Genomic DNA, 57,671 nt, shown 5'->3' on the forward strand with positions numbered 1-57,671 from the left:
GGTGCATCCGGGAGGATTCGAACCTCCGACCGCTCGGTTCGTAGCCGAGTACTCTATCCAGCTGAGCTACGGATGCAAATGGCGGTGAGGCGGGGATTCGAACCCCGGATGCAGCTTTTGACCGCATACTCCCTTAGCAGGGGAGCGCCTTCAGCCTCTCGGCCACCTCACCATACGCGTTCTTGCGAACTGTGCTGCTGAACTTTGTTTCCGCTCATCGGCACTGCGTGGCGCACATATTACTTTCCCGGACTTATAAGTCAAACAATTTTTCCCGCTCTGTGTTTGTTTGCACAAATCACAGACAATCCGGCGACTTTGAAAACAAAAAGAGTGATTTATCAACAGAGAAACGCAGGTAAGTTTACGGAAAACAGGAAACACAGCAGAAGGGAAAAACAGAGAAAAGCAGAAGGCAGACGCGAATAAACGCCAGAAAAGCGGTAGCGTCTCGCTGGCACGAGCGAGACGCTGGATCCGTTAGTAACTCGAAGGCTGAGTTTTTTCGGCCTGAATGCGCTGATAGATCTCTTCGCGATGTACCGAAACTTCTTTAGGGGCGTTTACACCGATGCGTACCTGGTTACCTTTTACACCCAGCACCGTTACAGTCACCTCATCACCGATCATGAGGGTTTCACCAACTCGACGAGTTAGAATTAGCATTCTTTGCTCCTTGAAAGATTAAAAGAGTCGGGTTTGCGAAGCGCCCGGCAATATCCATCATATAACGCTGAACCCAGGCTATGACAAATACATTAATGCAAATCATCATGCCAATACATTCTGCTGATAGTTAGTTTAGCCGAAATACACTACATCAACCTGACTTTATGATTACAGGGTGCGCATCACTTGAAAAAGCGCCGGGTGTTTCCACCCAGGCGCAATCCCTGTAATGCATTTTTTATCGTTACAGTTTTGCAGCGACCCATGACTCAACGCCAGCCAGCGCAGCAGGCAGCGCCTGTGCGTCTGTGCCGCCTGCCTGAGCCATATCAGGACGTCCGCCGCCCTTACCGCCAACCTGCTGTGCCAGCTCACCAACCAGCTCACCTGCTTTTACCCGGTCAGTAAGGTCTTTCGTCACCCCGGCAATCAGGGATACTTTACCGTCTGCCACTGTCGCCAGCACAATAATTGCCGAACCAAGCTGATTCTTCAGATCGTCAACCATCGTGCGCAGCATTTTAGGTTCGACATTGCTGAGTTCGCTCACCAGCAATTTCGCCCCTTTCACGTCAACCGCTTTGCTGCTCAGAGATGCACTCTCCTGAGCCGCCTGCTGGTCTTTCAGCTGCTGAAGCTCTTTTTCCAGCACCCGAACATGCTCAATCACCGAACGCACTTTGTCGTTCAGATTGCTGTTATTGGCTTTTACCAGCTGCGCAATATCCTGCAGCTGCTCGCTCTGCGCATACACCTGCGCCAGCGCACCTTCACCGGTTACGGCTTCGACACGGCGTACACCAGCTGCCGTACCTGATTCAGACAGGATACGGAACAGGCCGATATCACCGGTACGGCTGGCATGTGTGCCACCACACAGCTCAGTGGAGAAGTCGCCCATGCTTAACACACGCACATGGTCGTCATACTTCTCGCCGAACAGCGCCATTGCGCCCTTCGCTTTCGCCGCTTCCAGCTCCATGATATTGGTTTCAATCGCCAGGTTGTGACGGATCTGCGTGTTGACGATCTCTTCCACCTGACGAATCTGCTCTGGCTTCATCGCTTCAAAGTGCGAGAAGTCAAAACGCAGGTACTTATCGTTAACCAGTGAGCCTTTCTGCGCCACATGTTCGCCCAGCACCTGACGCAGCGCGGCGTGCAGCAAGTGGGTCGCAGAGTGGTTCAGGCGGATACGCGCACGACGCGCGGTGTCTACCTGCGCATCCACACGGTCACCCACCCGCAGCTGACCGGATGCCAGCTGGCCGAGGTGGCCAATTGCCTGGCCATATTTCTGCGTATCAGTAACGGTGAACTCTGCGTTGCCGACTTTCAGCACGCCGGTATCACCGACCTGGCCACCAGATTCGCCATAGAATGGCGTTTCATCCAGCACGATCACGCCTTCCTGACCTGCAGTGATAGTGTCCGCCTGCTGTCCGGCGACAAAGATCGCTTTCACTGTCGCATTCAGCGCCAGCTGGTCATAGCCTTTGAAGGCAGAAGCTGAATCAATACGGATAACGTTGTTGTAATCCGTACCGAAGCCGCTGGCGTCACGCGCACGCTGACGCTGCTGCTCCATCGCCTGCTCAAAACCAGCTTCATCAATTTTCAGATTGCGTTCACGGCAGACGTCTGCAGTTAAATCGACCGGGAAGCCGAAGGTGTCGTACAGACGGAACACGGTTTCACCATCCAGTGTATCGCCCTGCAGTTTCGCCAGTTCGTCATCCAGCAGTGCCAGACCACGTTCCAGCGTTTTGGCAAACTGTTCTTCTTCAGTTTTCAGCACCTGCTCAACCTGAGCCTGCTGCTTTTTCAGCTCTTCGCCTGCACTGCCCATCACGTCAATCAGTGGGGCAACCAGTTTCCAGAAGAAGGTTTCCGTCGCGCCCAGCATGTTGCCATGACGTACCGCACGACGAATGATGCGACGCAGTACATAACCACGGTTTTCGTTCGACGGGATCACACCGTCCGCGATCAGGAAGGCACAGGAACGGATATGGTCGGCAATCACGCGCAGGGATTTGTTGCTGAGATCGGTCGCGCCAGTCACCTGGGCCACAGATTTGATCAGATTGGCAAACAGATCGATTTCGTAGTTGGAATTCACATGCTGCAGCACGGCGGCAACACGTTCCAGGCCCATACCGGTATCAACCGACGGTTTTGGCAGCGGCTGCATGGTGCCGTCCGCCTGGCGGTTGAACTGCATGAAGACGATATTCCAGATTTCGATATAGCGGTCGCCATCTTCTTCTGGTGAACCTGGTGGGCCACCCCAGATATGGTCGCCGTGATCGTAGAAAATTTCCGTACATGGACCGCAAGGACCGGTATCGCCCATCTGCCAGAAGTTATCTGACGCGTAAGCACCGCCTTTGTTGTCACCAATACGAATAATACGTTCGCGCGGAATACCAATCTCTTTTTCCCAGATCGCATAAGCTTCGTCATCGGTCTCATAGACAGTGACCCACAGACGATCTTTCGGCAGATTAAACCACTGTGCGCCGGTCAGCAGTTCCCAAGCGTAAGCAATCGCATCATTTTTGAAATAATCGCCGAAGCTGAAGTTACCCAGCATCTCAAAGAAGGTGTGGTGACGTGCGGTGTAACCGACGTTTTCCAGGTCGTTATGCTTACCACCGGCGCGCACGCAGCGCTGTGCGGTGGTCGCACGCGAGTAGTTGCGTTTGTCCTGCCCGAGGAAAACGTCTTTAAACTGGTTCATCCCGGCGTTAGTAAACAGCAACGTCGGGTCGTTGTGGGGCACGAGGGAGCTACTGGCTACAACCTGATGTCCCTTACTATGGAAAAAGTCGAGAAACGCCTGACGGATCTCAGCAGTGCTCTTGCTCATAATTATCCTGGAATCACGCTAACGAACGTTTCGTGGACCTGATAAACGCGGACATTCCATCCCGCGCACGGAGGTACACGAACAAAAAGTGGGAATAAGATAAATTTTCTTCAGTACGAAGTAAAATCCCATCGAAGGTCAATTGTCAAAATTTCTGAAAACAGCCTGAATATCTTCCATAAAGAAGCCCTTCGCCAGCAAAAAACGCTGCACTTTGGCTTTTTCCTTCCATTCTGTCGGTAGCGGCAGGCCAAACTTTCGTTCAGCGACGTTAAAAGCCTGCGTCGGCCAGTCGATGTCAGTCTCTGCCAGGGCATTTTCCGCCAGCGTGCGGTCAATGCCCTTTTGCCCCAGTTCCATACGGATGCGTTGCGGGCCGTAGCCTTTGCGCGCGCGGCTGGCGACAAAACGCTGTGCAAAGCGGGCGTCATCGAGGTAACCATGCTGGTAACACCAGGCCACCACCTTTTCCACCTCGTCTTCGCTGATTTCCCGCGGTGCTTCCTGGCGGAAGTGGGCGGCGCGTTGCTCCGCCAGCGTCAGTTTTTGCCGAAACTCCGCTTCGCTGTGGTCCCGCAGCGATAAAATACGCATTGCGCGATCCAGTAAACGGGCAGTGTGGCTGCGACCAGCAGTAGCGTCAGACATAGTGCTCCAGAAGAAATCAGAAGAAGGTGGATCGTAGCGGGAAATGGAGGCAGATACAAAGAAAGTGACGGAAAAGAGCAGGAACAGGGTGAGTATCGGCCTGAGATATTCATATCAGCGCAGTGACATGCTCGGGATGCACAGCAAATAATCAGGGCGGCATATATGCCGCCCCGGAGTACACACCTGTAAAACAGCTCACAGGTGCGATATCACTTCTCTGGAAGATTAGAAATCTTCGTTGGTTTCGCTGGCTTCGTTTTCGAAATCATCAGCGGAGAAATCTGCTTTATCATTGGCGCTGTTCAGCAGCATGTCACGCAGTTTCTGTTCGATCTCGTTCGCTGCAGCCGGGTTCTCTTTCAGGTAGTTGCTGGCGTTAGATTTACCCTGACCAATCTTGTCGCCATTGTAGCTGTACCAAGCACCCGCTTTTTCGATCAGCTTATGCTTCACGCCAAGATCCACCAGCTCACCGTAGAAGTTAATACCTTCACCGTACATGATCTGGAATTCAGCCTGTTTAAATGGCGCAGCGATCTTGTTTTTCACCACTTTCACGCGGGTTTCGCTGCCCACCACATTGTCGCCCTCTTTAATCGCGCCGATACGACGGATATCAAGACGAACAGAGGCATAGAATTTCAGCGCGTTACCACCGGTGGTGGTTTCCGGGTTACCGAACATCACACCGATCTTCATACGAATCTGGTTGATAAAGATCAGCAGGGTGTTGGACTGCTTCAGGTTACCTGCCAGTTTACGCATCGCCTGGCTCATCATACGTGCCGCGAGGCCCATATGAGAGTCACCGATTTCGCCTTCGATTTCGGCTTTCGGCGTTAACGCAGCAACGGAGTCGACGATGATCACATCAACTGCACCGGAGCGCGCCAGCGCATCACAGATTTCCAGCGCCTGCTCACCAGTATCTGGCTGTGAACAGAGCAGATTGTCGATATCCACGCCCAGTTTCTTGGCGTAAACCGGGTCCAGCGCGTGCTCGGCGTCGATAAAGGCGCAGGTTTTGCCCTTACGCTGTGCTGCAGCGATAACCTGCAGCGTCAGGGTGGTTTTACCGGACGACTCCGGACCATAAATTTCAACGATACGGCCCATTGGCAAGCCGCCAGCACCCAGAGCGATATCCAGTGACAGCGAACCGGTAGAGATGGTTTCTACGTCCATTGAGCGGTCTTCACCCAGACGCATGATCGAGCCTTTACCGAATTGCTTCTCAATCTGGCCTAAAGCGGCTGCCAGTGCTTTTTGCTTGTTTTCGTCAATAGCCATTTCCACTCCTAATCATGCAGGATAAAGCACACTCAAGGTTGCTTTGCTGTAATTCCGATGCCAGTGATTATACTGTATGACCATACAGTATCAAGTTAATTTTTGAGAAATTCGTCATGCAGTGTTTGCAGTGCGTATGCCGTCGCCTGACGCCGCACCGCTTCACGGTCACCGGCAAAAACCTGCCGCCGCGCCAGCACGTCGCCCTGCTTCGTGGCAAAGCCAAACCAGACCGTACCGACAGGTTTATCGTCACTGCCGCCGCCCGGGCCAGCAATGCCGCTGACCGCCATGGCAAAATCCGCCTGTGCCGCCTGCCGCGCGCCCTGCGCCATTTCACACACGACCTGCTCACTGACCGCGCCCCACTGTTCCAGCGTACCGGCACTGACGCCGATCAGCTGCTGCTTCGCTTCATTGCTGTAGGTGACAAAGCCGCGCTCAAACCAGGCGGAACTGCCCGCGATATCCGTAATCACCTTACTAATCCAGCCGCCAGTACAGGACTCCGCCGCGGTGACCGTCGCGTGAAGATGCTGTAAGCGGGCGCCAATCGCAGCGCTGAGTTGGTTGAGTTGCTCGTCTGTCATATCCCTGCTCTGCTCCCGGCTGTCAATTCGCTGCCACGGTAGCAATAAAGACGCGGCGGGCGTAGCACTTTTGCCTGCACCACCACGCTAAATTGCCATTTTGCGTACTCTGTTCAGAATCTGCAGATGGGGGCGGCACCGGGGAAAACAAGCCTGCTAACCTTTTTGTGCCACCATAAACAGGCGTGGAAAGGCCAGCAACACCCGGCCATCCTGCTGTGGCCGATAGGCTTCGCTGATGGCCGCCAGATAATCCTGCAAAAATGCCTGCTGTTGCGACTCATCCAGTGGCGCAAGGAATGGACGCAGTCCGGTGGCGCGCAACCAGTCGACAATCGCCGCCGCATCAGGCATCAGGTGATAATAAGTGGTACGCCAGATATCGACACGGCATCCCGCCCCGGCCAGCACATCGTAATAGTGCTCCGCAGTCAGCAGTTTCTTGCGATCCGCCGCCTGCGCGCTGATCTTTTCACACCATTGTGGCGCAGCGGCTACCTCACGCATAAGAGAATGTGATGGCTGGTCAAGATTATCGGGCATCTGAATCGCCAGGACACCGTTATCCGCCAGCTGCGCGACCAGATGCGGCAACAGCTGCACGTGATCACCAAGCCATTGCAACGAGGCATTGGCAAAAATCACCTCCTGCGGCGTAGTGGCCTGCCAGCGGCGGATATCCGCCGCAATAAAGTCACACTCCGGCAGACGCAGCTGCGCCTGTTCCAGCATGGTCAGCGAACTGTCCAGCCCGGTGATATGCGCCTGTGGCCACGCCTGCCACAGCAGTTCTGTACTGTTGCCAGGACCGCAGCCGAGATCGGTGGCGCGCTGCACCGCCAGCGATGGGATACGCGCCAGCAACTCCTGCGCCGGACGGGTTCTTTCTGCTTCAAACTGACGGTAAAGCTCAGGGTTCTACTCTTTCATCCATACCTCGACAAATTAAAAATGAGAGCCTGGTTGGGTTCCTGCCATCATCAGTATGACAACGGACGGCATTCGCGACTAAGTTAAAACATCGTTTCATTTTTCATCACAACTCAGCCGGAGAACACAATGTCTGGAGAATCCGTCTTCCACGGTGTCTGGTGCCCAACCGTCACCCCCTTCGATCAACAGGGAAAGCTCGATTTCAGCGCCCTCAGTCAGCATTTTTCCCGCTTAAGCGCATCCGGGATCGATGCATTGCTGCTGATAGGCAGTATTGGCGAGTTCGCCTCACTGACGCAACAGGAACGCCTGCTGCTGATACGCGAAGCACGTGCGATGACCTCTCTGCCGCTGATCGCTAATGTGTCCAGCACCAGCATCGACGATATGCTGCAACTGGCGCAGGAAGCGGATCGTGCCGGTTATGATGCCGTGATGGTATTACCGCCGTACTACTATGGTCAGACGCGTCAGCAATTGCTGGCCTACTACAGAGCACTGGATCAGCAACTGCCTGGCAAGTGGTTTGCCTATAACTTTCCGGCACGTACCGGTTGCGATCTGGAGCCTTCACTGGTGGCGGAGCTGGCTGCAGAATTGCCGAAGTTTGCCGGCATTAAAGACACCGTGGATTGCCTGTCGCACAATCGCCAGCTGATCCAGCAAACGCAGAACGTGCGCACGGATTTTGCCGTGCTGTCGGGTTACGACGAATATCTGCTGCCTAACCTGCTGGCGGGTGGCGCAGGGGTGATTTGCGGCCTGAATAACCTGGTGCCAGAGCTGTTCGCTCAGGCGATGCAGGCGTGGCGCGCGCAGGATTTAGCGCAGCTGACGCGCATTCAGCAGCGTATCGGTAAATTAATGGCGATTTACACCGTGGGCGATGATTTTGTCACCACGATTAAAAGTATGGTGGCGTACCGTTATGGCTATATGACGGCGCGGTCGCGTAATTACGCCGGAGAGCTGAGTGAAAAGCAGATCCAGGCATTGAATCTGCTGTTTACTGAATAATGTTTCGAAAAAACATCACGCTAACAGTAACGTTCTTCGCGCTGCGGAAGACGTTACTGCCAATGGCGCGGGCAGATAATCAGCACTCTGCGTGGCGAATCTGTGGCTCACAACGCACCGGGAAGTTAAGTGAATTGGCAATAAAACAGAGTTCATGCGCCTTATGGTGTAACTGCCGCGCCCGTTCGGCATCATCCCCGGCACGGATAACAATCTGCGGCTTCAGCACAATGTCAGTGAAACGCCCTTTTTCGCCTTCCACCATGGTTCCTTCAGCATGATCCAGATAAGACGCCACACTGATGCCCGCCTCGGCACACAAATGCAGATACCACAATTTATGGCAGGCGGAAGCGGATGCCAGCAACAGATCTTCCGGATTCCATCGCGAAGCATCGCCTAAAAAAGCAGGATCAGATGAACCGTTAATAGTAGGTTTTGCACCCGCGCTAACGGCAAAATTTCTGCTGTAGGTTTTGTAAGATTCCGTTCCTTTTCCCTGGTTACCCGTCCACTCCACGTCCACCTGATAATGATGTTCACGATGTGCCATAGTCATCTCCTCTGGGTGATATTCAACAGGCATACAGCATGCCTGGATGTTAGTGCGAAAATGGTATACCATTATACCATCATGTAAAGGAGAATATTGTGCTCATCGGAAATCAAACGACTGCAGATGGTCTGGCAAGCGTACTACGTGAAATGATCAACACCGGTTCGCTGCCCGACGGCACACGACTGGTCGAGAGAGAGCTGGCCAGCCAGTTTGACGTGAGCAGGATCCCCCTGCGTGAAGCACTTCAGCAGCTGGAGCGGGAAGGATTAGTCAGGATTTACAAAAACCGGGGCGCCGTGGTAAGCCAGCTCACCAGCGATGATATCGACGAAATTTATAACCTGCGTATCGTGCTGGAAGGTGATGCCGCCAGGCAGGCCGCGCAGAATATTGATGACGAAACGCTGGCAAGAGCAGAGCTCATCCACCATTTGCTGGGAAGCGCGACGACACCGCAAAAGCAGGGCGCACTCAATCGCGAGTTTCATGACATTTTGTATAGCTGCTGCAGCAACACGCGACAGATCCGGCTAATAAATGAACTGTGTAATCAAATTGAACGGTATGAAAACCTGCAGCGTAGCCTGCTCGCAGATACGCACAAGTTTCAGCGGGAGCATGAAGAGATTCTGCAGGCATTCAGGGAAAAAGATGCGGACCAGGCACGTCAGGCAACCATCGGCCATCTGACATCGGCAAAACGGGTAGTTCTGGACTGGATAAACAAAAAATAACCGCAACGTGCTGATACGCGCAGCATCGAAGCGGTCGAAGCAGCGCCATTGCCCGTCGCAACGGCGCCCAGCATCAGTTCTTTTTCACAAACTCAGATTTCAGCTTCATCGGGCCAAAACCGTCGATCTTACAGTCGATATTGTGATCGCCTTCCACCAGACGAATGCCTTTCACTTTGGTACCGATTTTCAGTGGCGTTGAGCTGCCTTTCACTTTCAGGTCTTTAATCACCGTCACCGAGTCGCCATCCGCCAGCAGATTGCCATTGGCATCACGCACCACCAGTCCCTCTTCTTCCACTGCCGCACCGGACACCGGCCATTCATGACCGCATTCCGGGCAGTTCAGCTGCTCGCCTTCCTGCCAGGTATACTCAGAACTGCATTTTGGACATTCTGGTAGCTGTTGCACCTTAACCCCTTAGAATTGAAGTAAATAAAACGAAAAGTCTTACAAATCAAAAACCACACTCTTTGCAGGAGTACATTTTACGCTAATCGACACCCTGAAGAACAGCCCAATACGATTTTGATAAAAGATAAAAAAATCCGCGACTGAATCTCGGATGATGCTAATCACTGTTATATCAGCTGATTACTGGCGTGAAAGCAGTTGTCCGCCGGAGAGCTGATGAATCATCCTTTCACCTTCCAGCCATTCGCCATACCCCGCCGCAGTGTGGAAATGCCCGGCACCGGCAATGGTCACCAGACTGGCGCTCCAGTGCGCCGCCAGCCACTCGGCACGCTGGAGGCGAAGAAATTCATCGTTATCACTGCATACCAGTGTCGCCGGGAACGGCAACCGTTGCAGCGCCAGTGGCCGCTGCACTTTAATCGCCTCCAGCGTATGTTCATCATCGACATCTGCCGGTGCAACGAGCAATGCTCCCTGCACGCGCGGGCTATGGTATTTCTCCGCCCACTGGCTGATGGCAACCGCACCGCAGCTATGCCCGATCAGGAAAATATTGCCCGTCACCTGCTCAATGGTTTCCTGCACACGATCACGCCAGCAATCGCGCTGCGGTGAGTCCCAGTTATCCTGCTGCACGCGGACAACATTGTGATACTTCCTTTCCAGATACGACTGCCAGTGTTGCGGCCCGGAGTTGGTATAGCCGGGGACAATAATAAACGTGGTATTCATCAGTGGTGCCCATTCCCTGTGATGTATGACTTAACGATTTATTTACAAAATCTTTAGTATTCAATTACTCAGCGTCGCAACCACAACGCGGCCTTCATTATAAGGCGCATGCCTGCCAGCGGCATGACCTTAAGTGAAATTATGCTTTTGAAGGTCAAAATAACGACACTTTTGCTGCCTATTCACGGGATAGCCACGTGCCCCTGGAGGATAAAATGCCGGATACACATAAACAGATGTGTACATAGTTAGCGCATCGACTACATCCGTCTCACACAGTTTCAGGAGTATTACATGGCCTTTTCACAAGCAGTTAGCGGCTTAAACGCGGCTTCCAGCAACCTGGACGTTATTGGTAACAATATCGCCAACTCCGCGACCTCGGGCTTTAAATCCAGCACAGTCGCTTTTGCAGACATGTTTGCCGGCTCTCAGGTTGGCCTGGGGGTAAAGGTCGCCAGCGTTCTGCAAAACTTTACTGATGGTACCACCACCACCACCAGCCGCGGTCTGGATGTGGCAATCAGCAAACAGGGTTTCTTCCGTTTAACGGATGACAGCGGCGCGGTGTACTACAGCCGTAATGGTCAGTTTACGCTTGATGAAAACAACAACATCGTTAACACCCAGGGTCTGAAACTGACCGGTTATCCGTCATCAGGTACACCGCTGACCGTACAGACTGGTGCGGATCCAGAAGTGCTGACGATCCCAACCACGCAGATGTCCGCTAAAGCGACCACCGCTGCTACACTGGTTGCCAACCTGAACTCATCTGACGATTTGCCGACCACCACCACCTTTGATCCAACCGATACCACCAGCTACAACAAAAGTACCTCGATGACCGTCTACGATTCACTGGGTAACACCCACCAGATGAATCTGTACTTTGTGAAAACCGCAGATAACACCTGGACCGTTTACCCCTACGACGCCAGCGTCGGCACCAGCCCGGGTACACCATCCACCGTGGGTACCGGTACTGATACCAGCTTCGAGATGACCTTCGACAGCAGTGGTAACCTGCTGACCCCGACCACGGCCCAGGCACTCTCTCTGTCGAGCCTGAACGGTTCCGCTGCGGGTTCATTTACCCTGAGCATGACCGGCAGTCTGCAACAGAACACCGGTTCCAACACCTTTGGTAACCCGAGTCAGGATGGTTATGCACCTGGCGACCTGACCTCTTACGCTATCGAAGATGACGGTACTATCGTCGGCAGCTACTCCAACAACAAAACCCAGGTACTGGGCCAGATCGTGTTAGCGAACTTCTCTAACCCGGAAGGTCTTTCTGCCCAGGGCGATAACGTGTGGAAAGAAACCACCTCTTCTGGTCAGCCACTGATCGGTGTTGCCGGTACCGGTAACCTCGGCACCCTGACTTCAGGTGCACTGGAATCTTCCAACGTGGACCTGAGTAAAGAGCTGGTTAACATGATTGTTGCTCAGCGTAACTATCAGTCGAACGCCCAGACCATCAAAACTCAGGACCAGATCCTTAACACCCTGGTTAACCTGCGTTAATTTCTGGCTTTTCGCTGTGATAAAAATCCACCGTCATGGTGGATTTTTTATTTCCGCCGCAGAAAAAAGCCTGACACAGAGTCAGGCTGGCTTTCTTCCCGTGCAGACTGTCGCCTTTATTTCACATCCCAGTTCACCATCAGCTGAGTGTCTCCTGCGCCCTGGGTATAGCGCATCGCTACCCGGCCACTGACCCGGTAGTAGAGAAAGAACGGCAACTGCGCCGCACGACCGGAGAAGAAACTGGTCGAGCCATTTTGCGTACTGGAGATATCAATACAGTCATTCGGCGTTGACTGGCACAGGTACACCTGCAAAATCCCGCCCTGCGGAACCTGACGCTGGCTGAGTGAATATTGCCAGAACACTTTGCTGACAATGGCATTCGGCGAAGGCGGGCTGCTAAAAACAAAACTGTTTTTATACAGATTATTCGCGGCACCGACGCTCATCGTGCCTTTCAGAAGCGCCTGACTGGCACCACTTTCCGCCGCATTAACGGACACGGCAGCCATTAACAGAGGGAGCATTAACAGGGTGCGACGGTAATTCATCATCACAAAGGTTCACCTTACTGGCAGAGCATCCTTAAGCGGGAAGCCACCTCCCCGCCATGAAATCATAAGCCATCCTATGCCTTAGCCAGCAGAACAATCGCCGGAAAAATGGCGTTAATGCGCGCCATTTCTGCGACTGAGTCTGACGGACAGCGAAAAACAGCCTTACGCCGCCCGCCAGCGCAATGTGGCATACCCGTGAATTTATGGCCGCAACAGCGCCGGACGTTTCGCGTCAAAGCGCCAGTTATCGATCAAAAACTGCATCCCCAGCGCATCATTACGGTTCTTATCCGGCAGGCGCTGATACAGCGCATGCGCCTGTTCCACCCGCGCCATATCCAGCTCAATGCCGAGCCCAGGTCCCTGCGGTAATTCCAGATAACCGTCACGAATCTGTGGCGGCTGGCGGGTAAGCTGCTGCCCGTCCTGCCAGATCCAGTGGGTATCGAACGCCGTAATACGCTCCCCTGGCGCTGCTGCACCGAGATGCGCCACCATCGCCAGCGAGATATCAAAGTGATTATTCGAGTGGCAACCGGTGGTATATCCCCATTCATGGCATAACTGCGCGATGGTATGGGCGTTACGCAGGGTCCAGAAGTGTGGATCGGCCAGCGGAATATCAATCGCATTCAGCTGAAGCGCGTGCTGCATCTGGCGCCAGTCGTTAGCAATCATATTAGTGGCGACCGGAATACCGGTCGCACGGCGGAATTCGGCCAGCGTTTCACGCCCGGAGTACCCCTGCTCCGCGCCGCACGGATCTTCCAGATAAGGCACCTTACCTGCCAGCTGCTTACCGTAATAAATCGCCTCATCCAGTGACCAGCTGGCATTAGGATCAACAGTCACGCGCGCATCAGGGAAACGCGCCAGCAGCGCGTTAACCGTCTCGACTTCCGTTTCGCCGTGATGCACGCCGCCCTTCAGTTTAAAATCGCGGAAGCCATACTGTTCGACAGCCGCTTCCGCCAGCCGTACCACGGCGGCGCTGTCCATCGCCGTCTGATGGCGCAGCCAGAACCAGTCTGACTGATTGCGCTCACCCGGCAGGTAATTCATGGTGGTACGCTGACGGTCAGCGATATAAAACAGATAACCTAATACCGGAATCCGCTCCCGCTGCTTACCGCTGGCGAGCAGATCCGCCACCGGCAGCTGGAGAAATTTACCCAGCAGATCCAGCAGTGCCGCTTCAATCGCCGCCGCCGCGTTATAGAACTTTTCCGGGTTCATCTGCGGGATATGGATATCATCGGTATGCGCCGTTTGCTGACGACGCGCATCGCTGCGAAACAGCTGGCTGATGGTGGCATTGAGCCGCAGCAGCGAACTGCCTTCAATTTGTGGCCGGAAGCTCTCCAGCAGGCTCAGCGTCGAGGCATGACAGGGGCTCTCCCCCACGCCTGTGTTCCCGGCAGAATCGGTCAATACCACCAGAATACGCGTGAAATAGCAGTTATGCGCGCCGCCAATATTCAGCAGCATGCTGTCATAACCGGCGACGGGGATCACCCGCATACTGTTAATGACTGGACTGTCCGACATGTTGTTTCTCCATTTTTCCGAATGCAGGGGGAAGCGGTTTATGACGCAGCAGCAACCACAGCCCGGTAATCACCGAGACGCTGGTCAGGGCATACAACCCGCCAGTGGTGCTGCCGGTTTTCAGTTCCAGATACCCGAACACCGTGGGGGCAAAGAAGCCGCCCAGGTTGCCGATAGAATTAATCAGGGCAATGCCCGGCGCGACAATGGCGGCAGGCAGCTCGCCCTGCGGCATCGGCCAGAAGAAGGTGGCGCTCAGTTTGGAGCCGATACAGGCGACAATCATCGCCAGGAAACCAAACCACGGTGAGCCCAGGGTCGCCATAAACGTCCCGCAGGCGGCGACCAGCATCGCCGCGCCCAGTGCTTTATCGAGTTTATTACGATGGTGGTCAGTAAACTTACCGGCCAGGTTAATGGCGATAATGGCGCACAGCCAGGGAACAGCGGTCAGCAGGCCGATACCAAAACTGCTGAAACCCTGCACACGCTGGATAATCTGTGGCAGCCAGAACACCAGCGTGTAACCGGTCATCGTCATAGTGAAAAAGATGATGCAGTAGAACATCAGGCTGCGATCGGTCAGGAGCTGCCACATGCCTTTGCGCGCGTCCGGGTTATCACGCTGCGCATCTTCCAGCACCAGTTGCTGACGCAGCGCCTCTTTTTCTTCACGGCTCAGCCAGCGGGCATCCGCCGGGCGTGAAACCAGCACAAAAATCGCCAGCAGCCCGACCAGCACTGAACCGCCACCTTCAAGGAACATCACCCACTTCCAGCCGGCAATACCGAGGAAATCATGCATCATCAGAATCGCGCCGGTAATCGGGCCGGAGAACAGGAATGCACCGGCAGACGCACTCAGCACCAGCGCAGTGGCGCGGCCGCGCCAGGCATTCGGCACCCACTGACGGAAATAGAACAACACGCCGGGGAAGAAACCCGCTTCCGCCACGCCCAGCAGGAAGCGCAGAATATAAAAATGCAGCGGTGAAGTGACAAATCCGGTCAGCATCACCACCATGCCCCAGGTGATCATAATGCGCGTCAGCCAGAAGCGGGCGCCATACTTTTTCATCAGCAGATTGCTGGGCACTTCAAACAGCGCATAACCAATGAAAAACAGCCCGGCGCCAAGGCCAAACGCGGCGGCGCTGATCCCGGCATCGGTTTGCAGTTCAGCTTTGACAAAGCCAATATTCGAGCGGTCGATCTGATTGATAATCAACATCACCACCAGCATCGGGATAATACGTTTGAAGAATTTTCCGACGGCAGCGGCAATATGCTGTTCATGTTGCGGCGATAAAGACAGGGACAAATCAGCAGGCATTTTGTTCTCTCTCTTTTATGAGTCACGAAGTGATCAGGTATAGATAAGAGAGATTTTGTTCGTCTGTGTGCAAATGCCTGATTGAGATTGTGCGTTATGACATACGATTTTTCAGATCAATCAGTTAGCAACATATTTGCAACATCGTTTTCTGCCGGAATTGGGGGCTGGCTCACAGCGGAACTGGCGCAGCAGAAGTGAACCCTCTGCCTGTAACAGGCAGAGGGATAAACATCAGGCGTGACTAAATGCCGTCAGGTCATACTGTTGCGGGAAGAGGTCGTCCAGCTCTTTCTGGTGAGTGATCGCCACAACGGTTGTCTCTGGCAATTCGTGACGAATCAGCTCCAGCAACTGGCGTGCTGATGCATGGTCGAGGTTACTGGTCGCTTCATCCAGATACAAGGTATCAGGCCGGGCGATCAGTGCACGAGCAAACGCCAGGCGCTGGCGCTCGCCACCGGAGAAGATACGATCCCAGTTTAACTGCTCACCCAGATGCTCGCCCCAGGTGGCCAGCCCCACCTTCTCCAGCACACATTGCAGCAATGCACTGTCCGCCAGCGGCGATTGCGGATAACAGAGAATTTCCCCCAGCGTCCCCTGCCCCAGATAACTCTGCTGCGGCAGTAACAAACTGCGCCCTGTCAGCGGTTGCCATTTGCCATCATAGTAAGGCCACAACCCGTTAAGGGTACGCAGCAGGGTCGATTTACCCAGCCCGCTCTGACCGGAGAGTTTGCTCCAGCTACCGGCTTCACAGCGAAACACCACGTTTTGCAACAGTGGCTTACCCTGTGGCGTAGCGAATGACAGTTCGTCAATCGCGAGCTGCCCGCCAGCCTGTGGTGTATCCTGCTGCGACTGGTGCTCGCGGATCGCATCACGGAACTGAGTGAGACGCGCCATACTGGCTGACAGCTCCACCAGCGCAGGATAGACGCGAATAAACCAGCTCAGAGCTGTATGCACCTGATTAAAGGCACTACGGATCTGCATCAGGCCGCCCAGCGTCACCGTCTTATTCAGCAACATTGGCAACGCGGCCAGCACCGGGATAAGAAAGCTGACGCGCTGGAAGCCCACCGCGAAAAAGCGCATATCGCGCTCCGCATTCATCAGGCGACGCCAGTTACTGACAATCATGCTGAATCCGCGCAGCAGATGGCTTTTTTCCTGCGTTTCACCGCCATACTGCGCAATCTGTTCGGCATTATCATGCTTACGCAGCAGCGAGGCACGGAAATTGGCCTCGACCCGCTCTTTCTGGACGTTAATCCCATGCAGTTTATGACTCAGCAGTTGCATAACCACACTGCCGACCAGACTGTACACCAGTGCCACCCAGACCAGATAACCGTGGATCGTCCACTCTGAGCCAAACAGGGTTATATGCTGAACACCTGACAGTGACCAGAGAATAAACACAAACGAAAACAGCTGGACGAAGTTCATCAAAAAGTCGATCGACAAATCGACCATACCTTTGACGAACTTGTTAATGTCTTCTGAAATACGCTGATCCGGGTTATCAATACCACCCGAAAGTGACATACGATAGAACGCCCGTTTTGCCAGCCAGCTGTCCACCAGTTCCGCCGTCAACGCGCTTCGCCAGCGGATAATCAGTAACCGTCTGAACCACTCTTCATACACAAAGACCACAATGTAGATCAGAATGAAGATGCCATACTCTGCAAACAGCGAATAGAGCAGGCCACCGTCAAGGGCGGCAAGCGCATCGTAGAAGCTTTTACTCCACTGGTTGATCAGCACGTTGAGGTAAATCACGCTGCCACCCAGCGCCAGAATCACCCCCACCAGTAACCAGGCCTGCCAGCTGCGGCGGGTTCCCCAAAACGGGCAGCACAGCGCCCAGAGTTGTGACGCGAATTTTTTCACGGTTTCACCTGCTGCTGCGGCAGTGAGATATGCACCACCTGGTTATGCGGATTAAACAGACGAGCCGCCATCGCCTGCACCTGAGGCAGCGTAATGCTCTCTGCCAGGGTCGCGACATCTGTCAGGTAACGCGGATCGTTGTAATGGCGATAACTCAGCAGCAAACGGCGCTGTAACGTGCTGATATCCTGCTGACGCTGGTGCTCAGCGCGTATAAAGGCGTGGCGTTGTTCATCAACCTGCTGCTGTGTAATCTGCTGCGGCAGTTGATCAAATACCGTGGTAGCGCGTTGCCACAGCTCCTGCGCCCGCTGTGGCGCGCTGGTGAAACTGATTTCCGTTTCAATACGCTGGTGGCGATCTTCCAGTTCACTGTTCATCCGCAAACGGTAAATCCCCAGCGCATCATCACGCAGACTGGCTTTCAGCGCCTGATTTGCCAGATTACGCGCAATACTGACCTGCACTGCCGCCTGTGGCGTCCAGTCCAGCGATGTAAAGCTCCAGGCTTTCACATCGGCACGTGGTTCAATATTGACGGCAGACTGACCGTTAAAGCTGCCAGCACGTGGCAGTTCAGGCTTCACTATGGCCATCGGCTGACGCGGGACGGACGCCAGATAACGCTCTACCAGTGGCTGTAACTGTTCTGATGGCAGATCCGCCAGCAGATACCATGTCATGGGGGCAGACGCGCTGATACGCCATTGTTCCAGCAGCAGCGCGGCCTGTAACTGTTTCAGTTGAGTGCTGTCGGGTTGTCGCCAGCCAGGCTGACCGTAGCGCAACAGACGGATCTGCTGTGCCCGATCATCAGTGACCAGATGAGTTTGCGTCGTCTTCTGTCGTAACAGACGCATCAGACTCTCTTTCATCACCTGCTCGTCAATACCTGGCGTGACCTGCAATGCGCGGCTGAGCGCCAGTAAATCGGCAAGGTTCTCAGGTTTCGCCTGCCCTTCCATCTGTAGCCACTCAGCCTGCTGATTGATCGACAGTGACAGTGATTTTTGTTTTAACCAGGCGCTTAACTGCTCACCCTGCCAGCCCTGTGGGCCACTTTGCGCCACCAGCTGGCTGGCTAATTGTGCCTGCCACGGATTCAGTCCCGGCGTCATAAATCCGGCATTGCTGATGCCGGTCAGACGCACGCGCTCTTTTGCCAGCGGTGTACGCAGCCAGACCAGGCGATCCCCATTACTGAGCGCCCACTCTTCGGTCTGTTGTGCCGGGAAGGTTTTCACCGCGCTACGCTGACCATGCGCGTCCACTGCTGCCAGCGAAGGTGCAATCACCTGCGCGTCATTGCGCTGTGGCGGGGCTAAATCGGATAACGCGATCTGCCGCCGCTGCTGCTGAATCGCCGCGGTTGTCGGCAGGGTGAACGGTGTCAACCCCGGCACACTGAACTGCATCAGCGTATCGCTGGCACTCAGCCACTGCTGTAATTGCCGGTTGACCTGCTGTGCCGTGATGCCATCCAGCCACGACAGTACCTGTCTGCCGCGCTGCTGGCTGCCGACATAGTCACGCCCCTGTAGCCAGACGGTACTAATCACGCGGACCCAATCGGCAAATTCACGCTGTTCAGGCTTATCCGCCATACGCTGAGCGACCTCGCGGATCGCTTGTTTCTCTGTAGCAATATCCTGTTCACTTAAGCCGTAACGACGAATACGTTCCAGTTCTCGCAGCAATACGCCCTGCGCAACCTGATGTCCATCCGGCATCACATCCGCGAACAGTCCCAGTGCCTGAGTGGTTTTACCGATATCCTGCTTACGTACGACCAGGCTGCCCACTTCCGGTGGCAATTCAGTCTGCTGCCGACGCATCTGACGGCTCAGAGCTGAGATCGTAATCTGGCTCATCAGACGTTCAGGTACGCTGAGCGACCCCGGATTAAAGCGCATCACCCAGGAAACCTGACTGCTGCCGCTCTGGCTATCCTGCAGACGCACCACTTTTAACCGTGGCGACAGATTCGGCTCGTAGTAATCACGGGCAGGCAGAGCAACCGCGGGCTGGTCAGCAAAATAATGTGCAATCTGACGCTCAACCTCTGCGGGCTGAATGTCGCCAATAATCAACAGACGCATATTGCCGGGATGATACCAGCGCTGATAAAACGCCTGTAACGTCGTCGCAGGCGTGTTGCGGATAGCGGCTTCCGTACCAATGGTCTGGCGCTGCGGATAGCGTGAATCGTGGCGAATCGCCTGCACGCGCTGCTGGTTCATGCGCTCCGCAACGCCCAGCTTGCCACGCCACTCTTCAAGAATAATGCGGCGTTCATCATCCAGATCGCTTTGCAGCAAACGGGCATGCCCCACCATCTGGCTGAGCGCCTGCAATACACCGGCAAGATCGCCTGCGCCAGCTGGCGGACTCATCATATACAGCGTGCGTTCATAGTTCGTCATCGCGTTGTAGTGCTGTGCCCGCACCCAGCCGCGCTGGTGTAAGCTGCTGGCGATCCCCTGAGGGAAGGCGTCGCTGGCGCGGAAGACCATATGTTCCACCATATGCGCCACACCAGACTGATCATCCTCTTCATCCAGTGAACCGACGTTCACCACCAGGCGGATATCGACACGTTTTTTTTGCCCGCTCAGGGGAACCAGGGTGTATTGCAGCCCGTTAGACAGGACGCCTTTCTGGATCTGCGGTAGTGGCATTTCGGCTTCTGCCGCACAGACGCTAAAACCCGATAGCAGGCTGCCAATCAGCAGCAACCTGATAATGCTTTGCCATTGCTTCATCAATCATTCCTTTACCGAAATGCGCAAACACGCACTTACGGGGCACAAATAAGCCGGGCAGACGTTACCGCCTGCCCGCAGGGTTTGGGATTACCAGTTATAGGCGACGCCGAGCCAGAACTGACGTCCGGTTTTGTAAGTCACGGTCGCGGTGCTGCTGGCACTGGTGGTTGGCTGTGAGGTTTCGATCACGTTATCCAGCACGTTGATCACATCCAGTGTCAGATCGATAGTCTGATCTTTGTAAACCGGTTGCGAATAGCTGAAACGCCAGTCATAGGAGAAGTAATCTTTATATTTAACCTTTTGATACTCGGTGGCATCACCTTCATAACTGCCACAGGCGCTGTTGCTGCCCGGGCAACTCACCGTCTGCGTTTTGTAGCCGGTATAACCGGCGGTATAGCTCAGGTTATGGTTCCAGTTCACTCGCAACGAAGGGAAATAAGTATTGACGTTGATAAACGCATTCCATGGCGAATTGAAGTCCAGCGCACTCATCGCGCCGCGCTCCATCAGCTTGCCATCGAAAATCACCATCTCCTCATCGTCAGCGCTCTGGTCATAATATGCATGTGCACTGGACTTGTTTTTCACGTAACTGGCTCCCAGTGACCAGCTAAGCTCCCCCCAGTCAAACTGTGTGGGGCTGATAGGTTCGGCGGTCAGTGAGAAAGTGCTGCCATGAGTTTTGGCATTATTCTGCAATATGTAATAGCGCTTACCTTCATCGTTAGTAATCGTTTCACGGCCAAACTGATCCTGGCCGTTACGCCCCACCCATTTCACCGTCCACAGGGTATCGATAACGCGTTGCGACACGCCAAGTGTCACTTCGTCACTGTATGGCGTTTTCAGATCCGAGATATCGTAGTCAATGGATGCAGTTCGCAGGTCGCCATCAGTCCAGGCGCTGCTTGCATTAGTACGGGTGCGAATAACGTAGGAACTGATACCTTCGCGTAACTTATACGCCAGCAGGTTCTGGCCGTAATAACGGTTTGCACCGCCGAATATACGGGTTGTCCGGTCACCAAAGAGGTCGTAAGACGTCGCAAAACGCGGTGCCAGGGTCAGGTTTTGCAGGAAGTCATCATACTGGGCACGTACCCCGGGAGTCACCTCCAGGTTGCCAAAGGTCATGCTGTCCTGCAGATACAGGGCGTAGTTAATATAGTTGCCTGTCACCTCACGGGCCGGATATAGCGTCAATGATTTAAAATACTGTTCGCCATCAATACAGTAGGGGTCATCCTGCTGGCAGACGACGGAGGTATCAACAGTGACTGTACCGCGACTCACCGTAACATCATTAAAGCGCTTATAACGTGCACTATAAAAATCGACTTCCCAGCCTAGATCGACCTGATGCTGTATCCCTGCTAAAGCCAGCGGGTTAAGCTCAAAATCCTGTTTAAACGTGGTAGTGCGCTTTTCGGTAGAATAAGTACCATAACCACCTATCATCGCATTTTGGTAATTAGATGCAGGAGTAGAACTGACCCAGTCAATCGCATCAGAAACAAAATTAGAAGGTATATAATAACGTCGCCAGGTCAGATGCGAATCTGACTCATGCTGGATTTTATTCTCTTCAAACTGGTAACCCGCCAGGCTGTTCACCTTCCCCCAGTTCGCAATATGCTCCCACTCCATATTGACGCGGTAACCACCACCGGTGTTGGTAAAACTGCCATTCTTCGCATCTTTTTTAAAATATTTGGATTCATGTGGCGCATACATTCCCGTCAGACGGACGCTGTCGCCGTTATCCGCCAGATAGATGCCTTTCAGCAAATACGTTTCTGATAAACGAATTTGATCTTCCCACTGACCAAGCCATTGCGCGTAATTGGGAATCGTCGATTTCTGGCGGTTATACGCAAAAATAAAACCGGCTTTATCACTCAGCGGCTGGTTAGCGCTAAACGTATAAAACTCTTTTTTAAACTTAGGCTGCTGATCGAGATCGATGGCCGACTCAAAATCTTCCGCTTCATTGACATCTATATGATATCGCGTCCAGCTGTCACGGGTTGTGCGGTAAGAGATCTTCCCGGAAGCTTTATCCAACTGAGGATCTTTTAAGCGTGCATCGACAACCCCCCCGGTAAAATCACCATATTTTGCCGATACGTTGCTGTCGAAGACTTCCAGCTGTTCGATCAACTCAGAGTTAATCCAGAATGACTGAGTCCCTCCCGCTGGGAGGTCTGTGGGTGAATAACCATCGGGGGAGTTACTTAACTCACCATTATTCGCCCCTGGGTTAATGGTATTGTTGTTCGACAAACCATCGATCATATAGTTGTTGTTATAAAACTTCTCACCATGGAACGAGACGCGCTCCGGAGCCAGCTCCCCCGGAGTGGTACTGCTATCTGTGGAATTACCAAAACGCACATTCGGATTGCGTTTCAGCAGCTCCGTCACACTCCCATTCCCTGTCGGCAAACGTTCAATCTGCTCTTTGGTCAAAATCTGCGTACCCATTGACTGGCTGGTCGGCGTCGAACGCACCAGAATGGTATCTTCCGAGGTTGTGCTGTCCGTTTCCTGCGGCTGGGTATCGTTACTGGTTTGCTGCTGGGTGGCGATCTCTTCCCGCTGCGCGCAGACAACGCCAGGCAATAAACTGATTGCCATAACAAGGCCTAATTTGTTCTTCACTTTCTTTTCCCAAGGTAAAAAATACGGTTATGACTGCTGTGTTTTAATTTTCCAGCTGTACCTGGCCATTCAGTTTAAAAACGATGGAGACCACCTGATCGCTCACCGCCTGCTGGGTCTGATAGCGCCAGCGGGTAATATCCGGCTGTATTGCCGCCGCAAACACACCACGCGGTGTTTCCGATAAAATTCGTACATTGGTCACCGTGCCGCTGGCAGTCACATCAAACTGAATACGCACCCGCCCTTCCACGCCCAGCGCTTTGGCACGCTGCGGGTAATTCACCCGACGATGCAGCGCCTTAAAACTGGCGTTATTGCTGCTGCCTGCGCCCTGGGCTGCATGACCACTGCTCGCCGATCCTGTTTTTTCCGCCGAAGTACTGCTGGTCGCGCCGTTCACTGCATGGGTTTGCGCCGCCTGCACCTTATTGGGGCTGACCTCAGCGTGACTTGCCGTTTCACGGGACGGCGATGGCCGCTCAGCAACGGCAGTGGTGATACGTTTTTCCTGACGGGCCGGGTTTTCATTACGCTGCGGGCTGGAGTGCAGGGGTTTTTCCGGGCGTGGCGGCGTGCGCGGTTTTTCTGTTCTGGTGGGTTGATCAGCCCGGGTTTGCTGTTGCGCAGCGTTGCGCAGTGGAATGACCGCGTCAGGCACCGTCACCGTCGCAGCAGCCTGCTGAGCGGATTGCGGCGGCGGAGCAAGCATCGTAACGTTCGCTGCTGCTGTTGCAGAGGTATTCGGCCGGGATTCAGCCACACTCAGCAACGTCATCGCCATCACCCCACCTTCACGTCCGGCCATCAGCCAGGAAGGTTCCGGTTTAGCACGTAAAAAAGCCATCACGATGACCAGGTGAAAAACCAGAGACAACAGCAGAAATGCGGGCAAGCGCCAGTAATCAGCGACAGCATTAGCCTGCAGCCGAATTCCTGCAGTGTGCGGTGTGTAAGTCACAGTGCTTCTCTCCATACAGCCAAACGCCAGGCAAAACGAGGAAAACAGGAGGTTCTGGTCCAGCAACCTCCAGTAACACAAGGTGCAAATCGGTTTCAGCACTGGCAAAAGCAGATACGCGCTTAAATTTTTATTGATAATCTAAATGATAATTATTTTACATATCATAATTACTGGCAATAAAAATTTACCAGTCAGTCTGAAAAGCTTACGAACCATGACCAAAACCACACACGAGCCATACGTGCGTTGGGCGGTATGACGTCAGCAGGATGTAAAACACGCGAAAAATTGCGAGCCACCACGTAACATCACACTTGATTGCGAAAATCAGATACCCTTCCCGCCGCCCGCCTGCTAAGGTCTGCCGGTCACCGCTGCGGTCTTACGGATGAATCCCCCTGCGGGTCAGTGTTAAGATAGGCCCTTTCGCCTTTCGCATGGCTTAAATGGGTTTAAGCAGGCTAACGATCAGCCACTTGATTATTTTCAAACCTGAACAATGAGTTAAATCACTATGACAGAGTCTGCAGACAAGGACTTCTCAGCCCACACTCCGATGATGCAGCAATATAAAAAACAACTCATAACCGAATGATTTTAATATACTAATATTGATATACATAAAATGAATATACACATGGTATACATTTATTAGGAAGAGTAGGCAAAAAGCGGTTTTTTTAGAACATTATTTATACTATACAAATTACCACAAAACTCAAATTCGAATAAAAACCAGTAGATACAATAGGTTAATCAAAAAAAATTTGCGCAATCCATCGTATTAGCGTATTAGCTCATATTTGAGCTGGCGTCCTATGGTTCTCATTTCCCACGCCCTACTCGCGTTGATTTAAGTGATTGAGGGAGGGGGATAAAACTTCCACCCAATTTTGCCGAAAAAATATGCTCTATCTATGTTTAGACTGACATAGGTAGCAGATTTTATGGTAAAGTTGCATAAGTTATAATCGGTTGCTAACTGATAGCAAATGACAAGTCAGTCATATATTAATATTTTTTAATTTTTGGTGATTATCATGAAATGGATATGGCTAATAGTGTTCTCTTCTATATTGATTTCCTTTTCTAATCTGACATTTGCTGGAAAATATGCAGACGCAACAGGGCTTTATCATGCGAATAAAAATGGTGAGTGCAAGTCACAAAAAATTTATGGTAAAAAGCTACCAGACACCAATATTTCTGGGGTTTGTGTTCCAAATAAGACTTTGATGAATGAAAACCTCAAGCCAATGATATATCTGGGTATTGTCGAACTTACCAACCCCGAAAATCTTCATGTAGTAGAACGTATACAACAACTTCGGTCTGAACCTACTGATGCAAGTAAAGTAGAAATAGATAGCTTCGAGAATAATAAATTTGAACTTGTTGATGGGAGTGTTTTAAAAAAAACCGATTCTAGCTATGTCGGATACATAGGATACCATGAAAAAGCAATTTTTTATAGAGACATAAATCAATGGAAGTTATGCATTAATGGTGAATCCTATAAGGTAGATGTTATTAAAGATGTTAAGTATGGGTACAGTAGAGATAGTATTAATGCATCTGTAAACGACATTGAAAAAATGGATGAGTGCAAATAATCTAGCTAAGGGCTTATCACACTGAAAGCACACTTTCATAATTGATTGTGTGCTGGCAGTAAAAATCTTAATTTCAACTCGATACTTTTTTACTTATAAGCCATAACCTATTTTTCTTTTCGGCTTTACTTTTATTTTATAGTCATTTGTCATTATAATATCATAGTCTTTTATTTTATTTCCGCCAATCTTCAATTTCACAAATATTTCTTTTGTTTGTTTATCTTTCAGAAAGGTTTGATAGTTTTCGTAATCCTTGACTGCTAAATGATCTGTATTTGCCATCTTTTGGGATTTCACAAAATCATCAGAATTCCAATACTCTCCATTTTTAATCCTTTTCTTCATTTCTTTTTTTTGCTTTTTGAAAAGTCTCTTATTCGCTAAATATTCAAGTCGTGATTTGAATCGTTCTTTAAATGGTATTTTATAAACATATTCTTTTACTTTCATGGGTTCGCTGGTATTTTCCGCACAAACAGCGGAAACAGGAACAATCGGAAGTGTTTCGTTGTTTTGTTTTTTTTGTCTTGGACGGCGAACAACTGGATCAGGATTTCTATTTTCAATAATTATTGATTCAGGAGCATTGAGAAGATCTTTAAAACGTTTATATTCTTTTTCTGATTTTCTCTCAATCTGTATTTTTATTTCAAACCTTTTTGATTGTTCTTCTTTTAAATATTTTTGAGGCACTCTTTTAAACGCTGTTCTATCCAACAAGACAACACGTTTATAATTTTCAGGCGTGGGATTATTTTCAAAATATTCTGTCGCTTCTAAAAGCTGAGCGTTTAAAGTTCTTCTGTCTATTCTTGAATCATGATTATATTTTGTCAAATAACTATTAGTATCATCCTCCCAAGATAATCTCCATTTTTCTACGTTTTCTTTATTGTTCCACTCCCTGCCAATAACATTGTTTTTTGCAAACTGCTTACCAGAGGGATCAAGTTCTCTTGTAGTAGTCATAATATGGCAATGAATATTATCTTTTTTATCCTTATGTATCGCATAGTTTGCAATCATGCCAACGCTAGTAAAGTTCTCTTTTATGAAATTCTCGGTTAACTCTTTATTTTGTTCAAGTGTCAATTCGTTGGGTAATGCAATAATAAAAGCACGAGCAAGACGGCTATTAGACCTATTTTCTTTCTTCTCAACGGTGTTCCATAGATAAGACGGATTTTTAAAATCATTACTGGCACCGCTTGGCAACAGTACATCACTAAAAGCTACGTCATCAGCTTTATGTGCATAATGCCAGCTTGTGCCGTCTTTTTCGTTTTTGTCGTCTATGCGGTTGATATAGGCGGAATGAGCAACGGCATTGTTCAGCCTTTGGCCTCTTGCGACTATATTACATTGAAAACTATATATTGCCATTTCTTGAAATCCTTTGTTTTTTTGGTTTTGCTGTATGCCCTTGCTTTTGATTTTAAGAGGCCCCTGCCAGGCCCATTACAAAGTAAGCGTAGCGAAACTTTGTGTATATGGGTATTGCTTTTATATTTTGTCTTCGCCAAAACATAAAACAATAATAACCACGTCTCTCTCTATATATATAAAATAACGGATTTGAAAAAATAATCAAATTTGACATATTTATTAAAAGAGTTATATATAAATAAAAAGTCGAGGTAAATATATGTTGATTTTAATTGGTGTGTTGTTTTGTTTGATGTATTTATATTCAATGATGGAGGATATAGCCACAAGGAAAGTCAGTAATAAAATGAGCAGTTTAAAAAAGAAATACGATGATACCGTGAAAGAATATAATATTTTGCAGGTTGCGAAAAAACTAAAAAATAGAAATAAAAGTGGTGAGCAATGAAAAAAACGAATGATGAATTAATAGAAGGTTATAAACGTAAGATACAACAAGTTAAGGAAAGATCGAAAAAAGAAACTCTCCAAAAACTTAAAAAAGACAAAAAAGCTTTTGACCATCAAAAATATATTTTGGCTGGTAGTATCTTGAAAGTATTAGATTTAAACATTAATGCTGATGCTGAAACAGTAAAAGATCTATTGCCTTGTATTATTGGTTACCTTGAAAGTAAAAAACATTATATTAGTCAAGATAGAAACAGGAATAGAGGCAACGAAATATTAAATGATTGGAGTGTAGAGAAATGATAGGAATGGAACTTGAATATTACAAAGAAAATAAATAAAAGCCCTTTGAGGGCTTTTATTTGGTTATTCGTCCTCGTCAAATAAATATTTGTAATATTCTGGAGCAACATCTATTTTCTTTTTATTGAGCTTTTCAGCTAACAGCTCAACAGAAGCTATAATAAAATCATCTTCATTATTGTCACTTTCTTCTGTTAAACAATCATCACCCCAACCTGCGATTTTATATTTTCCGCAGGTGAAATGTATAAGATCGTCAACATTAATCTTACCTATGTCGTCTATATTATTCTCTTCTATATATTCTTTTATTTCATCTTCTGTGAATTGATAAGTTCTTGCAAATTCGAAAACATACATAAAAACGACTCCTAAGCCTAAATTGTCAAACGCTTAATCGGGGGTTCCCTTTTAAGGGTTCCGATTTAGTGATTGACAACTCTACCATAGAAAAACTTGGCAAGGGTAGAAGGCGAACGAAGTGAACCCTCTACCTATAAGACAAATGATTTTAATGATCAATTTGATCGGTATAAACGATCATTTAGCAACTCACGATAGTCAAAAACTATCAAAACACACATCATCGATCGGTGAAACAATTGATTTAACCGATCGATATAAGATATTATTATAGATAAAACCTATCATAATTCGATTTTTGATCGATACAAACGATATGACAGCCCTTTCAAAATGGATCAATTATATCAATTAGTTATGAACTCATAGTAAGGAAAGAACATGTCAGAGTGCCCATTTTGTAAAGCCGCAGTTCATGAGGAAGCTACGGTTTGTCGTGGTTGTGGGGCTGAAAAAGTCAGCTCACTTGCTCGTCATTTGCAGAAGCAGGAAAGACAAGTTGCAGCCACAATCATTCCATGCGGTATCGTTGGTGCGATTTTCGGTGTTTGTGCTGGGGTGATGGCGCACAGTTCAGTAGTTGGATATGGCATTTTCATCTTGATGTTGCTCCTCCCTATTCTGGTAATTTATTTTTCAAAAAGAAATAAAACCATCTGGTACAGATAGCTTTATTAAAAGACATAGGTGCATCTTAATGAAAAGAACCATTGCCGCTTTATGTTTTCCATCGTTTATGATGACAGCAGGGTGCCAGCAGTTAAATAATGCTGCTGATACATTAAGCTCGTCATTCTCTTCTTTAAATAGTGTTTTAAGCCCTTCTGGTAATAAAAGTAGTACATCCGAAACGGATAACCTTCCCGTCAACACCGTTAACGGTTTAAGCGTTATTTGTCGTGATTATGAAGCCAATGCGATGGCAGGCAAAAAGAACTGGGTTGGTAAGAAGGTCAGCATAAGCAATGCCACGGTTCTGGAAGCGCAGGAGGCATACGATACAATGAAGTACCTTGGTGCGCAGCGAGATCATAAAACTTACGCCATCATTTTTCAGACGGCTGATACGAAATATTGCGGTGGGGCTGTTCTGCTGACTTATTACGCTGGTCAAGATGATGATATTTTGAAATACAAAAAAGGTCAGAAAGTGAATATTACTGGTGTTATCTATGACATTGGCGACAGGACGTTTAACTCGCATAATAACGGCAACATGGCATGGAAAGTGATTAAAATGCAAAATGGCGTTATTCGTTAAATATGATAAGTATTTTAAATAATGGGGCAACCCCCATTATTATCCCTTTCTAGTAAGCATTGCAAAAACATCAACAATAAATGTAAAATTGCAAAAAATGAAATATAGGCGCACATTAGCTGCGCCCTCTACTTGATTATACAGAAACAACGGCGGTAAAAATATTTCCACGCAAACCTTGTGCCGCAAGGCATAAGGTTAATTTTGCGTGAGAAAATATTGGGAAAATATTGTTTCTGTATAAGGGTTTGCCCTTCGGCAGGGATTAATCCCTGAGAGAAAATTTATTAAAATAAATAGATATCTATATTTGACAAAAAAGAAAAAACCTCTTATCTATTAACTTACCACAGTCAAATAAATAGGAGGCTTTAAAGTATCTACATGTTAAATATTACACAACAAATAATAGATGTCAAATATAAGCTAACGGAATTAGCAAAAATAAATGCAGATATTCTTAACAAGAGAAAATCCCAAAATATAGAGTTAGCAAAACACTTTTATAGGCGAAGTACTACAACAGGCTTAAATTCAGTTAAACAAAGAGCTAACAGAATATTTGGTTGCAATCTAAATCGATTTTCACTTATAGCAAATGATTACGCATACAACATTCTTACTAATCGTTGTCGTGATAGACATTGCCCAGACTGCCAAAGAGTGAGATCCTTTATATGGCAAGACGAAATTATGAAAATCATACCTTCCCTGATAACAGAACGTGATAACGACGGTTTTCTCTTTATTACTTTAACTGTAAATAACCCATTAATTAGAGATCTTTCTGCTGTAATGAGTGCAATGTCCACAGCTTTCAAAAGAATGATACAATCTGAACTCAGCAGTTTTTTAGTTGGTGGCGTCAGAACATTTGAAATAACGAGAGGGAAAACAGAAAAAAATCGCTGCCACCCACATATACACGCCTTATTACAAGTTAAAAATACATATTTTAAACACCATTATATTAGCAAAGCTCTTTTAAGCGAAATATGGTTAAAACATGTTTCACGAGAATTAATGAAGGCTAATTTATTTGATCCAAATGATTATAGTTCAGGAATAATAGTTGACATTTCCAGAGTTATATCTTCTGATAAATACGACAAAATAAAACAAAAACAAATATCAAAGAAAGACTTAAAAAATAGCGATTACCTTAATAGCAAAAATATCAACATTAACAACAATGGTCAAAAAGTCATAAACTACGTGTTGAAGTATACAACAAAAGAAAACAACCTGTTTAATGGTGATAACTGGTCTTTTGAGTATGACAAGCAAATAAAAGGAAAGAGATTAATTTCTACTTTTGGTACTTATAAAGAAGAATTGGCAAAATACAGAAGAGAGAAACGTTATCATCATTATAATGAAGCGGAATTTTTAGATAAATTAAAGTCCAGAGCAAATATAAAAGATATCGAAGATAGCAATGTTTTTTATTGTGTCTATGATAATGAATATCTAGCAGAAAGGACAACGCTATCAAAAGCATTATTCAACAAACGCCATATGATAGTTAAAAACATTGAAAAAAAACAGACAGATTCTTCACAAGTAGCTTTTATTGGACACACAACGCAGAAAGATTTAGACAAACAAATGAAAATATTCGATGACACCCCGTCTAACAAGAACTTTGAAGCTTTAAATAAAGTTATTACTGATATGAACTTATCGAAGAAAAACAAACGCGCATTGCATCAACGCTTAGTTAATGCTGGACATAGAGTAATGATTAATGAATATCAATACTATATTAAGCATGATGAAAGCGTTATATATGACACATTTGATTTTGCATTTGATACAGACCTAATAGATGTTAATGACGTTTATTTAGAATACGATAATATACATAATTTAGAAATATTAGATAGTTTTAGTCAGCTTCCTTGCTGACTAAACCAGAATGATTAAGATTCAATAGGTAAAGGCGGATATTTTTCAGACGCCAGAAGGTCATTATAAAGCCTGGGTGATTTAGATAATATATTTAGCTCAATCCTTTGCATAGCTTCTTTAATTCGCTCAAAATCAGGGTCTGCATAACGTTCCGTTGGGTCAGTAGTATTTCTATGATTAAGCAATCTTTTAACTACCGCATATGATGCTAATTCTTCGGCTATACGTCCAAAAGTGCGCCGCAAATCATGAACACCTAGTTTTATAATCCCAGCTTCTTCGCAAAGCTTAATACGAAGTTCTTTTGAATCTGAGTAATGCCCAGCCTTGCTTTTTTTAGAGCGAGCAGGAAAGACAAATTTTTCTAGCCTTGCATGGCCTATATAGTTTTCCTCAACAAGATCTTTTCTATCTTCTAAAATCCTATACATTGCATCGCATATAGGAAGAGTATGATTATTCCTGTTTTTCGTATCATAGAAAAAAATAATTCTATTTTTAAGATCGACAAAGTTAGTTCTTTTTGCCTCTTCGTCTGTTATTTTATCACGCCAACATAAGGACGCCGATTCTTCTTTTCTTGTACCAGACAAAATAGTTACAAGAAGATAATCAGCACCAAGCCTATTAGTAAAACGCTTGTAATATATAGCGTCTAAAAACTGCTTTAATGTATCACGTGGTGATAGCGGATTTCGTATATTCTTTTCTCTATAATTCTCTTCTAACTCTGAACGTGTTCTATATTTCTTCTGCACAGCCAATATAGAAAATGGATTATAAATTATGCTTGGTTGTCTTTGCTGTGTCTGTGCATTAATAGCCTCAATCTCGATAGCATGTTTGACAGCAACATTAATCCATCTAAATGTTTGCTCCGCTGCCGTTCGTGCTCTTATTGCTATTTCGTCAAACTTTCTTAAAATCTCGTTACCAGTAAGATCTTTTATCCTTAAATCAGACCATTCTTTCAATCTATTTTCAGCTTTATTAAAAACAATGATGGTATTAGGTTTCGCCGGTTTAGAACGTGTTGTTAAATGATTGCGATACTGTTCAAATATTTCTTTAACAGTTAATTCTGAAGCGTCAGTTTCACGCTGAACCTTGTTTGGATTACGCTTCGTCAACTTCATATCTTGCACATACTTGCGAGCCTTCTCGCGTGCTTGTGCAATGTTCTCAAAATCACTGACGTTACCTAATGTGGCTCTGATAACCTGCATTCCACTATCAGAGTCTGCAACACGTCTTTGTATGTAGTAGGTCTTCTTTGTAGCTGACACTTTGACGCCAAATCCGACTGGGGCTTCCCTATGCGCGTCTGTGATAAAGTACGGTTTACGCTGTTCGTTTAGCTCAAAGATCAACTGACCATCAGGCATAATTTTGGGCTTAAAATCAATCGATAGTGTCTTTACTACAAGCTGTTGATTTAAAGTGATTTTCATATGATTTGTATACCAGTCTGTTTTTCGTTCAGCAAAGCGAATCGCTGATATACATATAGTATACATTTTTTCGCTGTGTGTGTGTTAATGTATACCAAAACACACTCACCTTAGAGTTTTGATAAATGGATAAATATAGTAAAATCAAAGACAAGAGTGTTACAATTGAGGGGGTAGAAAACCATACCCCAATGATGCAGCAGTACCTGCGCCTGAAGGCCGAGCATCCGGAAATTCTGCTGTTTTACCGCATGGGCGACTTCTATGAGCTGTTTTATGACGATGCCAAACGCGCCTCGCAGCTGCTGGAAATCTCCCTGACCAAACGTGGCGCCTCTGCAGGTGAGCCGATCCCGATGGCCGGCGTGCCACACCATGCGGTGGAAAACTATCTGGCTAAGCTGGTGCAGCTCGGTGAATCCGTGGCGATCTGTGAACAGATTGGCGATCCGGCACTGAGCAAAGGGCCGGTGGAGCGCAAAGTGGTGCGCATTGTGACGCCAGGCACCATCAGTGATGAAGCGCTGTTGCAGGAGCGTCAGGACAACCTGCTGGCGGCCATCTGGCAGGGCTCGCGCGGCTTTGGCTACGCGACCCTCGATATCAGCTCTGGCCGCTTCCGCGTTGCGGAACCGACTGACAAAGAGACCATGGCGGCAGAGCTGCAGCGGACTAATCCGGCAGAATTGCTCTATCCGGAAGATTTTGCTGCCATGGAACTGATTGAAAATCGCCGTGGCATGCGCCGTCGTCCACTGTGGGAATTCGAACCCGATACCGCCCGCCAGCAGCTTAACCTGCAGTTTGGCACCCGCGATCTGACCGGTTTTGGCGTCGAGCAGGCGCATATGGCGCTGCGTGCCGCCGGCTGTCTGCTGCAATATGTCAAAGACACCCAGCGTACTGCCCTGCCGCATATCCGCTCCATCACCATGGAGCGCCAGCAGGATGGCATCATTATGGATGCCGCTACCCGGCGTAATCTGGAAATCACGCAAAACCTGGCGGGTGGCATTGAGAATACCCTTGCGTCAGTGCTGGACCGCACCGTGACGCCAATGGGCAGCCGCATGCTGAAGCGCTGGCTGCATATGCCAATCCGTGATGCTGTTACCATTAACCATCGTCAGGAAAGTATCACCGCCCTGCAGGAAACGGGGGCCGAACTGCAACCGTCCCTGCGTCAGGTTGGCGATTTAGAGCGTATTCTGGCACGCCTGGCACTGCGTACTGCCCGCCCGCGCGATCTGGCGCGTATGCGTCATGCTTTCCAGCAGTTGCCAGCTCTTCAGGCACAACTGGCAGACAGTCAGGTGCCGTACCTGCAAACACTGCGCAGTAATATGGGTCAGTTTGATGAGCTGCGTGAATTGCTGGAACACGCCATTATTGAATCACCACCGGTGCTGGTGCGTGATGGCGGCGTTATCGCCCCTGGCTACAATGCTGAGCTGGACGAGTGGCGTGCGCTGGCGGATGGTGCGACCGATTATCTCGACCGTCTGGAAATTCGTGAGCGCGAAAGGCTGGGCCTCGATACGCTGAAAGTCGGCTTTAATGCAGTACATGGTTACTATATTCAGGTCAGCCGCGGGCAAAGCCATCTGGTGCCGATCAACTACGTCCGCCGCCAGACGCTGAAAAATGCTGAGCGCTACATTATTCCTGAGCTGAAGGAGTATGAAGACAAGGTTCTGACTTCAAAAGGCAAAGCGCTGGCGCTGGAAAAGAGCCTTTATGATGAGCTGTTTGAACTGCTGCTGCCGCATCTGGAAGCGTTACAGCTGAGCGCCGCGGCATTGGCCGAACTGGATGTGCTGTCCAACCTTGCTGAGCGCGCCTGGACGCTAAACTACACCCGGCCAACGCTGAGTGACAAAACCGGTATCAGTGTGACGGGTGGTCGCCATCCGGTGGTGGAACAGGTGCTGAAAGAACCGTTTATCGCCAACCCATTGCAGTTGTCACCACAGCGCCGCATGCTGATCATTACCGGCCCGAATATGGGCGGTAAAAGTACCTATATGCGCCAGACTGCGCTGATCACGCTCATGGCTTATATCGGCAGTTTTGTCCCGGCAGAGCAGGCCACAATTGGTCCGGTAGATCGCATCTTTACCCGCGTCGGAGCGGCAGATGACCTGGCATCAGGACGTTCGACCTTTATGGTGGAAATGACGGAAACCGCCAACATTCTGCATAACGCTACCGAGCACAGCCTGGTGTTGATGGATGAAATAGGCCGCGGCACCTCCACCTATGACGGTCTGTCGCTGGCGTGGGCCTGTGCGGAAAGCCTGGCAAGCCGGATTAAAGCCATGACGCTGTTCGCGACGCATTACTTCGAACTCACCACGTTGCCGGAAAAAATGGAAGCGGTGGTCAATGTGCATCTCGATGCCATTGAGCATGGTGATACCATCGCCTTTATGCACAGCGTGCAGGATGGCGCGGCCAGCAAGAGTTACGGTCTGGCGGTCGCAGCGCTGGCCGGGGTGCCGAAAGAGGTGATTAAACGTGCGCGGCAGAAGCTGAAAGAACTGGAAGCCCTGTCTGGCAGTGCCGCGGCGTCCAGCACCGACGGTGCGCAGTTACCCCTGCTGGTGGAAGAAACCTCCCCTGCCGTGGAAGCTCTGGAAGCGTTAGATCCCGATTCCCTGTCGCCGCGTCAGGCACTGGAATGGATCTACCGTTTAAAAGCGCTGGTATAACTGCAGACATCACAACGGGCCATTGGTATGAGAGATGGCCTGTTGATGGCAGTGATTCAGAACCAGGATGGCAATGATTAAACGACTGGTGAACCTGAGACGCTCTTTCTCTGCGGGAAAACAGGCAATAAAAAAGCGGTGGCTTACGCCACCGCTTTTCGCATCTACCTGTACTCAGCCAGATTTACACTGAATCGCGTTCTTATTCGCGGAACAGGGCTTCGATATTCAGTCCCTGGGTCTGCAGAATTTCACGCAGACGACGCAGGCCTTCAACCTGAATCTGACGCACACGCTCGCGGGTCAAACCAATTTCATGACCCACATCTTCCAGCGTGGCCGCTTCATAGCCCAGCAGGCCGAAACGACGCGCCAGCACTTCACGCTGCTTGGCGTTCAGTTCGAACAGCCATTTGACGATGCTCTGTTTCATATCATCGTCCTGCGTGGTGTCTTCCGGACCGTTGTCTTTCTCATCGGCCAGAATATCCAGCAGCGCTTTTTCCGAATCCCCGCCTAATGGGGTATCGACTGAGGTAATGCGTTCGTTGAGACGCAGCATACGGCTGACATCATCAACAGGTTTATCAAGCTGTTCAGCGATCTCTTCCGCACTTGGCTCATGATCCAGTTTGTGAGAAAGCTCGCGTGCTGTACGCAGATAAACATTGAGTTCTTTTACGATATGGATCGGCAGACGAATGGTACGGGTTTGATTCATAATCGCCCGTTCAATAGTCTGACGAATCCACCAGGTGGCGTACGTGGAAAAGCGGAACCCTCTTTCCGGGTCAAACTTCTCTACGGCGCGGATAAGGCCGAGATTACCCTCTTCAATCAGGTCCAGCAGCGCCAGACCACGATTGCTGTAACGTCGGGCGATCTTCACCACCAGGCGTAAGTTACTCTCGATCATGCGGCGACGTGAAGGAATGTCGCCCCGTAATGCGCGGCGAGCGAAGAACACTTCTTCCTCTGCCGTTAACAACGGAGAATATCCGATCTCTCCCAGATAGAGCTGCGTGGCATCCAGCACTCTTTGCGTCGCACCCTGCGACATCAACTCTTCTTCAGCTAAATCGTCATCACCAGGTTCGTTTCCGACAAGAGCCTTCTCGTCAAAAATCTCAGCTCCGTTCTCGTCGAATTCCGCATCTTCGTGTAACTCGTTAACTTTCAGCGTATTCTGGCTCATAAGCGGCTCCTACCCGTGATCCCAGGGCAGAACACCAAGCTTCAGGGTTCTGCCGGTTTATCGCTGCGGTAAATATCGCAACGGGTTGACGGATTTCCCCTTGTAACGAATTTCAAAATGCAATCTAACTGAACTGGTACCTGTGCTGCCCATCGTCGCAATCTTCTGACCCGCCTGCACTTCTTGTTGCTCGCGGACCAGCATTGAGTCGTTGTGCGCATAGGCGCTCAGGTAATCATCATTATGTTTGATGATAATCAAATTACCGTAACCACGCAGCGCGTTACCCGCATATACCACTCGCCCGGAGGCGGTTGATACCACAGGTTGTCCACGTGACCCCGAGATATCGACACCTTTGTTCCCGCCTTCAGAAGCGGAGAAGTTATCGATAATCTTACCGTCAGTCGGCCAACGCCAGCTGCCAACCGGAGTGGCGCTGGAGGTAGTGCTGCTGACAGTCGGGGCGGTAACCGGGGCTGTTGTCGTTGCAACAGTTGTTCCCGCTGAAGGCAACATTTTGCCTCCCGTCGACTTACCAGAATCCTCAGAATACGTAATAACCGGTTGTTGTGCAACCGTTGCTGATTTAATTTGCGTCGATCCCGGTGTCAGCGGTACGCCGCCCTGCGTTGCGTCCGCAACAGTAATCGCATTACCGCCGGTAATTGGCGTTCCCGCGCTGTTGCCGACCTGCAGATTCTGACCAACGTTGAGGCTGTAAGGCTCCGGGATATTATTACGCTGCGCCAGATCGCGATAATCATTGCCGGTAATCCAGGCAATATAGAACAGCGTATCGCCGCGTTTTACCTGATATGTGCTGCCGCCGCCGTAGCTGCCTTTGGGAATATTCCCATAACTGCGGTTGTAGACAATACGCCCGTTCATCGTCTGAACCGGGGTATCCGCCGTACCGCGGGACATGACCGGCGCACCGCCGCTCAGCATACCGCCACGGCTCGGTGGCGTGCTGACAAGGCCTGAATCGCCGCTGTTACCGTCAACGCTGCTAATGGGCGCACGCGTGGTATTACCATTATTGGCGCAACCCGCCAGCCAAAAACTTACCAGTGAAAGTGCCGCGATACGGCTTAATTTAAATACTGGGCTTCCCGTGCTCATTGATCCCCCGTGACGGCAAAACTTAGATAAATCCAGGTAAAAACTCGGCAAACAGTCGCCATAAAATGCGAATATCGCTCTGCAACAGGCAGAAATTGCTAATAATACTAACAATATCAAAACAAGCGTGCCATGAAACAGTTGTGAAGAAATGCAAGGACGCGTCCGCGTCAGGCTAAATCACCTTTCACCAGCGGGACAAAACGCACCGCTTCAATCGTATCGGCAATAAATTCCCCGCCTTTACGCCGGATGCGTTTCAGTACCTGCTGGTCCTCACCGACCGGCAGCACCATAATGCCGCCTTCATCCAGCTGCGCCATCAGTTCAGTCGGAATTTCTGGCGGTGCGGCAGTGACGATAATGGCGTCAAACGGCCCACGCGCGGGCCAGCCATGCCAGCCATCGCCGTGGCGGGTGGAAACATTGTGCAGATCGAGCTGCTTCAGCCGCCGTTTGGCCTGCCACTGCAGCCCTTTGATGCGCTCGACGGAGCAGACATGCTCCACCAGATGCGCCAGAATCGCCGTCTGGTAGCCCGAACCGGTGCCAATTTCCAGCACGCGCGAACCGGGCGTCAGCTCCAGCAGCGCCGTCATACGCGCCACCATATAAGGTTGCGAAATCGTCTGGCCGGAGCCAATCGGTAAGGCGACGTTTTCCCAGGCCTTATGTTCAAAGGCCTCATCAACAAAACGTTCGCGCGGCACATCGGCAATCGCCTGCAATATGCGCTCATCATCAATGCCCTGCTGACGCAGCTGCGCCAGCAACGTATCAATTCGCTTGCTTACCATTACTTACTGACCCCGGATTTGATTAACCAGCCCGCCAGCATCTCCTGTGCGCCATGCGCTGTGAGATCGACATGCAATGCGGTGACAGAAACATAGCCCTCGTCCACTGCGGCGAAATCGGTGTCCGGGCCGGCATCAAATTTATCACCCGGCGGGCCAATCCAGTACAACGTATTACCACGCGGGTCCTGCTGTGGGATCACCTGGTCGGCAGGATGACGACTGCCACAACGGGTCACGCGGATGCCCTTAATCTGTTCCAGCGGCAGATCCGGTACATTAATATTCAGGATGCGCCCGGTGCGCAACGGCTCACGCTGCAGTGCGCGCAGAATGTTGCAGGTTACCGCCGCGGCGGTTTCATAATGCTGATGACCATCCAGTGACACCGCCAGCGCCGGCAGGCCAAGATGTCGCCCTTCCATTGCCGCCGCCACCGTACCGGAGTAAATCACGTCATCACCCAGATTCGGCCCGGCATTGATGCCGGATACCACGATATCGGGTTTCGGCTGCATCAGCGCATTCACGCCAAGATAGACGCAGTCGGTCGGCGTGCCCATCTGCACCGCGATATCGCCGTTCGGAAACGGGAACGTGCGTAACGGCGTTTCCAGCGTCAGCGAGTTCGACGCACCACTGCGGTTGCGATCGGGCGCCACAATCTGCACCTCAGCAAATTCACGCAGGGCTTTGGCCAGAACCTGAATCCCCGGCGCATGAATACCATCATCGTTGCTCAGCAAAATCCGCATCTGTGACAGAACCTTGTTATGGAAGAAAAAACACGCCTTGCGGCTTGCTGCATTTTAGCTGGCTGAAAAGCGAAGTGGTAGGCGTTAATTCCTGGAGTGAGACAGCTGCAGGGCGATTTACTGCCCCTGCGCCGGGTGTGACGGGGTAAAAAACAGCGTTTCGCACTGGCGTGCGATGTCCCACAATTTCTGCCGGATCACCTGTTTTAGCTGCAAAGTTGACTGCGATTGTGGCTGATCACGCCGGCTAATCAGCATCACTTCAAACGGCAGTGGCTGGGCAATCGGCACAATCTTCAACTGGCCACAATAACGGCAGGCGGTAAACAGATCGACAATACCCACGCCGCCCCCCGCCAGTACCATATCGGCAATCACCGAGTAGGTTTTGATATACAACGAAGCAGCAGGCTGCAGCGCCTTGTCGCGCAGCGCGCGATGCAGCACCCGGCCCAGCGGGTCCTGGTTCTGCATCATTAACAAATTATTCTGGCACAGCCATTCGAGCGTCACCGGTCCCTGCTGCGGGCTGTCCAGCGGCAGCACCGCCACCATTGAGGAGTGAAACAACGGCTCCGCCAGCAGATCCGCATGCACCTGCTGGCCGAATACCAGGGCAAAATCGAGTTCATCACGCAGAATGCCCTGGCACAGGGCACTGAAGTGTTCTGTCACCAGTTCGACATCACCTGCCGCTGCCTGCTGGCGATAAGTGACCAGCGCAGGCGCCAGCACCATCTGACCAAAGGCATGCGCGGCACCAAGACGTACCGTCTGACCCTCGCCTTTACGCAGTTGTTCGCTCAGCTGATTTATCGCCTGCAAACGCTGATACAGTTCATCCACTTCCGGCAGCAAACGACGGCCTTCGGCGGTCACCACCAGCCCCTGATTGCGCCGTTCAAACAGCGAAAACCCCAGCTGCTGCTCCGCGTGACTCAGTACCCGGCTGACATTCGGCTGCGACACGTTTAACAACCGTGCCGCGCCGCTGATGGTGCCGCTCTGCACAATAGCCTGAAACACTTCGATATGACGCAACCGCATGGCTCGTTCTCATTTGATGGTTAACCTATAACCTTAAGCTATGCAAAGAGGATGCCGGATTGGCGCAATTGCGTGATTATTCTCCCCAGGTGGCTTCCAGCACCCGCACCCAGTTACGCCAGCAAATCTTCTCCAGCAGCGCGCGATCGTAACCGCGGTGTGCCAGCGCCTGCACCAGCAGCGGCAGTCCGGCGACATCTTTCATATCAAACGGAATCGTGGTGCCATCAAAGTCAGAGCCAAAGCCGACGCCATCTTCACCCACTTTTTCCAGCAGATAGTCGACATGGCGCACAATCTCATCCACGGTCGCATCCGGGTTCTTTTTGCCATCTTCGCGCAGGAACATGGTGCCAAAGTTGACGCCAACAAAACCATTACGCTCGCGGATCGCCGCCAGCTGTCTGTCGGTGAGATTACGCGACTGGGCACACAGGGCATGGGCATTGGAGTGACTGGCCACCAGCGGCGCGTCGGAGATCTCCGCCGTTTGCCAGAAGCCGTTCTCATCCATATGCGACAGATCGACCATAATGCGCAGCTGGTTACAGGCGCGCACCAGGCGTAATCCGGCCTCCGTCAGCCCCGGGCCGATATCCGGTGATGACGGGAAGCGGAATGGCACTCCGTGACCAAAGATATTGGTGCGGCTCCATACCGGGCCAAGGGTACGCAGACCGGCGGCGTACAACACCTCCAGCAGTTCCAGGTCCGCATCCAGCGCTTCCGCGCCTTCAATATGCATCACCATTGCCAGCACACCCTGTTCAACGCAGTGGCGGATATCGGCGCCACTGCGGCAGATTTTCGCCTGTCCTGCCGACATTTTTTCGATACGCAACAAGGTGCTAAGCATCGAAAAGGTAATCTCGCGCGCTTCATCCTGCCCCGGCGTTGCCGGCACGCTGGCGAAATCTAATTTTCCTGGCGCGTTTCTTGCTTTAACCCCCCCGGTAGGCACATAGGCGGCAAACAGGCCGCCTGCCATACCGCCCTGTTGAATGCGTGGCAAATCCATCTGACCCGCCGCAGGGCCATGAATAAATGCGCCAGCCGGATCGTCGGCATGTGAGCGCCACAGGCGCAGTAACACATCATTGTGACCGTCAAAAACCGGTACCAGCGTGGCGTCAGGAGAAACGATGTCAGACATGTAAAAAATCCCGTAAACGGATGAACAGAGTGAGAAAAATGCCTCGTGAAAGCGCATGCGCCCCAAAAAGGTGCACTGCTGCCACGCAGAGCAACAGCTTTCTCCGGATGCATTATTAATGCGCCTCTCTTACCAGGGATGTCAAGGTTAAAACAGCAACATAACTTAAAATTATTACTAAATATCAAATAGTTGGAGAAATCATGGTTACCAGAAGACGTTTTCTTGCAGGATGCTCCGCCGTGCCTTTCCTGTCGTATCTGTCCATCAACACCGCCTTCGCCGCCACCCCAGCCAGCATGCTGGTCATGGCAATGCAAATCGACAACATGACCAGCCTCGACCCGGCAGAAAGTTTCGAAGCGATTGGCTCTGAAGTGGTGGGTAACCTTTATCAGCGTCTGGTGATGCCTAACCCGGATAAACCGAGTGAAATTAAAGGTGAACTGGCACAAAGCTGGGAAGTGAGCGAAGACGGCAAAACCTTTACCTTCCATCTTGATCCAACCGTGAAATTCTCTGATGGCTCACCACTGACCGCCGAAGACGCCGCGTTCTCCCTGCAGCGTGTGGTCAAACTGGATAAAAGCCCGGCCTTTATTATCAACCAGTTCGGCTTTACCAAAGAGAATGCCGAGCAGATGATTGTAGCGAAAGATGCCAAAACGCTGGTGCTTAACCTGGCCGAGCCGGCGGCGGAAACCTTCCTGCTCTACTGCCTGTCTGCCCCTGTCGGCAGCATCGTACAGAAAAAAGCGGCGCTGGCGAATCAGCAGAATGGCGATCAGGGCAATGCCTGGATCAAACAGAACAGCGCCGGTTCCGGTCCGTTCACCCTGCGTTCATGGAAAGCCAGCGAAAGCATTATCCTGGAGAAAAACGCGCAGCATCCGTCCAAAACCGCGACCAAACGCGTGATCATCAAGCATATCGTCGACCCGGCAGCTCAGCTGCTGATGCTGCAGAAAGGCGATGTGGATATTGCGCGTGACCTCACTACCGAGCAGCTGAAACCGCTGCAGGGCGACAGCAACTTCAACGTGATTAAAGCCGATGTCTCCAGCATTATGCTGATGTCGTGCAACACCACCCATGAACACCTGAAGAAGCCGCAGGTGTGGCAGGCGCTGAAATGGGCGATTGACTACAACAGCATCCAGCAAAACATTCTGCCGCTGACTCACCGCGTGCATCAGAGCTTCCTGCCGTCAGGTTTCCCGGCAGCACTGGACGACCAGCCGTTTAAAGTGGATGTGGCAAAAGCCAAAGCGCTGCTGGCGGAAGCCGGTTACCCGAACGGCTTTGAGATCACCCTTGATCACTACTCGGCGCAGCCTTACCCGGACATCGCTCAGGCACTGCAAACCCAGCTGGCTGCGGTCGGCATTAAAGTGTCACTGATCTCGTCAGAAAACCGTCAGGTGCTGACCAAAATGCGCGCCCGTTCACACCAGCTGGCGCTGACCGTCTGGGGCGCGGACTATTTCGATCCGAACTCCAATACCGAAGCGTTCTGCGTGAACACCGATAACAGTACTGAGGCACGTAACCGCACCCTCGCCTGGCGCTGCGGCTGGTCCGACGATGCCTTCAACAAGATGACGGTTGAAGCGCTGCACGAGAAAGATCCGGCGAAACGTCTGGCGCTGTATGAAAAAATCCAGCGCGAGCATCGTGAAAAGAGCCCGTTCATTGAGATGATGCAGGACACCAAAAACCTCGCCTGTGGCAAAAACATCACTGGCGTACACTTAACGGTACTGCGTGATAACCCGTATGAGCAGGTGAAAAAAGCCTGATGTCGTCACTGAAATCTTTTCTCAGTTCGCTGGGTAGCCTGCTGCTGACGCTGTTTGGTTTGTCGATCCTCACCTTCTTTATTGGTCGGGTGATGCCAACCGATCCGGTGCTGGCAGCAGTAGGCGATAACGCGCCACAGTCGGTTGTGGAACGTGTCAGGCAGGAGATGGGGCTGGATCAGCCCCTGTACGTGCAGTTCGGCCACTACATTAACCAGCTGCTGCACGGTGATTTAGGCCGTTCAGTGCTGACCAGTAATGAAGTGACCACCGATATCGCCCGCTTCTTCCCGGCGACCCTCGAACTGGCTACGGCGGCGATAATTATCGCCGCCATTATTGGTATTCCGCTCGGTGTCTGGGCGGCGGTACGTCAGGGAAAAACTACCGACCAGGTTATCCGCGTGGTCTGTCTGGCCGGGCATTCCCTGCCGGTGTTTGTGCTGGCGTTGCTTAGCCTGCTGGTGTTCTACGCCGTGCTCGGTATCGCACCGGGGCCGGGACGTCAGGACATTATCTTCCAGGATATGGTGCCGCAGGTGACCGGTCTGCTGACCGTGGACTCGCTGCTGGCGGGCGATATCGACGCCTTCCATGATGCGCTGGCGCATATGGCGCAGCCGGTTCTGATCCTCGCTTATTTCAGCATGGCTTACATCACCCGTATGACGCGCACCTTTATGCTCAACGCACTGAGTGGCGAATTCGTCATTACCGCGCGCGCCAAAGGGTTGTCGTCACGGCGGGTGATCTGGCGTCACGCGTTTCCCACGGTTGCCGTGCAGCTGGTGACGGTGCTGGCGCTGACCTACGCCGGACTGCTCGAAGGCGCGGTGGTCACCGAAAACGTCTTCGCCTGGCCCGGACTGGGGCAGTACCTCACCACTTCACTAATGAATGCTGATATGAATCCGGTGGTTGGCGCCACGCTGCTGGTCGGCACGGTTTATGTGCTGCTCAACCAGCTTGCCGACCTCCTCTACCGACTCTGGGATCCACGCGTAAAATGAAACAACTGACACGAGCATGGCTGCTCGATGAAACGCCCGCCACCCGTCGCCAGGCGGTGTGGGGGCGACGTTACCGCCTGTGGCTGGGACTGCGCAGCAACCCGCTGGCAATGTCCGGACTGCTGGTGATCCTTGCGGTGCTGCTGCTGGCGCTGTTTGCACCGCTGCTGACGCCGTACACACCCGGTTTCCAGGATCTGTCCAACCGCCTCGCCGCGCCTTCCGCGCAGCACTGGCTGGGGACCGATGAACTGGGGCGCGATATCTGGACGCGCATCATTTACGGTGGCCGCACCACGCTCGGCATGGTGATTGCGGTGGTGGTACTCACCGCACCGCTGGGTCTGCTGATTGGCTGCATCGCCGGGTATACCGGTGGCCTGCTGGATAAGGCGCTGATGCGTCTGACGGATATCTTCCTCGCCTTTCCACGCCTGATTCTCGCACTGGCGTTTGTCGCCGCGCTGAAACCGGGGGTCGAAAGTGCCATCCTGGCGATTGCGCTCACGGCCTGGCCACCTTATGCCCGCCTGGCGCGCGCCGAAACATTGCAGTTCCGCAACAGCGACTTTATCGCTGCCAGCCGCCTGACCGGCGCCGCGCCACTGCGCATTATCTTGCGTCATGTGATGCCACTGTGTGTGCCGAGCCTGATTGTGCGCGTTACGCTGGATATGAGCTCAATTATTATCACTGCCGCCAGCCTTGGCTTCCTCGGCATGGGCGCACAGCCGCCGTCACCGGAATGGGGCACCATGATCGCCACCGCCCGTCGCTTCCTGTTCAGCGAATGGTGGGTGCCACTGATGCCATGTATCGCAATCTTCCTCACCTCGCTGGCGTTCAACTTCCTCGGCGACGGCATGCGGGACGTCCTCGATCCTAAGGAGCGCTAAATGCTGGTCGAAATTGAAAACCTGCGTATTACTTTCAGTAACCGCACGGAGCGTTTCGAGGCGGTACGTGGCGTATCCCTCAGCGTTGGCAAAGAGAAGTTCGCCATTGTGGGCGAAAGCGGTTCCGGTAAATCACTGACCGCACGCAGCCTGATGCAGCTGCTGCCCGGCAGTGCCAGCATCGAAGCGGATAAACTGAGTTTTGACGGTATCGATCTGCGTGGCGCGTCGGAGAAAACCCTGCGTCAGATCCGCGGCAAGCGCGTCGGTTTTATTCTGCAGGACCCGAAGTATTCACTGAATCCGGTGATGACCATTGGCCAGCAGATCGCCGAAGCCTGGCGCGAGCATAAAGGCGGCAGCAAAAAGGCTGCGCTGGCGGCGGCGATTGATCTGCTGCAACAGGTGAAGATCCGCGATCCTGAGCAGGTGGCGCAGAAATATCCGCATGAGGTATCTGGCGGGATGGGCCAGCGCGTGATGATCGCCATGATGCTGGCGCCTGACCCGGAGCTGCTGATCGCCGATGAACCCACCAGCGCGCTGGATGCGACGGTGCAGGCGGAGATCCTGAAGCTGATCGATGAACTGGTGTCGCAGCGCGGTATGGGACTGATTCTGATCAGCCATGACCTGCCGCTGGTCTCCCATTTCTGCGATCGGGTAGCGGTGATGTACGCCGGACGTATTGTCGAGCTGCTGGAAGCCGGTCAGCTGCATCAGGCGCAGCATCCTTATACTCAGGGATTGCTGGCCTGCCTGCCGTCGCTGCGCCAGCCGCGCGCGCGACTGCCCGTGATGCAGCGCGAAGCTTCATGGCGCGATTAACCCCAGGCGGCAGCGATGCCGCCTCTGCACACCGGGAGCAGCGTTGCCTTTCCCGGTCAGGTAATAACGATGATTAATATCGACAATTTACATATCGCCTTTGGCAGCCATAAAGTGGTGAAAGGCGTCAGTTTTCAGGTCGGCAATGGCGAAAGCTTTGGCATTGTCGGCGAAAGCGGCTCCGGTAAGTCCACCATTCTGCGCGTGCTGGCCGGATTAAATAATGACTGGCAGGGCACAGTGGAATTTGGCGGGATGCAGCTGGCGGCACATCGTGGTCGCAGCTTCTTCCGTCAGGTGCAGATGGTGTTTCAGGACCCGTATGGCTCGCTGCATCCACGGCAAACCATTGACCGCATTCTGCATGAGCCGTTGCTGGTACACCGGCTGGACAACGCCGAGCAGCGGATTACCAAAGCACTGCAGGAAGTGGGCCTGCCTGCCGCGGTACGTTTCCGTTTTCCTCACCAGTTGTCCGGTGGACAGCGCCAGCGCGTGGCCATTGCCCGCGCGCTGATTGCGGAACCGGAAGTGTTGCTGCTGGATGAACCGACCTCGGCGCTGGATGTTTCAGTGCAGGCGGAAATCCTCAACCTGCTCAGCGATTTACGTACCGAGCGGCAGCTCACTTACATTATGGTGACCCATAACCTGGCGGTGGTTACCCATCTCTGCCAGCGTATTGGCGTGATGCAACAGGGTGAAATGGTGGAACAGTTAACCGCGGATGACTTGCGCGCCCGCCGGATTCAGCACCCGCACACGGCGGAACTGTTCGATCTCAGTATCACACTTGAGGAACCCGCATGAAGCTTAACTGGCAACAGGCCAGCAAAGTCGCCGCGCAGGTCGTGGCCGACTGGAATCAGCCCGGCCAGCCGGGCGGCGCGATTACGCTGTTTGACGCCGACAGCATCCATGTCAGCCACGCCAGCGGACTGGCGGATTTAGCCCAGCAAACACCGTTTACCCCTGACAGCGTGGTGCGTTTCGCGTCGGTCACCAAACATCTGTTCGCGACCATGGTCAGCGGCCCGGCCAGCGATCTGCTGTCGCTGCAGGATAAGCTGGAGCAGCATCTGCCGCAGCTGAGCGGTGAGAACGGCCAGGTGACGGTCGGTCAGGCGCTGGATATGAGTGCCGGACTGCCCGATGTGCGTGAGACGCTGTCACTGCTCGGGTTATCGGTCTATAACGCCACCAGCGCTGACGCCCTGCTGGATTTCTGCGCGCAATATGGCGACCTCAGCTATCCCTGCGGCAGTGAAGTGTCCTACTCCAATACCGGCTACCGGCTGGTGGAGGAGGCACTGAAAGCCAAAGGCGTGCTGTTTAACGATCTGCTGCAACAACATATCTGTCAGCCGCTGGATATCCTCCTGATCGCACCAGAAACCTGGTTTGATATCGTGCCGGGTCTGGTGCCGGGTTACTGGCGTCAGGGTGAGCATTGGTTGCTGGCCAGCGCCGGTCTGCATCTCTCCGCGTCTGGCAGCGTCACCGGCAGTGTCGCCCATCTCAGCCGCTGGCTGCAGGCGTTGCTGGCGGATCGCGGCCCCGGCGCGGGTGTGCTGGCGCGGCTCAGTGCGCCACGCTATCTCGCTGATGGCCGCGAGACTGGCTACGGGCTGGGGATCGCCCATTCACGCGTGGGTGCGCATCATCTGCTGGGTCATGGCGGCTCGCATGCCGGTTACAAGAGTTACTTCCTGCTGCATCCGCAGCTGAAAGTGGGTCTGGCGCTGGTGGCGAACCGTGAAGACGTCACCACCTATGAGAACGCGCTGAAGATCATGGCGGCGCTGCTGGATAAGTCGCTGCCGGAAAAAGGCCACGATTTAACACCGGGTCTGTATGTGGCTGACAACGGCGCTGACTGGCTGGAAATTAAAGGCGCCACCGCCACCTGGCTGGGCGCGGGAGAGACGCTGTACCGCAGTTTACAGGCCGGCGAAGCGGTGTCGCTGTCCAGCACCTTCCCGCTGCGTTTACGTCAGGATGGCGCGGCGATTGTGGGTGAAATTGGGTACGCCGCACGCCGTTTTGTGCCACTGACTGAAGACGACAGCCTGCAGCACATGCAGGGACGCTGGCAGCTGGCGGCATCACGCAGCGTACTGGATATTGACGGCGACAGACTGCAGATGGGCATTGGCCCGGCCTCGATTTATGCCACGCTGGTGTCGCTGGGGAAAGGGCGCGTACTTGCAACCGCATTTGATGGACCATGGGAGAAACGCTTTGTGTTGCAGCAGGAGGGCAATAGCCTGCGTTTACTGCTCAATCGCAGCCGTATCGTGAAATATACCCGCTAATCACCCGGGGAGCGCTGGCTCCCCGTCACCAGACTATGTTTATCCCCGCGACAGATCCGAGCTGTTTATCATTTTTCCTCCTTATTTTTCTGCTGAAATCGGTTCAGTATTGATTCAGGAGAACCGCTATGAACCGCCACCATTTTCTGACGGGCTTTGCAGCCTCACTGGTCACAACAACAACCGGGCTGTCGTTTGCGGCTTTGCCTGCCAGTCAGCCTCTGGTGATCCCACTCTGGACAGGGACGCCTCCCGGCGGAGGCGGTCCGCACGGCAACACCATGATTTCTTCGTCAGGGGCGCAGAGCAATATCGCGATCCCAACCCTGACCATACTGACACCTGCAGTACCGAACGGGCATAGTGTGCTGATCGCTGGCGGTGGAGGATACAAAAGAATTCAAATCGGGAAAGAGTCCTGGCCCGCCGCCCGCTGGCTGGCTGCGCGGGGTTACACCGCCGCTATCCTGAGCTACCGCCTGCCGGGTGAAGGCTGGCGCGACCACAACCTGGTGTCATTACAGGATGCACAACGCGCGCTGCGGATTTTACGTCAGCGCGAAAAACGGGTCAGCGTACTGGGATTTTCTGCCGGTGGGCATCTGATGGGCATGGCCGCGACCCGGCCCGGCTTTCGCTCGTATCCGGTCACTGACCCTCTCGATGAATTGCCCGCGACAGCCGATAGCGCTGCATTGATTTACCCGGTGATCACACTGGAAAAACCCTATACCCATACTTCGGCACATAAACTTCTGGTGGGTGCAGGCGCCTCTGCCGCCGCGAACGCCGCATGGTCAGTGCAGAATTACGTCACGCCACACTCGCCTCCCTTTTTTCTTGTGCAGGCAGAGAACGATCCGCTGTCTGATCCACACAACACGCTGATGATGTCTGCTTCCTGCGAACAGAATGGTGTTCCGGTTGCGATGCATCGTTACGCCACGGGCGGACATGGTTTTGGCATGGGCAAAGCAGGCACGCCGACGGCGGTATGGCCTGAGCAGTATGAGAAATGGTTACACCAGTACGCCTGATGCGACGTTCAGGATTGAGCTGCGGACGAAAAGTACAGCCACGTGAACAGGATGGAACATGGTCAGCCAGGGCGACTGACCATGCTCGTTGCAGACATTAATTCTGGGTGGACGCCAGATAAGAAAACGCACTCAGCAGGCTGATAATGGTCGCCATTTTCTCTGCCTGATAACCCACAGTGACCGCATCAATACGTTCAACACCGGGCACCAGACAGAACAGGTCCGCCAGCACCGGTTTACTGACCATCAGCTCCAGCTGATAAGGCCCGCTCAGGCGACTGGTCACTTTACTGCGTGCCTGACGCACTGCATCCGCTGCCGTGGCGCGAAGCGCATCGCGCGCCGCCTGCGGGCTCATGGACTCAGCGCAGGTCTGGGAGATCGCCCGCTTCACACAGACATAATCCACCGATGGATAATACTCACCGATCCATGATTTCAGGCAGTCATCACCACTGACCAGCCACAACGGTGTACCCTGTTCAGCACCTGCCGCAGCGTAAATATCCGTTTCGCCCATCACCAGGCCATTGATTTTCATCCGGTAAAACGCGCGCCCGTTAATGGTATGCGCCAGTACGCCACGCTCGCCGGCGGCGCTGTGATAGCCGACAAACATCATGCCATCGTAATGCTGCTGTTCCAGCCCTTCCACCATCGACAGACCGCGTGGCTTACCCTGCACCAGTCGCGCACGCGGATCGATATTTTCCGCCCGCAGATTGGTCATTTGCGCATGGCTGTCAGCCACCACCACTTCGCTGGCGCCACCGGCAAACGCGCCATCGATAGCGGCATTCACTTCCTGCTCCATCAGCCCACGCGCCAGCTGATACTCAGCGGTTCCCGGACTACACTGCTCAGGGCGCATCACCCCGGCAATACCTTCAATATCGGCGGAAATAAAGATTTTCATCGGCTATCCCTTGTCAGCCAGTTGATCGAGAATATCGCGCAGCGCCGGGCGGTAATGGCCGCGGAAACCGCTGACCGCGTCGGCACTCAGTAACGCATCCAGCACCGCATGTTCGGTAGCATCGGCCGCCGCCGCCAGCAACGGTTCCAGCGCCGCATCCGCAGGCGGTTCTGGCTGTGGCTGCGTGGAAAACGCCACCGCGATATCGCCGGAACCGTGTCCCCAGTAGCTGCCCAGACGCCCCAGCCCTGCTCCGGCGCGTTTCGCCACGCGCTTTAACTGTCGAGCATCAAGCGGCGCATCGGTGGCCATAATAATGATGATCGAACCGGCGTCGCGCTGCGGCGTCAGTTCCGGCAGCAGCGGCGCAATGGCCTCGCCGAAGCGCACACCGTCCAGCGTCAGCGCGTTCAGCGCGCCGAAGTTCGCCAGCACCAGCACGCCCAGCGTGGCATTGAGGGTTGGGATCACGCGTGAAGCACTGCCAATACCGCCTTTCAGACTGAAGCAGCTCATACCGCGACCAGCGCCCACGCTGCCGCGGGCAAAATCGCTATCCGCATCGGCTAACGCCTGCTGCGCCATCGCTTCGGTCACTGCCAGCGCCTGAATATCGTTCAGCCAGCCGTCATTGCATTCCAGCGCCAGCGGATTGACCGTCGGCAGGCTGCGCCCCAGCTCCGCATTGCGGCTGATGGCGTCGCGCACCAGTGTGGTAAACAGTGTGCCGACTGCCAGCGTGTTGCTCAGCAGAATCGGTGTCTGCAATACGCCCAGCTCTTCGATTTGTACCAGTCCCACCGGTTTGGCAAAACCGTTCAGCACCGCCGCGCCACAAGGCAGCGGCTGAGTGAACAGGTTATCGCCCGGCGGCACAATGGCGGTGACGCCTGTCTGTTTCTCGCCGTCAGCCAGCGTGCTGTGGCCGACGCGCACGCCGGGCACATCTGCCAGCGTATTGCGTGCCCCGGTGGCGCTGCGCGGCTGACCCAGGCTGCGCGTTTCACGCCAGCGTTGCAGCAGCAAATCGCGCTGCATCTGTAGAAAATACATCTCTGTTCTCAGCTTTTCAGTTTCGGGTCGAGGGTGTCGCGCAGTGCATCCCCCAGCAGGTTAAACGCCAGCACGGTGACAAAAATTGCCACACCCGGGAAGACACTGACGTGCCACAGCCCCGCCATCATCATATTGCGGCTCATCGCCAGAATATTGCCCCACTCCGGTACATCCGGCTCCGGGCCGAGGCCGATAAAGCTCAGTCCCGCCGCGGTCAGAATACTGGTGCCGATACGCATGGTGAAGTAGACAATGACGTTCGACAGCGTACCAGGCAGGATATGGCGCAACAGGATCACCCGATCCGGTGCGCCGGCGCAGCGCACCGCTTCAACATACGCCGCCTGTTTCAGTGCCAGCGTCGAGGCGCGCACAATACGGGCGAACACCGGCACACTGAATACCGCCACAGCGATAATCACATTATTCAGCCCCGGGCCAAGGATCGCCACCACGGCAATCGCCAGCAGCATGCCCGGGAAGGCGAACAGCACGTCCGAGCCACGCATAATCAGCATATCCACCCAGCGACCATAGTAGCCCGCCAGCAGACCGAGCAGGATGCCTGCCAGCATCCCCAGCGTTACCGATAATACGCCGACATACAGCGAGATACGCGTGCCGTAAATAATACGGCTCAGGATATCGCGCCCCAGATCGTCAGTACCCATCCAGTGGGCCAGCGACGGCGGCGATGACAGCGCCATCCAGTCCGGCTCCATCGGGTTCCACGGCGCCAGCCACGGGGCGAAGATCGCCACCAGCAGCAACAGGGCGATAAAACCGCCGGAGATCAGCGCCAGCGGGTTACGCACAAAGGCATGGAGAAAATCACGCCACGGTGAGCGGATGGTGTCTTGCTCTGTCACTACCGGAATGACCGGTTCGGTTGGCATCGTCATCATCAGCTCCTAACGTAAACGGATCGCCGGGTTCACGACTGCATACAGCAGATCGACCAGCAGGTTAATTACAATAAATTCAAACACGAACAGCATTACCAGCGCCTGAATCACCGGCTGATCCTGCGATTTGATCGACTCAATCAGCAGCCAGCCCAGGCCCGGCCAGTTAAACACGCTTTCCACCACAATTGAGCCACCGAGCAGAAAACCGAACTGCAGACCGAGCATGGTGATCACCGGGATCAACGCATTGCGCATCACGTGTTTCCAGGTCACCAGCCGGCTGCGCAGACCTTTGGCTCTGGCGGTGCGCACATAATCTTCCTGCGCCACTTCGAGAAATGCCGAACGGGTAAAGCGCGCCATCACTGCCGCCACGGAAGCGCCCAGTGTCAGCGCGGGCAGGATAATATCGCTGGCTTTATTGAAACCGCTGACCGAGAACAGGCCAAACGGCATGGCGACAAACTGGATCAGCAGCAGGCCCAGCCAGAAGGACGGCATCGAAATACCGCCCACCGCCAGACTCATCAGCGACCAGTCGAGAAACTTGCCACGGCGCAGTGCGGCAATCACGCCGATCACCAGCCCCAGCACCACCGACCAGGCGAAACCGGCCAGCGCCAGCAGCAACGTTGGCGTAAACCCTTGCGCAATCACCTGCGTCACCGGCTGCTGGGTGCGGTAAGTCACGCCCAGATCGCCTTTAAACAGACCAGACAGCCAGTTGATATACTGCTGCGGCAGCGGATCGTTCAGCCCCAGATGCTGACGTGCCGCTTCCACGGCTTCAATGGAGGCGTCCGGCCCGGCATAAATACGCGCCGGATCGCCTGGTAATAATTTGATAAAACCGAACACCAACAGCGAGACCACCAGCAGTACCGGGATCATTTCCAGCAGACGTCGGACGATATAAGCAAACATGGTGAATTCTCGTCGTTTAAGGAAGAACATGCCCCTGGTGAGGGCGCAAAGCAACCGGGGCGGCGTGATCGCCGCCCTCTTTATCGTTATTTAAATTCAGCCTGAGTAAACAGCAGGTTACCGTCTGCCAGCATGGAAACACCGGTCAGATTTTTGGTTTTTCCGACCAGGTTATCCGGCGTACCCAGGAACGCGATTGGCGCATCTTTCCACAGCACTTTCTGTGCTTCAGCGTAAGCGACAGCACGTTTTGCCGGGTCGGCGGTTTGCAGGCCACCAGCAATCGCTTTATCCGCTTCCGCATTGCTGTAGTAAGAGACGTTATACGAGGTTGGAACCCAGGATTCGGTGGCAAACAGTGGACGCAGCGCCCAGTCAGCATCACCGGTAGAGGTAGACCAGCCACCGTAGTAGAGATCGTACTCAGCCTGTTTCGGATCTTTCACGCCCCACAGTTTGGCGTTACGCGTACCGGAATCCATTGGCGTCACCGTCACACGAATACCGACCGCGCCCAGCTGCTGTTTCAGGAACTGCGCAGCGCGTACCGCTGGTGTGGTGTTGGTGCTCCACAGTTTCAGATCCAGCCCCTCGCCATAACCGGCTTCTTTCAGCAACGCTTTGGCTTTTTCCGGGTTGTAGCTGTAATCCACCGCGGTCTGTTTTTCATAGAATTGCACGCCCGCAGGCATCGCGGAAGTCGCTGGTGCGCCCATACCGGCAAAGCCGACTTTCAGCCACAGATCGCGGTTAACGGCATAGTTGATCGCCTGACGCACACGTACATCTGCCAGCGGCTTATGCTGGGTGTTCAGCGCCATATAGTAGAGATAGATGCTCGGGTCACGCTGGATCGCCAGCTTGCTGTCACTCTGCACGGTGGCGATCAGATCGGCTGGCAGAGGATAAATCGCATCCACCTGACCTGCTTTCAGCGCCGCCACGCGGGTAGCATCTTCCGGGCTTGGTGAAATGGTCACGCTGTCCACTTTTGGCCAGCCCTGACGCCAGTAAGTTGGGTTCTTGATCAGCTTAACGAACTTACCTGGCTGCCATTCGGCAAACTTAAACGGACCGGTGCCGACCGGATGCAGACGCAGCTGCGCCTCTTCCGGGTACTGTTTCAGGATCGACGGGCTCCACATCACCGCAGACGGGTGTGCCAGGGTGTTGATAAAGGCACCAAACGACTGGTTCAGCTCTACTTTCACCTGTGTTGGCGACACCACGGTCACCGTTTTGATCATCTTGTACAGGCTGTTGCGTTTCAGGCCTTTGGTCTGATCCGCCAGACGGTCAAGGTTGGTTTTCACCGCTTCAGCATCAAACGGCGTACCATCCTGGAAAGTGACACCACTACGCAGATTCAGCACAAACTCCGTCGCATCAGCGTTGCTGGTGTAATCGGTTGCCAGCCAGGGCGTCAGCTTCATCTTGCTGTCGAACTGGAACAGACGCTCAAACACCCCACTCTGCACTGAGTAGCTGGCGTTATCCGAAGTATCGTGCGGGTCCATCCCGGTAATATCCACATACGCGGAAATACGTAAATCCTGTGCCTGGGCAAACGCCGCCAGACACAATGACAGCCCGAGGGCAACAGCAGAACGACGAACTAATGGCTTCATGGTGTCTCTCCAGAGTGAGTAGTCTTGTCTTGCTTATAAAATGGCGTCTTCGGCGACCCAGTGCTGATCGGCCACCTGGCGGTAACGGGTTTTCGCCACCTCGGTGCCCACCTTGCGCAATGGCGAAGGGATCTCGCTGTCATCGAAATTGCGTACTGCACGATTCAGTGGATCGGCAATCGGCACCGATGACAGCAGGCGTCGGGTGTAAGGATGTTGTGGGTTATTGAATACCGCCTGGCGCGGGCCAATCTCGACGATCTGCCCGAGGTACATCACCGCCACACGGTTGGCGATACGTTCCACCACCGCCATATCGTGGGAAATAAAGATCCAGGCCACGCCGGTGCTTTTCTGCAGATCCATCATCAGGTTCACCACCTGAGCCTGGATCGAGACATCCAGCGCAGAAACCGCTTCGTCGGCGATAATTACCTTCGGCTGCAACGCCATCGCGCGCGCAATCGCAATACGCTGACGCTGACCGCCGGAAAACTCGTGCGGATAACGGCGGGCATGCTCCGGCAGCAGTCCGACGCTTTTCAGCAGCGCCTGTACCTGTGGGGTCGCTTCTTCCAGCGATTTCACCAGCCCGTGCAGCAGCAGCGGTTCGGCGATGGTAAAGCCGACGGTGAGACGTGGATTGAGTGAGGCATACGGGTCCTGAAACACCATCTGAATTTCGCGCCGCAGCGGCAGAAACGCCTGCTCTTTCAGATGAGAAATCTCTTCGCCCTGGAAATGGATGCTTTCCGCCTGGCTTTCGATTAAGCGCAGCAGCGCACGTCCGGTGGTCGATTTGCCACAACCGCTCTCGCCAACAATTGCCAGCGTTTCGCCCGGCCACAGGCTGAAATCAATCTGCTCGACGGCATGCACACGGTGGGTCAGCGCGGAAAAGACGCCACTGCGCACCGGGTAATAGACGCGCAGTCCGCGCACATCGAGCAACGGTTTCTCTTCATAACGTGCCGTGATCTGTTCCGGCTGCGGATTGTCATCCTGCTGACCAATCAGCGGGAAGCGCTGCGGCCACTGGCGTTCGCGCATATCACCCAGACGCGGTACGGCCGCCAGCAGTGAGCGGGTGTACGGGTGCTGCGGGGCGGTAAAGATCTGCTCCACACTGCCCTGCTCCACCACTTCGCCGCGATACATCACCACCACGCGATCCGCCACTTCGGCGACCACGCCCATATCGTGGGTGATAAACATCACCGCCATATTGGTCTGCTGCTGCAGGTCACGCAGGATCTGCAGAATACGCGCCTGCACCGTCACATCGAGTGCAGTGGTGGGTTCATCGGCAATTAGCAACTGAGGATCGCAGGCCAGCGCCTGCGCGATCATCACCCGCTGGCGCATACCGCCAGACAGCGAATGCGGATAGCTTTTCATCACCCGATCGACATCGGCGATACGCACCTTGCGCAGCAACTCACGCGCTTTCAGCTGCGCCGCCTGCGCGTCACACAGCTGATGATCGCGCAGCGCTTCGGTGAGCTGGTCGCCCACTTTCAGCACCGGGTTGAGCGAGGTCATCGGCTCCTGAAAAATCATCGCCATGCCGCGTCCGCGCAGCTGACGACGCTGCTCATCATTCAGCGCAAACAGGTCGCGGCCAGCGAACTCGACATTGCCGCGTTCAATTTTAGCGGAGGCGGCCAGCAACCCCATCACCGCCAGCGAGGTGACCGATTTACCGGAACCACTCTCGCCCACCACGGCGACAATCTCGCCCTGATTAACACTAAACGAGACGCCTTTCAGCGCCAGATTCTTGCCACTGCGCCCGTGAAAGCTAACGCTCAGATCGTTAACCGCCAGCACAGGCGACAGGCTGGAAGCGGAGGGCGCGGCGGGTTCTGCTGAAGTTAAAAGGGTATCCGTCATCGTCACTCCGGGTCAGGGTTAAAGCCAGATGCGGCCATTGCTGTAGGAAAGGAACGGCGAGCTGTCAGCCGCCAGCCAGATCGGTCCATCGAGGTCGACATGTTCTGCGGTCAGTGTCACCGGCAGCGCCGCTTCCATCGCCAGCGAAGAGCCGAGCATACAACCGACCATTACGCGCATGCCGTGCTGCTGCGCTTCGGCGACCATCGCCAGCGCTTCAGTCAGACCACCGCATTTATCCAGCTTGATGTTGATCATCTCGTAGCGATTACGCAGACCGGCGATATCACCGCGCTGATGGCAGCTTTCATCGGCACAAACCGGGATCACATGCGGAAAACGCTGCAGATCGCCATCGCTGCCCGCCGGTAACGGCTGCTCAATCATCGCAATGTTGTACTGCGTCAGCGCATCGAACAGGCTGGCGAGATCAACTCCCGCCCAGGCTTCATTGGCGTCGATAATCAGCGTGGCATCCGGTGCGGCCTGACGGATCGCCGCCACTTTTTCCACAATCGCATCGCGGTTCAGTTTGATCTTCAGCAGGATGGCGCCACGTGATACGGCATCTGCCGCTGCACTGGCCATATTTTCCACGCTGTCGAGGCTGAGGGTTTCTGCGGTGATCACCGACTGCGGCGGCTGAGTATTCAGCAGCTGCCACAGGGTTTTCTTCTGCAGCGCCGCATTGAGCCGCCACAGTGCGCAGTCGAGCGCATTACGCGCCGAACCGGCAGGCAATGCGCTCTGCAGCGCTTCGCGGCTCAGACCGGCTTCGATCTCCGCCTGCAATGCGGCGAGCTGGCCGCTGACTGTGTCAGCGGTTTCGTTGTAGTGTGGCGTCGGCGTACATTCGCCACGGCCAATAAAACCATTCTCTTCCAGCGTCACGCGCACCACGGTTACCGCGGTACGCGTGCCACGTGAGATGGCGAACGGCCGCGCTAACGGCAGTTCCACCACTTCAATTTGCATCCTGCGCATATCAGCCCCGCTCTTTCAGCAGCGCGGCGATATCCGCCATACCGAAGCGCACCGGGTCGGTGGCTGGCACGCCAAACTGCTCGCTGACCTGCTGGCAATAGGCGAGTGCTTCCGCTTCGCTGACGGCAGAGGTGTTGATGGCGAAGCCCGCCAGCTGCACATCGGCATTGGTCAGACGCGCCGCGCGCAGGTTGGCTTCCACGCAATCTTCCAGGC

The 57,671-nt window shown here is 52.7% G+C and carries 49 protein-coding genes, 2 tRNA genes and 1 pseudogene (1 of these 52 running past the window's edge); 17 read left to right on the top strand and 35 right to left on the bottom strand.

Annotated elements, in window-relative coordinates:
- Positions 1 to 2 precede the first annotated feature (2 nt).
- From ACSZO1_RS02390 to tam, 8 genes and pseudogenes are all read right to left on the bottom strand, one after another.
- Positions 3 to 76, bottom strand: a tRNA-Arg gene (locus ACSZO1_RS02390).
- Positions 77 to 79: 3 nt separating this feature from the next.
- A tRNA-Ser gene (locus tag ACSZO1_RS02395) sits at positions 80 to 172 on the bottom strand.
- Positions 173 to 480: 308 nt separating this feature from the next.
- Entirely contained in the window at positions 481 to 666 is a 186-nt protein-coding gene (gene csrA, locus ACSZO1_RS02400) for a carbon storage regulator CsrA (RefSeq protein WP_072166264.1), read from the bottom strand.
- 247 nt (positions 667 to 913) lie between these two features.
- A complete protein-coding gene (gene alaS / locus ACSZO1_RS02405) occupies positions 914 to 3,541 on the bottom strand; it encodes an alanine--tRNA ligase (protein ID WP_437609151.1) in 2,628 nt (875 codons plus the stop codon).
- A gap of 138 nt (positions 3,542 to 3,679) precedes the next feature.
- Entirely contained in the window at positions 3,680 to 4,189 is a 510-nt protein-coding gene (locus tag ACSZO1_RS02410; RefSeq protein ID WP_437609153.1) for a regulatory protein RecX, read from the bottom strand.
- A 228-nt stretch (positions 4,190 to 4,417) separates the two neighbouring features.
- Positions 4,418 to 5,482, bottom strand: coding sequence for a recombinase RecA (gene recA / locus ACSZO1_RS02415; protein WP_437609155.1), 1,065 nt, complete (start codon positions 5,480 to 5,482; stop codon positions 4,418 to 4,420).
- Between the two features lie 95 nt (positions 5,483 to 5,577).
- Positions 5,578 to 6,072: a nicotinamide-nucleotide amidase gene (gene pncC / locus ACSZO1_RS02420; protein ID WP_437609157.1), complete on the bottom strand. Its 495-nt coding sequence runs from the start codon at positions 6,070 to 6,072 to the stop codon at positions 5,578 to 5,580.
- Positions 6,073 to 6,228: 156 nt separating this feature from the next.
- Positions 6,229 to 6,990, bottom strand: a pseudogene (gene tam / locus ACSZO1_RS02425) (trans-aconitate 2-methyltransferase); the annotation flags it as partial.
- A gap of 141 nt (positions 6,991 to 7,131) precedes the next feature.
- Here tam and ACSZO1_RS02430 point away from each other — a divergent pair.
- On the top strand, positions 7,132 to 8,022 hold the full coding sequence (locus ACSZO1_RS02430; RefSeq protein ID WP_437609158.1) for a dihydrodipicolinate synthase family protein: 891 nt from the start codon (positions 7,132 to 7,134) through the stop codon (positions 8,020 to 8,022).
- 79 nt (positions 8,023 to 8,101) lie between these two features.
- Here the strand turns inward: ACSZO1_RS02430 and ACSZO1_RS02435 are convergent, their stop codons facing one another.
- A complete protein-coding gene (locus ACSZO1_RS02435) occupies positions 8,102 to 8,575 on the bottom strand; it encodes an OsmC family protein (RefSeq protein ID WP_437609160.1) in 474 nt (157 codons plus the stop codon).
- 98 nt (positions 8,576 to 8,673) lie between these two features.
- Here ACSZO1_RS02435 and ACSZO1_RS02440 point away from each other — a divergent pair, with 98 nt between their 5' ends.
- On the top strand, positions 8,674 to 9,315 hold the full coding sequence (locus tag ACSZO1_RS02440) for a GntR family transcriptional regulator (protein WP_437609162.1): 642 nt from the start codon (positions 8,674 to 8,676) through the stop codon (positions 9,313 to 9,315).
- Between the two features lie 73 nt (positions 9,316 to 9,388).
- Here the strand turns inward: ACSZO1_RS02440 and ACSZO1_RS02445 are convergent, their stop codons facing one another.
- Together ACSZO1_RS02445 and ACSZO1_RS02450 are read right to left on the bottom strand one after the other, a co-directional pair.
- The gene (locus ACSZO1_RS02445) at positions 9,389 to 9,727 is read right to left on the bottom strand and encodes a zinc ribbon domain-containing protein YjdM (protein WP_437609165.1); all 339 of its coding nucleotides are present in this window, start codon (positions 9,725 to 9,727) and stop codon (positions 9,389 to 9,391) included.
- 183 nt (positions 9,728 to 9,910) lie between these two features.
- Positions 9,911 to 10,465 (bottom strand): RBBP9/YdeN family alpha/beta hydrolase, encoded by a 555-nt coding sequence (locus tag ACSZO1_RS02450; protein WP_437609167.1) that lies wholly within the window; start codon positions 10,463 to 10,465, stop codon positions 9,911 to 9,913.
- Positions 10,466 to 10,759: 294 nt separating this feature from the next.
- On the opposite strand from ACSZO1_RS02450, the gene flgE reads away from it, so the two are divergent.
- Complete coding sequence (flgE, locus tag ACSZO1_RS02455; protein WP_437609169.1) at positions 10,760 to 11,995, top strand: flagellar hook protein FlgE; 1,236 nt, start codon at positions 10,760 to 10,762, stop codon at positions 11,993 to 11,995.
- Between the two features lie 116 nt (positions 11,996 to 12,111).
- On the opposite strand, the gene ACSZO1_RS02460 is transcribed toward flgE, so the two are convergent.
- The 7 genes from ACSZO1_RS02460 to ACSZO1_RS02490 all read right to left on the bottom strand — a co-directional run bounded on the left by ACSZO1_RS02460 (position 12,112) and on the right by ACSZO1_RS02490 (position 23,617).
- Complete coding sequence (locus tag ACSZO1_RS02460; RefSeq protein ID WP_437609172.1) at positions 12,112 to 12,552, bottom strand: flagellar protein FlhE; 441 nt, start codon at positions 12,550 to 12,552, stop codon at positions 12,112 to 12,114.
- 204 nt (positions 12,553 to 12,756) lie between these two features.
- A complete protein-coding gene (locus tag ACSZO1_RS02465; RefSeq protein ID WP_437609174.1) occupies positions 12,757 to 14,103 on the bottom strand; it encodes an enolase C-terminal domain-like protein in 1,347 nt (448 codons plus the stop codon).
- On the bottom strand, positions 14,081 to 15,436 hold the full coding sequence (locus ACSZO1_RS02470; RefSeq protein WP_437609176.1) for an MFS transporter: 1,356 nt from the start codon (positions 15,434 to 15,436) through the stop codon (positions 14,081 to 14,083). The genes ACSZO1_RS02465 and ACSZO1_RS02470 overlap by 23 nt, the downstream gene beginning before the upstream one ends.
- 234 nt (positions 15,437 to 15,670) lie before the next feature.
- Positions 15,671 to 17,338, bottom strand: a complete 1,668-nt coding sequence (locus ACSZO1_RS02475) for an ABC transporter ATP-binding protein/permease (RefSeq protein ID WP_437609178.1) — start codon at positions 17,336 to 17,338, stop codon at positions 15,671 to 15,673.
- A complete protein-coding gene (locus ACSZO1_RS02480) occupies positions 17,335 to 20,100 on the bottom strand; it encodes an insulinase family protein (RefSeq protein ID WP_437609180.1) in 2,766 nt (921 codons plus the stop codon). Before ACSZO1_RS02480 ends, ACSZO1_RS02475 begins: the two co-directional genes overlap by 4 nt.
- Positions 20,101 to 20,190: 90 nt before the next feature.
- Positions 20,191 to 22,770: a TonB-dependent receptor plug domain-containing protein gene (locus tag ACSZO1_RS02485; protein WP_437609182.1), complete on the bottom strand. Its 2,580-nt coding sequence runs from the start codon at positions 22,768 to 22,770 to the stop codon at positions 20,191 to 20,193.
- Between the two features lie 43 nt (positions 22,771 to 22,813).
- On the bottom strand, positions 22,814 to 23,617 hold the full coding sequence (locus tag ACSZO1_RS02490) for a TonB family protein (protein WP_437609184.1): 804 nt from the start codon (positions 23,615 to 23,617) through the stop codon (positions 22,814 to 22,816).
- 1,157 nt (positions 23,618 to 24,774) lie between these two features.
- Here ACSZO1_RS02490 and ACSZO1_RS02495 point away from each other — a divergent pair.
- The gene (locus ACSZO1_RS02495) at positions 24,775 to 25,347 is read left to right on the top strand and encodes a hypothetical protein (protein ID WP_437609186.1); all 573 of its coding nucleotides are present in this window, start codon (positions 24,775 to 24,777) and stop codon (positions 25,345 to 25,347) included.
- A 93-nt stretch (positions 25,348 to 25,440) separates the two neighbouring features.
- Here ACSZO1_RS02495 and ACSZO1_RS02500 read toward each other — a convergent pair whose 3' ends face one another.
- Positions 25,441 to 26,733, bottom strand: coding sequence for a MobA/MobL family protein (locus ACSZO1_RS02500; protein WP_437609189.1), 1,293 nt, complete (start codon positions 26,731 to 26,733; stop codon positions 25,441 to 25,443).
- Between the two features lie 262 nt (positions 26,734 to 26,995).
- Between ACSZO1_RS02500 and ACSZO1_RS02505 the strand changes: the two genes are divergently transcribed.
- Positions 26,996 to 27,184: a hypothetical protein gene (locus ACSZO1_RS02505; protein WP_437609191.1), complete on the top strand. Its 189-nt coding sequence runs from the start codon at positions 26,996 to 26,998 to the stop codon at positions 27,182 to 27,184.
- A complete protein-coding gene (locus ACSZO1_RS02510; RefSeq protein ID WP_437609193.1) occupies positions 27,181 to 27,489 on the top strand; it encodes a hypothetical protein in 309 nt (102 codons plus the stop codon). The genes ACSZO1_RS02505 and ACSZO1_RS02510 overlap by 4 nt, the downstream gene beginning before the upstream one ends.
- Before the next feature lie 63 nt (positions 27,490 to 27,552).
- On the opposite strand, the gene ACSZO1_RS02515 is transcribed toward ACSZO1_RS02510, so the two are convergent.
- Entirely contained in the window at positions 27,553 to 27,849 is a 297-nt protein-coding gene (locus ACSZO1_RS02515) for a hypothetical protein (RefSeq protein WP_437609196.1), read from the bottom strand.
- A gap of 384 nt (positions 27,850 to 28,233) precedes the next feature.
- Here ACSZO1_RS02515 and ACSZO1_RS02520 point away from each other — a divergent pair, with 384 nt between their 5' ends.
- The 3 genes from ACSZO1_RS02520 to ACSZO1_RS02530 all read left to right on the top strand — a co-directional run bounded on the left by ACSZO1_RS02520 (position 28,234) and on the right by ACSZO1_RS02530 (position 31,021).
- Entirely contained in the window at positions 28,234 to 28,521 is a 288-nt protein-coding gene (locus ACSZO1_RS02520) for a hypothetical protein (protein WP_437609198.1), read from the top strand.
- Positions 28,522 to 28,549: 28 nt separating this feature from the next.
- A complete protein-coding gene (locus ACSZO1_RS02525) occupies positions 28,550 to 29,113 on the top strand; it encodes a hypothetical protein (RefSeq protein ID WP_437609200.1) in 564 nt (187 codons plus the stop codon).
- A 384-nt stretch (positions 29,114 to 29,497) separates the two neighbouring features.
- Positions 29,498 to 31,021 (top strand): protein rep, encoded by a 1,524-nt coding sequence (locus ACSZO1_RS02530; RefSeq protein ID WP_437609202.1) that lies wholly within the window; start codon positions 29,498 to 29,500, stop codon positions 31,019 to 31,021.
- Positions 31,022 to 31,035: 14 nt separating this feature from the next.
- Here the strand turns inward: ACSZO1_RS02530 and ACSZO1_RS02535 are convergent, their stop codons facing one another.
- Positions 31,036 to 32,475 carry a tyrosine-type recombinase/integrase gene (locus ACSZO1_RS02535; RefSeq protein WP_437609204.1) on the bottom strand — a complete coding sequence of 480 codons (1,440 nt, stop codon included), beginning with the start codon at positions 32,473 to 32,475 and terminating at the stop codon, positions 31,036 to 31,038.
- A 125-nt stretch (positions 32,476 to 32,600) separates the two neighbouring features.
- Here ACSZO1_RS02535 and mutS point away from each other — a divergent pair, with 125 nt between their 5' ends.
- Positions 32,601 to 35,186, top strand: coding sequence for a DNA mismatch repair protein MutS (gene mutS, locus ACSZO1_RS02540; protein ID WP_437609206.1), 2,586 nt, complete (start codon positions 32,601 to 32,603; stop codon positions 35,184 to 35,186).
- A 202-nt stretch (positions 35,187 to 35,388) separates the two neighbouring features.
- Here mutS and rpoS read toward each other — a convergent pair whose 3' ends face one another.
- The 6 genes from rpoS to ACSZO1_RS02570 all read right to left on the bottom strand — a co-directional run bounded on the left by rpoS (position 35,389) and on the right by ACSZO1_RS02570 (position 41,258).
- Complete coding sequence (gene rpoS, locus ACSZO1_RS02545; RefSeq protein ID WP_437609209.1) at positions 35,389 to 36,381, bottom strand: RNA polymerase sigma factor RpoS; 993 nt, start codon at positions 36,379 to 36,381, stop codon at positions 35,389 to 35,391.
- Positions 36,382 to 36,438: 57 nt separating this feature from the next.
- On the bottom strand, positions 36,439 to 37,506 hold the full coding sequence (nlpD, locus tag ACSZO1_RS02550) for a murein hydrolase activator NlpD (RefSeq protein ID WP_437609211.1): 1,068 nt from the start codon (positions 37,504 to 37,506) through the stop codon (positions 36,439 to 36,441).
- A 170-nt stretch (positions 37,507 to 37,676) separates the two neighbouring features.
- On the bottom strand, positions 37,677 to 38,303 hold the full coding sequence (locus ACSZO1_RS02555; RefSeq protein WP_437609213.1) for a protein-L-isoaspartate(D-aspartate) O-methyltransferase: 627 nt from the start codon (positions 38,301 to 38,303) through the stop codon (positions 37,677 to 37,679).
- Positions 38,303 to 39,058 (bottom strand): 5'/3'-nucleotidase SurE, encoded by a 756-nt coding sequence (gene surE / locus ACSZO1_RS02560; protein ID WP_437609216.1) that lies wholly within the window; start codon positions 39,056 to 39,058, stop codon positions 38,303 to 38,305. Before surE ends, ACSZO1_RS02555 begins: the two co-directional genes overlap by 1 nt.
- Before the next feature lie 117 nt (positions 39,059 to 39,175).
- Positions 39,176 to 40,105, bottom strand: a complete 930-nt coding sequence (locus ACSZO1_RS02565; protein WP_437609218.1) for a LysR family transcriptional regulator — start codon at positions 40,103 to 40,105, stop codon at positions 39,176 to 39,178.
- Between the two features lie 76 nt (positions 40,106 to 40,181).
- Complete coding sequence (locus ACSZO1_RS02570) at positions 40,182 to 41,258, bottom strand: dipeptidase (RefSeq protein WP_437609220.1); 1,077 nt, start codon at positions 41,256 to 41,258, stop codon at positions 40,182 to 40,184.
- A gap of 203 nt (positions 41,259 to 41,461) precedes the next feature.
- Here ACSZO1_RS02570 and ACSZO1_RS02575 point away from each other — a divergent pair, with 203 nt between their 5' ends.
- From ACSZO1_RS02575 to ACSZO1_RS02605, 7 genes are all read left to right on the top strand, one after another.
- Positions 41,462 to 43,057 (top strand): ABC transporter substrate-binding protein, encoded by a 1,596-nt coding sequence (locus tag ACSZO1_RS02575; protein WP_437609222.1) that lies wholly within the window; start codon positions 41,462 to 41,464, stop codon positions 43,055 to 43,057.
- Positions 43,057 to 44,067 carry an ABC transporter permease gene (locus ACSZO1_RS02580; protein ID WP_437609223.1) on the top strand — a complete coding sequence of 337 codons (1,011 nt, stop codon included), beginning with the start codon at positions 43,057 to 43,059 and terminating at the stop codon, positions 44,065 to 44,067. The genes ACSZO1_RS02575 and ACSZO1_RS02580 overlap by 1 nt, the downstream gene beginning before the upstream one ends.
- On the top strand, positions 44,064 to 44,963 hold the full coding sequence (locus tag ACSZO1_RS02585) for an ABC transporter permease (RefSeq protein ID WP_437609225.1): 900 nt from the start codon (positions 44,064 to 44,066) through the stop codon (positions 44,961 to 44,963). Before ACSZO1_RS02580 ends, ACSZO1_RS02585 begins: the two co-directional genes overlap by 4 nt.
- Positions 44,964 to 45,791, top strand: coding sequence for an ABC transporter ATP-binding protein (locus ACSZO1_RS02590; protein WP_437609227.1), 828 nt, complete (start codon positions 44,964 to 44,966; stop codon positions 45,789 to 45,791).
- Between the two features lie 69 nt (positions 45,792 to 45,860).
- Complete coding sequence (locus tag ACSZO1_RS02595; protein WP_437609229.1) at positions 45,861 to 46,601, top strand: ABC transporter ATP-binding protein; 741 nt, start codon at positions 45,861 to 45,863, stop codon at positions 46,599 to 46,601.
- Positions 46,598 to 48,106 (top strand): serine hydrolase domain-containing protein, encoded by a 1,509-nt coding sequence (locus ACSZO1_RS02600; protein WP_437609231.1) that lies wholly within the window; start codon positions 46,598 to 46,600, stop codon positions 48,104 to 48,106. The genes ACSZO1_RS02595 and ACSZO1_RS02600 overlap by 4 nt, the downstream gene beginning before the upstream one ends.
- A gap of 128 nt (positions 48,107 to 48,234) precedes the next feature.
- On the top strand, positions 48,235 to 49,143 hold the full coding sequence (locus tag ACSZO1_RS02605; RefSeq protein ID WP_437609233.1) for an alpha/beta hydrolase: 909 nt from the start codon (positions 48,235 to 48,237) through the stop codon (positions 49,141 to 49,143).
- Positions 49,144 to 49,240: 97 nt separating this feature from the next.
- Here ACSZO1_RS02605 and ACSZO1_RS02610 read toward each other — a convergent pair whose 3' ends face one another.
- From ACSZO1_RS02610 to dgcN, 8 genes are all read right to left on the bottom strand, one after another.
- Positions 49,241 to 50,062 (bottom strand): M55 family metallopeptidase, encoded by an 822-nt coding sequence (locus tag ACSZO1_RS02610; RefSeq protein WP_437609235.1) that lies wholly within the window; start codon positions 50,060 to 50,062, stop codon positions 49,241 to 49,243.
- Between the two features lie 3 nt (positions 50,063 to 50,065).
- Positions 50,066 to 51,115, bottom strand: a complete 1,050-nt coding sequence (locus tag ACSZO1_RS02615; protein ID WP_437609237.1) for a P1 family peptidase — start codon at positions 51,113 to 51,115, stop codon at positions 50,066 to 50,068.
- Between the two features lie 8 nt (positions 51,116 to 51,123).
- On the bottom strand, positions 51,124 to 52,020 hold the full coding sequence (locus tag ACSZO1_RS02620) for an ABC transporter permease subunit (RefSeq protein ID WP_437609239.1): 897 nt from the start codon (positions 52,018 to 52,020) through the stop codon (positions 51,124 to 51,126).
- A 9-nt stretch (positions 52,021 to 52,029) separates the two neighbouring features.
- Positions 52,030 to 52,950: an ABC transporter permease gene (locus ACSZO1_RS02625; RefSeq protein ID WP_437609241.1), complete on the bottom strand. Its 921-nt coding sequence runs from the start codon at positions 52,948 to 52,950 to the stop codon at positions 52,030 to 52,032.
- 86 nt (positions 52,951 to 53,036) lie between these two features.
- Entirely contained in the window at positions 53,037 to 54,578 is a 1,542-nt protein-coding gene (locus ACSZO1_RS02630; protein ID WP_437609243.1) for a glutathione ABC transporter substrate-binding protein, read from the bottom strand.
- 33 nt (positions 54,579 to 54,611) lie between these two features.
- Positions 54,612 to 56,471, bottom strand: coding sequence for an ABC transporter ATP-binding protein (locus ACSZO1_RS02635; protein ID WP_437609245.1), 1,860 nt, complete (start codon positions 56,469 to 56,471; stop codon positions 54,612 to 54,614).
- An 18-nt stretch (positions 56,472 to 56,489) separates the two neighbouring features.
- Positions 56,490 to 57,455 (bottom strand): N-acetyl-D-Glu racemase DgcA, encoded by a 966-nt coding sequence (gene dgcA / locus ACSZO1_RS02640; RefSeq protein WP_437609248.1) that lies wholly within the window; start codon positions 57,453 to 57,455, stop codon positions 56,490 to 56,492.
- Between the two features lies 1 nt (position 57,456).
- Positions 57,457 to 57,671, bottom strand: partial view of an N-acetyltransferase DgcN gene (gene dgcN / locus ACSZO1_RS02645; RefSeq protein WP_437609249.1) — the final stretch only. Its footprint extends 793 nt past the window's final position; only the last 215 of its 1,008 coding nucleotides appear in the window; its start codon lies off the right edge, out of view — the gene reads right to left on this strand; its stop codon occupies positions 57,457 to 57,459.

Origin of the sequence: Erwinia sp. V71 (assembly GCF_965644245.1) — a bacterium.
In the GTDB taxonomy this organism is placed as follows: Bacteria; Pseudomonadota; Gammaproteobacteria; order Enterobacterales; family Enterobacteriaceae; genus Erwinia.

What these genes read in the sequence shown, in the direction of transcription:
- ACSZO1_RS02510 (WP_437609193.1), top strand. Translation starts at nt 27,181, where the DNA reads ATGAAAAAAACGAATGATGAATTAATAGAAGGTTATAAACGTAAGATA.
- ACSZO1_RS02450 (WP_437609167.1), bottom strand. Translation starts at nt 10,465, where the DNA reads ATGAATACCACGTTTATTATTGTCCCCGGCTATACCAACTCCGGGCCG.
- ACSZO1_RS02430 (WP_437609158.1), top strand. Translation starts at nt 7,132, where the DNA reads ATGTCTGGAGAATCCGTCTTCCACGGTGTCTGGTGCCCAACCGTCACC.
- csrA (WP_072166264.1), bottom strand. Translation starts at nt 666, where the DNA reads ATGCTAATTCTAACTCGTCGAGTTGGTGAAACCCTCATGATCGGTGAT.
- ACSZO1_RS02435 (WP_437609160.1), bottom strand. Translation starts at nt 8,575, where the DNA reads ATGGCACATCGTGAACATCATTATCAGGTGGACGTGGAGTGGACGGGT.
- ACSZO1_RS02500 (WP_437609189.1), bottom strand. Translation starts at nt 26,733, where the DNA reads ATGGCAATATATAGTTTTCAATGTAATATAGTCGCAAGAGGCCAAAGG.
- ACSZO1_RS02575 (WP_437609222.1), top strand. Translation starts at nt 41,462, where the DNA reads ATGGTTACCAGAAGACGTTTTCTTGCAGGATGCTCCGCCGTGCCTTTC.
- ACSZO1_RS02565 (WP_437609218.1), bottom strand. Translation starts at nt 40,105, where the DNA reads ATGCGGTTGCGTCATATCGAAGTGTTTCAGGCTATTGTGCAGAGCGGC.
- ACSZO1_RS02465 (WP_437609174.1), bottom strand. Translation starts at nt 14,103, where the DNA reads ATGTCGGACAGTCCAGTCATTAACAGTATGCGGGTGATCCCCGTCGCC.
- recA (WP_437609155.1), bottom strand. Translation starts at nt 5,482, where the DNA reads ATGGCTATTGACGAAAACAAGCAAAAAGCACTGGCAGCCGCTTTAGGC.
- flgE (WP_437609169.1), top strand. Translation starts at nt 10,760, where the DNA reads ATGGCCTTTTCACAAGCAGTTAGCGGCTTAAACGCGGCTTCCAGCAAC.
- dgcA (WP_437609248.1), bottom strand. Translation starts at nt 57,455, where the DNA reads ATGCGCAGGATGCAAATTGAAGTGGTGGAACTGCCGTTAGCGCGGCCG.
- ACSZO1_RS02605 (WP_437609233.1), top strand. Translation starts at nt 48,235, where the DNA reads ATGAACCGCCACCATTTTCTGACGGGCTTTGCAGCCTCACTGGTCACA.
- ACSZO1_RS02625 (WP_437609241.1), bottom strand. Translation starts at nt 52,950, where the DNA reads ATGTTTGCTTATATCGTCCGACGTCTGCTGGAAATGATCCCGGTACTG.
- ACSZO1_RS02410 (WP_437609153.1), bottom strand. Translation starts at nt 4,189, where the DNA reads ATGTCTGACGCTACTGCTGGTCGCAGCCACACTGCCCGTTTACTGGAT.
- ACSZO1_RS02590 (WP_437609227.1), top strand. Translation starts at nt 44,964, where the DNA reads ATGCTGGTCGAAATTGAAAACCTGCGTATTACTTTCAGTAACCGCACG.
- ACSZO1_RS02480 (WP_437609180.1), bottom strand. Translation starts at nt 20,100, where the DNA reads ATGAAGCAATGGCAAAGCATTATCAGGTTGCTGCTGATTGGCAGCCTG.
- ACSZO1_RS02635 (WP_437609245.1), bottom strand. Translation starts at nt 56,471, where the DNA reads ATGACGGATACCCTTTTAACTTCAGCAGAACCCGCCGCGCCCTCCGCT.
- rpoS (WP_437609209.1), bottom strand. Translation starts at nt 36,381, where the DNA reads ATGAGCCAGAATACGCTGAAAGTTAACGAGTTACACGAAGATGCGGAA.
- ACSZO1_RS02600 (WP_437609231.1), top strand. Translation starts at nt 46,598, where the DNA reads ATGAAGCTTAACTGGCAACAGGCCAGCAAAGTCGCCGCGCAGGTCGTG.
- ACSZO1_RS02620 (WP_437609239.1), bottom strand. Translation starts at nt 52,020, where the DNA reads ATGACGATGCCAACCGAACCGGTCATTCCGGTAGTGACAGAGCAAGAC.
- ACSZO1_RS02490 (WP_437609184.1), bottom strand. Translation starts at nt 23,617, where the DNA reads ATGGCTTTTTTACGTGCTAAACCGGAACCTTCCTGGCTGATGGCCGGA.
- ACSZO1_RS02555 (WP_437609213.1), bottom strand. Translation starts at nt 38,303, where the DNA reads ATGGTAAGCAAGCGAATTGATACGTTGCTGGCGCAGCTGCGTCAGCAG.
- ACSZO1_RS02470 (WP_437609176.1), bottom strand. Translation starts at nt 15,436, where the DNA reads ATGCCTGCTGATTTGTCCCTGTCTTTATCGCCGCAACATGAACAGCAT.
- ACSZO1_RS02580 (WP_437609223.1), top strand. Translation starts at nt 43,057, where the DNA reads ATGTCGTCACTGAAATCTTTTCTCAGTTCGCTGGGTAGCCTGCTGCTG.
- ACSZO1_RS02595 (WP_437609229.1), top strand. Translation starts at nt 45,861, where the DNA reads ATGATTAATATCGACAATTTACATATCGCCTTTGGCAGCCATAAAGTG.
- ACSZO1_RS02530 (WP_437609202.1), top strand. Translation starts at nt 29,498, where the DNA reads ATGTTAAATATTACACAACAAATAATAGATGTCAAATATAAGCTAACG.
- ACSZO1_RS02615 (WP_437609237.1), bottom strand. Translation starts at nt 51,115, where the DNA reads ATGTATTTTCTACAGATGCAGCGCGATTTGCTGCTGCAACGCTGGCGT.
- nlpD (WP_437609211.1), bottom strand. Translation starts at nt 37,506, where the DNA reads ATGAGCACGGGAAGCCCAGTATTTAAATTAAGCCGTATCGCGGCACTT.
- ACSZO1_RS02460 (WP_437609172.1), bottom strand. Translation starts at nt 12,552, where the DNA reads ATGATGAATTACCGTCGCACCCTGTTAATGCTCCCTCTGTTAATGGCT.
- ACSZO1_RS02525 (WP_437609200.1), top strand. Translation starts at nt 28,550, where the DNA reads ATGAAAAGAACCATTGCCGCTTTATGTTTTCCATCGTTTATGATGACA.
- ACSZO1_RS02495 (WP_437609186.1), top strand. Translation starts at nt 24,775, where the DNA reads ATGAAATGGATATGGCTAATAGTGTTCTCTTCTATATTGATTTCCTTT.
- ACSZO1_RS02630 (WP_437609243.1), bottom strand. Translation starts at nt 54,578, where the DNA reads ATGAAGCCATTAGTTCGTCGTTCTGCTGTTGCCCTCGGGCTGTCATTG.
- alaS (WP_437609151.1), bottom strand. Translation starts at nt 3,541, where the DNA reads ATGAGCAAGAGCACTGCTGAGATCCGTCAGGCGTTTCTCGACTTTTTC.
- mutS (WP_437609206.1), top strand. Translation starts at nt 32,601, where the DNA reads ATGGATAAATATAGTAAAATCAAAGACAAGAGTGTTACAATTGAGGGG.
- ACSZO1_RS02585 (WP_437609225.1), top strand. Translation starts at nt 44,064, where the DNA reads ATGAAACAACTGACACGAGCATGGCTGCTCGATGAAACGCCCGCCACC.
- ACSZO1_RS02520 (WP_437609198.1), top strand. Translation starts at nt 28,234, where the DNA reads ATGTCAGAGTGCCCATTTTGTAAAGCCGCAGTTCATGAGGAAGCTACG.
- surE (WP_437609216.1), bottom strand. Translation starts at nt 39,058, where the DNA reads ATGCGGATTTTGCTGAGCAACGATGATGGTATTCATGCGCCGGGGATT.
- ACSZO1_RS02505 (WP_437609191.1), top strand. Translation starts at nt 26,996, where the DNA reads ATGTTGATTTTAATTGGTGTGTTGTTTTGTTTGATGTATTTATATTCA.
- ACSZO1_RS02610 (WP_437609235.1), bottom strand. Translation starts at nt 50,062, where the DNA reads ATGAAAATCTTTATTTCCGCCGATATTGAAGGTATTGCCGGGGTGATG.
- ACSZO1_RS02570 (WP_437609220.1), bottom strand. Translation starts at nt 41,258, where the DNA reads ATGTCTGACATCGTTTCTCCTGACGCCACGCTGGTACCGGTTTTTGAC.
- ACSZO1_RS02535 (WP_437609204.1), bottom strand. Translation starts at nt 32,475, where the DNA reads ATGAAAATCACTTTAAATCAACAGCTTGTAGTAAAGACACTATCGATT.
- pncC (WP_437609157.1), bottom strand. Translation starts at nt 6,072, where the DNA reads ATGACAGACGAGCAACTCAACCAACTCAGCGCTGCGATTGGCGCCCGC.
- ACSZO1_RS02515 (WP_437609196.1), bottom strand. Translation starts at nt 27,849, where the DNA reads ATGTATGTTTTCGAATTTGCAAGAACTTATCAATTCACAGAAGATGAA.